Here is a 46,541-nt window from a genome sequence, read left to right as displayed (position 1 = left end):
GGGCAAGGGGAAAGGGGAAAGGGGCAAGGGGAAAGCAGGATTGTAGAAACGCCAGCGGCCGGCATTTCTGCCAGCCGCTGGATGGTTCAGGCTACGAAATGGGGATCTGTCCCCGATTATCAGGTTTAGGGGGTAGTGGTAACAGCAGAACATGCATTCGGGCGAAAAGCCTCGTTGACATCAGTTCGGCATGTCCACCCATCCGCCAGGCGAACAACTTCCACATAGTTCCCAGAAAGCCTCGCACTTGCATCAGCGCCATCAAAAGCAAATCTGATGTAAGCGGGAGTAGCAATATTTCCATCCGTATCTAGGGTTTCTTGCTGAACACTGACAGTACCCATTTGCGGGGCGGCATCTTGAGAGATTCCGATAAAGCCATCATCAGCACTAGCTAAAGACAAATCATGACCTTCTTGAATTGCAAACTCAGCTTCAGTTTGTGCACCTCGAACTGTTGCAAGAGCAGAATTAACTTCTGAACGAGTTACATAGTCCTGATACCTCGGAATCGCGATCGCCGCCAGAATACCGATGATCGCCACCACGATCAGCAGCTCTATCAGGGTAAAACCGCCCTGACCCTGCTTAATCTTCACCATTTCATGTTTTTTCATCGTCTTGCCCCTTTGCTCCTGTCCGTCCGGCCCGTCGGCCCTTCGGGTTGCGATGGGCGTCGCTGCGCCGGTGTCACGGCTATTCTCAACTTCGAGGTGCCAACACTGTCAGCTTGAGCACCTAAGATTACATTAAGTTACGAACCACGCTCTTGCAAGATGCAGGGTAGCCTTTCGGCGCAAATTCTTCATGCCTTGGGTCAACGTTTCGCCGCCGGGCGCAAGCGGCATGGGAGGTGCGGTGTTGAATCTGCATCGTTGGCGGGCACCGCGAGGCTGGGCGCGGAGTGGGGTTGGGGGCTAGCCCGGATGTTGCATCGGGCTGATCAGAAGTGCTCAGGTTTCAGGCCCGGAGAGTGTGATCCCTCTCCGGGCCTGAAATTGGCTACATATTGATCAAATTGCTGAGTTCAGGACGCACTGCCCCCAACCCCCATGTGTTTTCTGTGCCGGGGGCAGCACGCCGCGGCGCTATCCCGGCACCAGCTTGCTGGCCAGCTTCATGAAGAGCTCCTGCTCCGGGTACTGGCTGCTCAACATCAGCCGAATCGTGCGCGTGTTGCGGGTGATGACAGCGCCGATCTTCAGCAGCTTCAGGCGGAGGGTGTTGACCTGGGCCTGGGCGAAGGCGGTGCGCTTGAGGTAGACCCGGCGCAGCCGCTCCAGCAGCAGGTAGGCCAACCCCGAGAGCAGCAGTCGGTACTGGTTGGGCCACCATTCGTGGCAGCTGGTGCGGTCGGAGAACAGGAACTGCTGCTCCTTGATACGGTTCTCCATCTCACCCCGGGCACAGTAGCGGTGGTCATAGAGCCACTCGGCGCTGCAGCCGCGCAGGCTGGTGACCACATAGCGGGTGTTGAAGCCACGCCGGCTGGTCTCGGACTTGACGATCACCCTTCGTCGACGCTCCTTCCAGCTCTTGGCAGCGTACTCGATGAAGCCGAAGACACGTTCCTTCTCCCAGCTCTTCTCGAAGCGGATGGCCGATTCGTAGTCGATGTCCAGAGCCAGCTTGGCCAAGCGCTTGTTGCCGGCGAGGCCGATGATGTAATCGACGCCATGGCGGTCACACCAGTTGAGGATCAGCGGACGGCAGAAGCCGCTGTCGCCGCGGAAGACGATCTTCACCTCAGGCCACGCCTGGCGCAGCCGACGGACCAACAGAGCGAGGATGGCACCGGCGTGGTGAGCGGCATCCAGCGAGGCCGGACGCAGGTAGCTGACCAGCAGCTGGTCGCCACAGAACACGAACAGCGGCAGGAAGATGTAGTGGTTGTAGTAGCCGTTGAAGTGCCGCCCGAGCTGCTGGCCATGCACCCGATCGTCGGTAGCATCGAAGTCGAGGTAGAGCGGCTTCTTGGGTGGCCGCCGGAACGAGCGGATGAACTGCTCGATCATCTCCTCGTGGATGGTGATCGCCCAGTCCCGGTCAGCTTGCTGCTCGAAGCGGCACAAGGTGGACTGACTGGCCAGCACGCCATCGGTATCGACGGCGGTCTGCAGGGCGATGTCGTGACGCAACGCATGGTGGTCATTGAGATCCTCATAGCCCAGTGCCAGGCCGAACACGCGCTGCCGGACCAGGGTTTCGGTGCGGTGCAGGCAGCGCTGAGCGTCGCGCTCGTCGCTGAGTCGGCGAGCGACGGCGCGGATCAGGCCCATCTCGCGATCGAGCTGCCGCAGCAGCAGGATACCGCCGTCAGAAGTGACATCACCGCCATCAAAACGGGCGATGATCTGACGACCTTTGCAGCGCCAACAGCGAGAAGAGCATGCTCGACTCGCTCAAGGGCGTGGACGACGCCATCGGCGAGCTGGGCTACGCCGACGAGGAGGGCAGCGGCGAGGTGGACCCCCACACCGATGCCCAGTCGGCCCGGGAAGACGCGCCGATCATCAAGTTCGTCAACAAGATCCTGCTCGACGCCATCAACCGCGGTGCCTCGGATATCCACTTCGAGCCCTACGAGACCAGCTACCGGGTGCGCTTTCGCATCGACGGCATGCTCCACGACGTGGCCCATCCGCCCTTCGCCATGCGCACCCGCATCGCCGCGCGCCTCAAGGTAATGTCGCGGCTGGATATCTCCGAGCGCCGCCTGCCCCAGGATGGCGCCATCAAGCTGCGGCTCTCCAAGTCGCGCTCCATCGACTTCCGCGTCAACTCGCTGCCCACGGTGTACGGCGAGAAGGTGGTGCTGCGAATACTGGACCCCACATCGGCGCAGATCGGCATTGAGCAGCTCGGCTTCACCCCCGAGCAGAAGGCGATGTATGAGACGGTGCTCGACCAGCCCCAGGGCATGATCCTGGTCACCGGCCCCACCGGCAGTGGCAAGACGGTGACCCTCTACACCGGGATCAATATCCTGAACGAGGTGGAGCGCAACATCTGCACCGCCGAAGACCCGGTGGAGATCAAGGTGCCCGGGGTCAACCAGGTCAACGTGCTGCCCAAGATCGGGCTGGACTTCGCCAGCGCCCTGCGCGCCTTCCTGCGCCAGGACCCGGACGTGGTGATGGTGGGTGAGATCCGCGACCTGGAGACCGCCGAGATCGCCGTAAAGGCTTCCCAAACCGGCCACCTGGTGCTCTCCACGGTGCACACCAACTCGGCGGCGGAAACCCTCACGCGCCTGGCCAACATGGGCCTGGCACCGTTCAATATCGCCAGCTCCGTGAGCCTGATCATCGCCCAGCGCTTGGCACGCCGGCTGTGCAAGCACTGCAAGCAGCCCGCCGACATTCCCCACGAGGTATTGGAGCAACAGGGCTTCACGCCTGAGGAGATCGCCGGCGCCACGATATTCGAGCCGGTGGGCTGCAAGCACTGCACCAAGGGCTTCAAGGGCCGCGTGGGCATCTACGAGGTGGTGCCAATCAGCAACGCCATGAGCCAACTGATCATGCGCAACGGCAACTCCATGGACTTCGACACCCAGGCCCGCGAGGAGGGCCACCCGGACCTGCGCCGTAGCGCCCTGCTCAAGGCGATGCAGGGCGTGACCAGCCTGGCGGAAGTGTTCAGGGTGACGAAGGACTAAGCTGGAGGAGGCAAGGGGCAAGGGGTTTCCTTGACCCCTTGATTCCTTGCTCCTGGATCCTTTCTACTTTCTACTCAGTCACAACCAAATATCAGCGCATGCCGCGGCGTGCGACGCAGGGGAAGGGATCACCTATGGCCACGGCACACAAACTCAGGGCGAACCAGAAGACCAAGCTCTACCGCTGGAACTGGACCGGCAAGGGCCCGGGCGGGCGCAGGGTGGGTGGGGAGATCATCGCCGCCCAGAAGCAGGAGGTCGAGCGGATCCTCGGCGGCCAGAACATCATCGTCAAGAACGTGCGCCGCAAGGGAGGGATCGGCGGCGGCATGGGCAAGATCAAGCCCCGCGACATCATGCTGTTCGCCCGCCAGATGGCCACCATGATCCGCGCCGGCGTGCCCATCCTGCAGGCCTTTCAGGTGGTGGCGGAGAGCATGAAGAAGCCCGCCATGAGCGCCCTGGTGCAGGAACTGATGAACGATGTGGGCGCCGGTGCCAGCTTCTCCGAGGCAATGCAACGCCACCCGCAGCACTTCGACAAGCTGTTCTGCAACCTGGTGGCGGCCGGCGAACAATCCGGCTCGCTGGATCGCATGCTCGAGCGCGTGGCCACCTACAAGGAGAAAGTGGAGTCTCTCAAGTCGCGGGTAAAGAAGGCACTGTGGTACCCCGCCGCGGTCATCGCCGTGGGCATTGGCGTTACCGCCCTGCTGCTGATCAAGGTGGTCCCCCAGTTCGAGAGCCTTTTCCACGGCTTCGGCGCCGAACTGCCAGCCATGACCCGCATGACCATAGCGATGTCGGAGTTCGCCCAGGCCTACTGGTGGTGGTTCATTGTCGGCATCGCGGCCTTCATCTTCTTTATCCGCACCGGGATAAAGCGCTCCGAGAGCTTCGCCTATCGCATGCATGCGTGGTCGCTGAAGATCCCGGTGATCGGCCAGATCCTCGACAAGTCCGCCGTGGCGCGTTACTCACGCACCCTAGCCACCACCTTCGGCGCCGGCGTGCCGCTGGTGGAGGCGCTGGATACCGCCGCCGGCGCCACCGGCAACAAGGTCTACGAGCGGGCCGTGTGGCAGATTCGCGAGGACGTCGCTACCGGCCAGCAGCTCGCCTTCGCCATGCGTATGACCGAGCAGTTCCCTCCCCTCGCGGTGCAGATGGTCGGCATCGGCGAGGAAGCCGGCTCGCTCGACGCCATGCTCAACCGTGTCGCCGACTACTACGAGGAGGAGGTCGACAATATGGTCGACACCCTCACCTCGCTGCTCGAACCCTTTATCATCGTGGTACTCGGCGTGCTCGTCGGCGGCTTGGTCATCTCCATGTACCTGCCGATCTTCGAACTCGGTTCAGTCATCTAACAACGCGGCCACCACCTCGTAGGAGGCCGGCTCCGCCGGGCGAACGGAGGCCGCAGGCCTCCCGGCGGTCGGCGGTGCCACCAAACCTCCTTTTGGGGTCAGACCCCGGCGGAGGGACCACCGCCAGAATCGTGCCCCCTGACAACACCTGACGCCCTGGCCGGGGTCTGACCCCAAAAGAGCGGCAGGCACCACAAATCAGCTCCCCTGAGGCTCTACCTTGCTGGATTTACCCCCCACCCTCCTCTACCCCCTCACGACCTTCATCGGCCTCTGCCTCGGCAGCTTCCTCAATGTGGTGATCGCCCGCCTGCCGGTGATGCTGATGCGCGGCTGGCGAGCCGAAGCACGTGAGGCGCTGGAACTACCGGAAGAGCACAACGAACCATTCAACCTGCTTACCCCGCGCTCCATGTGCCCAGCCTGCGAGGCACCTATCGCCTGGCACGATAATATCCCGGTCATCGGCTGGCTGAAGCGCCACGGACGCTGCGCCAACTGCAACGCCCGCATCAGCCCCCAGTACCCGCTGGTGGAGCTGGCCGGAGGCGCCCTGGCACTCGCCGTGGTGGCACTGTTCGGCGCCACCTGGCAGGGACTGTTCGTGCTCGGGGCCTGCCTTGCGCTGCTCGCCATGGCGGTAGTCGACTTGCGCACCCAACTGCTGCCGGACAGCCTCACCCTGCCGCTGCTGTGGGCCGGCCTGCTCTACCAGTTGCTGTTCCAGCCACTGATGCTCCCAAGTGCGGTGATCGGCGCTATGGCCGGGTATCTGGTGCTGTGGGGCTTCTACTGGGCGTTCAAGCTGATCACCGGCAAGGAGGGCATGGGCTATGGCGACTTCAAACTACTTGCCGCATTGGGCGCCTGGATGGGCTGGCAAACCCTGCCGCTGCTGCTAATTCTCTCCGCCGGCGTCGGTGCGGTGCTGGGCATCCTTATCCAGTTGGCCGTACCCAGGCTACGCGGCGCCCCCATGCCCTTCGGGCCCTACCTAGCCCTGGCGGGCTGGATCACGCTGCTGGCAGGTGAGCCGCTGATGGGCCACTACCTCGCCTTGGTGGGATTCTAGGCATGCTCGGCGGCGAGCCGGCTACCGCCGAGCATACCGCGCCTCCTACTGCCCGTAACCCAGCACCCAGGTGGGTAATGTCAGCGACAGTGCCGGAATGAAGGTGGTCAGCAACACCACCGGCAGGTAGGCCCCCAGCAGCAGTACCAGGGTGGGCCGCAGCATGCGACTCAGGCTGCTGCCCCCAACCAGAGCACCAAAGTAAAGAATCGGCGCCGTAGGCGGGGTGATGAGCCCCATGCCGAGGTTGGTGGCGATGATCGCGGCAAACTGTACTGGGTCGATCTCCAGCGCCTGCACCAGCGGCATCAGCATGGGTGTGGCCAACAGGATACCGCTGACATCCTCCATGAACATGCCGATCAGCAGCAGGAAGAGGTTGAGCAACAGCATCAGCAACAGCGGATTCTCGGTGATGCTCAGAAAGCCCGCCAGTACCATCTGGGGCACATTCTCCATGGTCAGCATTCGCGCCAGCATGGCCGAGAAGAACACCAGCACTAGCAGGGTGCCCGCGGTCTGCCCCGCGCGCCACAGCACGTCATGCAGGTCGGCCAGGCGCAGCTCGCGGTAGTACCAAAGACTGATGGGAATGGCGTAGAGCACAGCGATCGCCGCCGCCTCGGTGGGCGTGGTCACACCACCATAGATGCAGCCGAGGATGATCATGGGCATGGCCAGGCCCAGCGCCGCACGGCGCGTCTGACCGGCGATATCGCGCACGACCACCGGCAGCGGAGCCGGTTCGGGCTTCTCCAGCGGCATGTGGCGAGTTAGCACGCGGTTCCAGAAACAGAACAGCAGCACCAGCAACACCCCAGGCAGCACCGGCGCCAGGAAGGACGCGGTGACCGAAGTGCCCGACACCCAGCCGTAGATGATCATCGAGGCGCTGGGCGGGATCAGCAGCGCCAGCACCGCCGAGGTGGAGACCAGCGCCGTGGCATAGCCGCGGTCGTAGCCGCGCTCCACCATGCGCGGGATCATGATCTTGCCTACCGCGGCTACCGCCGAGGAGGCCATTCCGGAGATGGCGCCGAACACCGCGGTGGTCATGATCACCACCACCCCGAGCCCACCATGCAGACGCCCGAAGACGGCATCGGCCAAGCCCACCAGGCGATTGGCGATGCCGCCCTGCCCCATCAGGTTGCCGGCGATGATGTAGAGCGGCAGAGCCACCAGGATCAGCGACGACATCTGGCCGAAGCCTGCCCCGACCAGGAAGGAGGCGCTGCCGAAGTCGCCGACCAGAAACAGCAGCAGGACCGCCGCCGCGAAACACAGCGGCACCGGCACACCGATCAGCAGCAGTGCCACCAACAGCAAGACATCCAGCACAATGATGACGTTCACGCGACCTCCTTGTCACACACCAGGCGGCGCAGGTTATCCGCGCACTCCACCAGCAGGTAGAAGGTCATCAGGCCAAGCCCGGCGGGAATGCTGGCCTGGATCAGCCACACCGGCACACGCAACTCAGTGCTGCGCATGTTCATCTGCCAAGACCACTCCACCAGGCCGATGGCCCACCAGGTCATCCAGGCGCAGATAATCACCGCCAGCAGCGAGGCGAACCAGTGCACCCAGCGCTTGGGGGTCTCGCCGATGGCCAGCACGTCCACCAACGAGGCAGAGATATGCTCGCGCTGCTCGGCACCCAGGGCAGCCCCCAGGAAGTAGAACCACACGGCGAGGTAGAGAATCACCTCCTCGATGCCGAGGATCGAGGTACGAAACAGGTAGCGGCTGGCGATCTGCACCAGGATGGCCAGCGTCAGCAGGCCCCCGGCCGCGGTCACGATCCCGCGCAGGAGCCGCACCTTGAGACGCCAGATGGCGCGCCAAGGCGAAGACAGGGGTAAGGACATGAGGCGTCTCCCGCAGCTGCATGATACTGGCCACCCTGCACAGGGTGGCCAGCATGACGACGCCTCACTCCGCGGCGACGGCCGCCTCGAGACGCTCCATCACCTCCTCGCCGAGCTCATCGCCGATCTCCGGCCACACCTCCTCGCGTACCACGTCGGCGAACTGCGCCAGTTCCTCATCGGAGAAGGTCACCACCTCGATGCCCGCCTCGCGCATGGCGTCGAGTTGCGCCTGGTCGGCCGCCTGTACCTCGTCGAAACGCTCCAGGGTGATCTCCTGAGCAACCTCACGGACCACCTGCTGGTGTTCCGGCGCCAGGCGGTCCAGCGACTGCTGATTGATGACGATCCAGGCAAGCTCCAGGTGATCGTTGTACTGCACCCAGGTCTCGGTGATATCAGCGAAGTTGGCCATCGCCATCTCCGCGGTGCCGCCAATCTGGCCATCGACCACACCGGTCTGCATAGAGGTGTAGAGCTCCGCCCAGGGCACGGTGGCCACCTCGAAGCCCAGTCGCTCCATCATCGTGCGATGGGTGGTGCCGCCAGGCCAGACGCGAATGCGCAGCCCCTGCTCGGCGTTCGGGTCCTTGGGAGCCGGCACCTCGGCAGCGAAGCCAGCACCGCCCATGCCGGCCGGGTATACCCCCAACAGGGCCATGTTCTGTTCATCGATCATGTCGCCGACGAGCTCGGCAACATAGCCATCGGCGCTGTACGCCTCACGCGCGGCAGCATAGGTAGGTGCCAGGTAGGGAAACCAGGCGATGGCCATCTGCGGGTTGACGTTGGTCGACAGCGGCTGGATGGCCATGTCCACGGCGCCCTGCATCAGCTGGGCATGCACCTCGGTCCAGTCGCCGAGCTGGCTGGCGGGGTAAACATCGATGGTGACCTCGCCCTCGGTGCGCTCGGCGACGCGCTCGGCCATGGCCTCGGCAGCCTGGGTCCCGGACTCGTCCGGCGCGAACAAGGTCGACAGCCGCAGGCTGGTAGCCGCCTGAGCGCTGAGCGAGGCGCCTCCAAGCGCCACGGCCAGGGTGAGCGGCAACCAGCGGGAGGGAGACATTGTCATGATTGTTATCCTCTTTGATGGGTGTCAAGGCCACAAATCCGGCCTTGCCATTAACTTGTAATGCATTAATATGGATTGTCAAGCCACATTGTATGGCCATTGTATGGAAACGAGACCGCCCCATGCCCGACGCGCCGCCCCTGCAACGCCTGCTGGATGACCTTCGCCTGAACCGCGAAGGCGATACCCCCCTCTACGAACAGCTGGCCGAGTACCTGTCCACACGCATCGAGAAGGGCACCCTTCCCGCCGGGACACGCCTGCCGCCGCACCGTGACATCGCCAGCCAGCTGGATATCAACATCACTACCGTGACCCGCGCCATCGCCGAGCTGAAGTCACGCGCCCTGGTGGAGAGCCGGCCCGGCCGCGGCACTCGGGTGGCGGCCATGGAGTCGCCAGGTACCGACTTCCAGACCGCTCCCATCACCAACCAGGACGTGATCGACCTGAGCGTCAACCGTCCTGCGCTGGATCTCTACACCGAGACATTGAGCGCCACCCTGGCGACGCTCGCCGACGATCCACGCTATGCCGACATCAAGGATTACCAGCAGCCGGTGGGACCGGGATGGGCGCGTCATGCTTATGCCACCTGGTGGCAAGCCCAGGGGCTCAGCCTCGACCCCCAGCGGCTGACGCTGGTCGATGGCGCTCAGCATGGACTGTCGATGATCCTGCGCAGCGTGACACAGCCTGGCGAGATCATCCTCGCCGACAGCGTGACCTATCAGGGCATCAACGCCCTGTGCCACACCCTGGGCCGCGAGTTGATAGGCGTGGAGGGAGACGATCAGGGCATCTCACCGGAACACCTCGAAGCCCTCTGCCAGAGCCACGCCCCGCGCATGCTGTTCGTGGTGCCCTGCCTGCACAACCCCACCACCCGCACCCTCTCGCATGCGCGACGCGAGGCGATCGTGGCGATCGCCCGCCACCACGACCTGCTGCTGATCGAGGATGACGTCTATCGTCCACTGCAGCAGAGTGCGCCCCCGCCGCTGCTGGACCTGGCTCCCGAACGCACCTTTCACGTCAGCGGATTCTCCAAGTGCGTGGCCCCGGGGCTGCGCTTCGGGGCGATCGCCTCGCCGCCCGACTATCACCATGACATCGCCGCGGCCATGCGCATCGACTGCTGGAGCGGCTCGCCACTGACCGCGCTGATCGCCACCCGGCTGCTGGAGAGCGGCGACATGACGCGCATCATCCAGGCCCAGCATGCCGAGCTGGTGGCGCGCCATGACATCCTGATCGAACGGCTGGGCCGACAGGTACTGTGGAGCCAGGCCGGTGCCACGCACGCCTGGCTGCTGCTGCCCGAACCGTGGCGCGGCACCGACTTCGTCAAGGCCAGTGCCGAGCAGGGCGTGAGGCTGCTGCCGGCCTCGGCCTTCACCCTGCGCCAGGTGGTGCCGCCGGCAGCGGTGCGTATCAACCTGGCCGCGGCACGCTCGCGGGAGGCCCTCGCCGAGGCGCTGACCCGCCTTGACCTGCTGGCCCGCCGTGGCCATCACTACATGCACGACATGGCCTGACCCCCGTCACGGAGAGACTCATGCGGTCCCACAACAACGACACCACACCGCGCCGCCATATCGTCATCGGCGGCGGCATCGTCGGCCTGGCCACGGCGCTGACACTGCGCCTGGAAGGGCATGAAGTCACTCTTCTGGAGCGTGATACCCCAGGGCATGGCGCCTCGCTGGGTAACGCCGGCACCTTCGCCACCTACGCCATCACGCCGCTTGCTCAGCCCGCCCTGCTGCGCCAGACCCCCCACCTGCTGACCTCCCGAGACTCGCCGTTTCACCTGCGCTGGCGGCACCTGCCACGCCTGCTGCCCTGGCTGCTGCGCTTCGTGGCCGAGGCGCGCCCCGCGCGCGTGCGCCACAACATCGAGCACCTGAACCATCTGATGGCCCGTGCTGATGCCGACTGGCAGCGCCTGCTGGTGGCCGCGGACGCCGAATCGCTGATGACACGGCGCGGCTGCCTGTACACCTATCAGACCCATGCGGCCTGGGAACAGGCCGCGCAAGAGCATGAGATGCTGGGCCAGAACGGTATTGATTACCGGGTGCTGAACGAACATCAAACCGCTGACCTAGAACCGGCCCTGGCCGGCAAGGTGAAGGGCAGCATCTGGTATCCCGAGGCCAGCCATGTGGCGGATCCGCTGATGCTGTGCGAGCGTCTGCGTCGGGCATTCGAAACGCTTGGCGGGACTGTGCATACCTCGTGCGACGTCGAGCAGGTATCAGTGCATGGTGCTGACGTGATGGTTAGCTCCAGCATAGGTCAGACAGTTTGCGACCATGCCGTGATCACCGCCGGCATTGGCACGCGACAATTGGCCAGGAAGCTGGGTGATCAGATGCCACTAGAGGCTGAGAGGGGATACCACCTAGAGTACCCTATGGACACCCCGCTTCTGCAGCGCCCGTGCTGCATCGCCGAACATGGCTTCTATATGACACCCATGGCGGGGCGCCTGCGGGTGGCCGGCACGGTGGAGCTGGGGCGGGCAAGCGACCCCGCGAACCCGGCGCGCTACCGCTACCTAGAACGGGTAATGAGCAAGCTGTTTCCCGAGCTTGGTGCCCCCGCCACCTACTGGATGGGCTGCCGCCCCTCACTTCCGGACACCTTGCCTATCATCGGCGCCTCAAAACGCACCTGCAAGGTTCACTATGGCGTCGGTCACGGTCACCTAGGCCTGACTCTGGCGGCCGCTACAGGAGCCCTGATTCAGGCTGACATCTATAGCAAACCTCCCGAGTGGCTAGCTGCCCTCTCCATCGACCGCTTTCGCTGACGACACTGCGTGCTGAGCCTGGCACCAGGAGTGAAAGGGTTTATGGAGGCATCGAATAAAAATTATGTAAGCGATAGAACAAGAAAGCCGCCGCCTCGATCCCTCGAGACGGCGGCTTCCGATGACTCGACAAGCCTCAATGCCTTGCGGCACTCACCTCCACCACCTGCTGGCCACCCTTCCCACACCCATTGGGCAACAGATCCACCATATTCCCGCTATGCGCGAAGCCGCTCACACCACGCTTCAGGGCCGCACAGGCGCGCACACTGTCCAGCCCTTGCTCGGCCTCGCGCAGCTCCTCAAGCAGCGCCACCAGCTCTCGATGCGGGAGCACCTCCTCATGGGCGCGCAAGATCTTGGGGTGCTGGGTGCCGACCACGCTGTCGCCGATCAGCAGCTCCTCATACAGCTTCTCGCCGGGGCGCAGGCCGCTGAAGACGATCTCGATGTCGCCATCGGGGTTCACCTCGTCTTTAACCTCCAGGCCGGTGAGCTGGATCATGCGCCTAGCCAGGTCGACGATCTTCACCGAGTCCCCCATATCGAGCACGAACACATCGCCGCCCTCGGCCATGGAGCCAGCCTGGATCACCAGCAGTGCCGCCTCGGGAATGGTCATGAAGAAGCGGGTGATCTCTGGATGGGTAACCGTCAGTGGCCCGCCCTGCTCCAGCTGGCGGCGGAACAGCGGCACCACCGAGCCGCTGGAGCCCAACACGTTGCCGAAACGCACCATGCTGAAGATAGTACGGTGGCCATCCTTCAGCGCGTAACGGGTCGCCAGGTCCTGGCATACTAGCTCGGCCATACGCTTGGTAGCGCCCATGACGTTGGTTGGGCGTACCGCCTTGTCGGTGGAGATCAGCACGCAGCGCTCCACGCCAAGACGGGCGGCGCTCTCCGCCACCACACGGGTTCCGTGCACGTTGTTGCGCACGCCCTCCAGTACGTTGTTCTCGACGATCGGCACATGCTTGTAGGCGGCGGCGTGGTAGAGGGTCTGCACGCCGTAGTGGCGGATGGCAGCCTCGACCCGGTTGCGATCACACACGTTGCCGAGCAGCGCGACGAGTGGGAAACTCGCGCCCATCTCGATACGCATGGCCTCGAGCTCCCGCTCGATGGCATAAAGGCCGTACTCGCTGACCTCGAACAGAATCAGCGCGCTAGGCTCGCCGCGCATCGCCTGGCGGCACATCTCGCTGCCGATGGAGCCGCCGGCGCCGGTCACCATCACCACCTTGTCGCGAATACTGGCATCCACCAGCTCGTGCTTGGGCGGCACCGGGTCGCGGCCCAGCAGGTCCTCCAGCTCCACCTCGCGCAGCTGGTCGACGCTGGCCACCCCGGCGACGATCTCCGGCATGGAGGGCACCGTCTGCACCCGCACCGGCAGGTCGGCCAAGCGATCCAGCGCCTGCTTGCGCTGCGCCTTGGTGGCGGTGGGCATGGCCAGCAGCACGCGTTTGATTCCAAGATCCGCCGCCGCCTCTCTGAAGTGGGAAGGGTCGTACACCTTGACGCCCTTGATGGTGCTGTTCCAAAGCGCTGGGTCATCGTCCAGGAAGGCGGCAGTATAGAACTCGCGACCGCTGGCCAGCGCCAGGGTCAACTGCGCCCCTGCCCCGCCGGCGCCGTAGATCGCAACGGCCTCCTTCTCGGTGTAATGCTTGATCAGCCACTGGTAGTAGCTGCGAACCAAGAGCCGCGTGCCGCCCACGTACACCAATGTGACCAGGGCGAAGTTCACCGGCACCGAGCGCGGGAAGCCTTCCCAGCCATAGAAGTACGCCGCCGCCCACATCAGCAGCGCCAGTAGTACCGCCCCCTTGACTACCGCCCACAGTGCCTGGGGCCCCATGAAGCGCACCACGGCGCGGTAGAGCCCCAGCCGCGCGAAGATGAACACCCCCACCGGTGGCACGATCACGAACAGCCACCAGTAGGCCTCCAGGTAGCGCGCCGGCCACCATTCGGCCAGCCGCAGCGCGTAGGCCGACCACAGCGCTAAAGGCAACGCTATGAGATCCGCTGCCACCATGATCAGGCGTTTCTTGCCGCGACTGAGGGTGGCGATGGAGCGGTGCATTCGTCCTGATTGTGTCATCTCAACATCCTGTCGTTGAACTGGAGTGATGATAGCAAACGGCATGCCGCATTACAGCGCGTCCCGCGGGCGATTGACCTATCGATACCGTTGGCCTCTTCTCCTCCCATTTCATGAAAGCAACCCAGAATGAATTCCCTGTCGAGTATGCGCTCGATGGCAGCCACAGGAGCGTCTGAAGTGGCCACCAACATTCGGAGCAGGCGCCAAGGCGATGAACAGACCTACCCGTACAACCTTCGCAAGTTGGGGCAGCCGCTTGTACGCATCAGGCTTCGCACCAATACGAGGTGTAATGATGCACGGCTGTTTGGCTCAATTGACTACGCCACCGGGGCGAACAGCAGCGCCAGGTCCTCCTCGTCGAACAGAGGACCGTCGCTGCCGCGTTCGACGCCGCCTTGAGGATCGAAGCGGCAAGGTCGGCCTTGCGCGCTTGCAAGTCGAGGATACGCTCCTCCACGGTACCGGCACACACCAGCTTGTAGACGAAGACGGGATTCTGTTGGCCCATGCGGTGGGCGCGGCCGGTGGCCTGGGCCTCCACCACGGGGTTCCACCAGGGGTCGTAGTGGATCACGGTGTCCGCGGCGGTGAGGTTGAGGCCGGTGCCGCCCGCCTTGAGGCTGATCAGAAACACCGGGATCTCGCCCTGCTGGAACAGCGCCACCCGCTGGGCGCGGGTCTTGCCCGGGGTATCGCCAGTCAGGTGGTGAAGCAGATGCCATGTTTTTCCAGAGTCTCGCTGATCAACGCCAGCATCTCGGTGAACTGGGAGAAGATCAGGATGCGCCTGCCCTCTTCCACCAGCGGCGGCACCAGCTCGCGCAGCTGGTCGAGCTTGGCCGAGCGTTGGGCCTTGCGGGCACTCTCCAGCTTGACCAGTCGCGGATCGCAGCACACCTGGCGCAGCTTGAGCAGCGCATCGAGCATGACGATGCCGGAGCCCGCCAGGCCACGCTCGGCCACCGCCTGCTGCACCCGCTGGTGCGAGGCCAGGCGCAGGCTCTCGTAGAGCTCGCGCTGGGCACCGCTCAGGGAGACTTCACGGCGGGTCTCGGTCATCTCCGGCAGCTCGGTCAGCACCTGCTGCTTGGTGCGACGAAGCATCAGCGGGGCGATGTGCCGCGAGAGGCACTGGCGAAGCTCGACATCGCTGTCCTTCTCGATCGGGGCACGAAAACGCTGGCCGAACCACTGCTGGCTGCCCAGGGCCCCAGCGTCTCGACCTGATGCTCCAGGATCGTGGGTGCCACTTGTCGCGCCAGGTGACGAGCGATGGTCTGGAGGGACAGCAGCTGGGTTTCCCCCATCCGCGTCAGATATTCGCCGAGGCGGCGTCCCGACGGCACCGTGCCGAGCCCCAACAGCTGCGCCGTGGTGGGGTCCTGGCGCAGCGCATCCAGGTCCGAGAGCGGGCCATTGCCGGAGGCCAGCGACGCGACCAGGCTCCATAGAATCTCGGCGTCACTGGCACCGCGTCGGCGTTGCTTGAGATGGATCCGCTGGGCGACCTGCTCCAGCAGACCGGTTTCCCGAGCCAGTTGGGCGAGGAAGGCCAGCCACCCCTTGGCCGGTAAGCTGAGCGTCGGTGAAGTCGATGTCGACGGAAACGGGTTGAGGCGTTACCTTGGGCATCGGCGCACCTGCTGGGTGAGTGTTGTGAGGATTTGGGCTTTTCACACACATCCCAACAGGCTGCGTCTTTTTCGTTCAAGGCCTCGCTATATGGCACTCACTATCCGGGCATGAAGGACTATGTATCGATGCCACCTCAGCAATAAGCCGCGTGCCCCCCTGCCCGTATGGCGAGGGTTCTCACGGATTATCAAAAAGCGCGTAAACCGCCTTCCTGAGCCGAGACGCGCGAAGGGATGGAATATAAGCGATTGGTAATGATAAGGCAATTTAACTTCGTTTACCCATTTTACCCATCCAGTTTAGTTAAGCACCGTAGGGGTTAGACCGACACTGTCAGTCGAGAACGAATCTTGCCCGCAGGGTATCCAGCAGGTCGTACGTATCGAGGCGTGTCACCTGAAACTGATCACAAATATTGGGCACCTTGACCTTCTTGCTACCCAGCCCGACTCTGGCTTCATTTGTCACCACCTGGTCGCCTATCACCTTGGCCTTTGCCACCAGCCACGGGTCAGCTCCGGCAAGAAAGCTACTGACATGCGGCTCCTGATAGGACGAATGCGTAACAACATGGTCGGCAATGTCAGTGAAGACGGCCTGAGTCACCTCTTCATCCACGGCAAGGAACTGGTGACGACGCAGCTTCACCCACTCACTCAGCTCATCACCACCTGCCGACAGCTCGTCATAGACACTGCGGATGCTGCCAACCTGCCCAACTCCAAACTGCTGATCCAACCAGTCCCAGAACCCCGGCACGATATGCATCCGGTAGTGAAGTGATTTCGCTTGAATATAGGTGTTGGCATCAAGAAGGTAGGTCACAGGCCAAGCTCCTTGCGGGCAAACGTCTTGAGCTTATGTGGTTTCACGCCAATCAGCTGGTAAGCATCTCTCAGCAACAACCGCCCGCTCAACGCCTCACTTGCCACCGCCTGGGCCAGGCGTTTACTCACCCGTCCGGGCACCACACGATCAAAGCTTGCTCCACCGCGTTCTTCCCTATTGCGGTAGGCTTCCAGCCGATTGACCACATATCGCCGGTAGTTGTGCTCAGCAATCAGTTCGAGTTCCTGGGCCCGGCGAGCAATCCCCCACTGGCTCACATGAAAATGCGCGGCCAGCGGCGCCAGGTTGGCTTTCCAATCCTCGACTTCCTGCCACAGCGGCAAGAACTCCTCCTCCGGCACCAGAAATTCCGCCGCAACCGCGTTGCACAACTTCTCGGTGCGCCTGCGGTTGGCAGGATCTCCATCGGAAACCCCGGACTCTCCCAGCCAGATATGAACTAGACATGATGTTTTGACCTGCCCGTCCTCAACGATCGTGGATTATCGTTGGGATGGGTAAACAACCCCTGAGACAGAGCCACATTGAGGAGGGCAGGTCATGACCAAGTTTAACGTTGAACACGCGTCACTTCACATCGCCGGCGCTTCTGTCGTACCGGCGCAGCCGACGGTTCATACCGCCTACGTGGGCTTGGATGTGCACAAGGAGACGATAGCGATCGCCGTTGCTGAACCTGGTCGGCAGGAGCCAGGGTATGAAGGCGAGATTGCCAATACGCCCAAGCGGGTCGAGCGCAAGATTCAACAGCTCAGCGAGCGGTATGGCGGGGGCCTGCTGCAGTTTGTCTATGAGGCGGGCCCTTGCGGGTATGGCCTGTATCGCCAACTGCTGGCCAGCGGCCATGATGTCCAGGTGGTGGCGCCATCGCGGATTCCGAAGGCGCCCGGTGAACAGATCAAGACGGATCGGCGTGATGCGATCAAGCTGGCCCGACTGGCACGCAGTGGCGATCTGACGCCGGTATGGGTTCCGGATACCGAGCAGGAGGCCATGCGCGACCTGACCCGGGCGCGTGATGACATGAAGGCTCAGGAGCCCCCGACGTAGCGTTCTCGGAGGCGTTTTTCGAGCGTCTGATTGCCTTGCGGCTGACGAACTGAGGGGGAGAGTGTCATGAAACGGAATCGTCAGCGCCAGCAGTCCGTCGTGCCTCACCGGCCCGGCCCTTATGATCAGGGAGCCATGACGGCTCCGGTGGAAGGGCTGTCACGAGAGGCGCGGCGGCTGCTCTCGGAGAGCGTCTCGCCCAATACTGTCCGCGGTATGCGATCCGACCTTCGTGTTTACCAGAAGGCCGGCGGTGTACTGCCGGCAACCGAGATCGACATTGCCAACTTTCTCTCGGCACAGAACAAGCTGGGCAAGAAACCGGCGACATTAGAGCGCTATGCCAACTCTCTGCACATGTGGCACCGCTATCACAACGTGCCGTCGCCGGTGAAAACCATGGCAGTACGCAGCGTGATACGCGGCATCAAGAAGTCGCGGGATACTCGCCAAAACTCGGCGCCGACACTGCGGCTCAAGGAATTGCACCAGCTACTGGATGTGATAGATCGACAAAGCTTGTATGGGCTACGAGATAGTGCTTTGTTTTTGCTGAGCTTTTACGGTGCATTTCGACGTAGCGAAGTAGTGGTCATTGCCTGCGAGGATGTGGAATGGCGCCCCGAGGGCATCATCGTCACCCTTCACTACAGCAAAATGAATCGTTCGGGACGCATCGAAACCAAGAGCATCATGCGTGCGCCGCCCGGCACACGCTATTGCCCGGTTACCATACTGGAACGTTGGCTGAGCGCATCAGGGATCGTCAAAGGCGCGATCTTCCGAGCCGTCACCCCGAAGGGACGGCTCGGCGCCGGGCGCATGAGCGCCAACACGCTGGCGGTACGAATGAGGCATGGTCTCAAGGCGGCAGGATTGACTGAGCAGGGGTACTCCCCGCACAGCTTTCGGGCGGGCTTCATCACCGAAGCCCATCTACGGGGCAAGTCTGATGTGCAGATCAAGCGAGTCAGTGGCCACCGGGATCAGCGGACCTTCGAGAAATACATTCGCATTGCGGATGCTTTCGAGAACCACGGCGGTGACTTCTTTGGATTGTGAGCTCGAAAGACGCCAACTACCCCCATCAACGTGTCGCTCCGGCGGCCAGGGCAGCTGTCCCGGCCGCCTTAAAGTGGCAATGCCTGGCCCACCGCGCCATGCATGCTATGCTCACGGCACTCCCGAATCTCTACTGCTCGCTCACAGGAGGATGCCTTGTCCGCCAACGGGAAGAAACGCCTGCCCATCGGGATCCAGACCTTCTCCGAGATCATCGAGGGGGGCTACTACTACGTCGACAAGACCCCGGTGATCGAGCGCCTGGTCCAGCAGAACAAGTACTACTTCCTTTCGCGCCCCCGGCGCTTCGGCAAGAGTCTCCTGCTCGACACCCTGCGCTGCCTGTTCCAGGGGCGCCAGGCACTGTTTGCAGAGCTATATATCCACGACCTCTGGGACTGGCAGCAGGTCTATCCGGTGGTTCGTCTGAGCTTTGGCAGCGGCGTCATGCGCAACCGCGAGGAGCTGGACGCGCGCATTCGCCATCAGCTCCGCAAAAACCGCGAACACCTCGGTCTGCCTACCAGCCCCAAGACAGATATTCCAGGTGAGTTCTCGGACCTGCTGGAGCTCGCTCACCAGGCAACTGGCCAGCCGGTCGTCTTGTTGATCGACGAATACGACAAACCCATTCTCGATAACATCATTGACCCCGAACGAGCCCGCGAGCTGCGTGAGGGACTGAAGAACTTTTACAGCGTAATCAAGGACGCGGACCCGCACCTGCACCTGGTACTGATCACCGGTGTCTCCAAGTTCAGCAAGGTCAGTCTCTTCTCGGGGCTTAACAACCTGCGCGATATCACGCTGCTTCCAGAATACGCGACGATCTGCGGATACACTGATGATGACATCGACAGCGTCTTCGGCCCAGAATTGTCCGGTCTGGACCGCGAGTCCATCCGCACCTGGTATAACGGCTATCGCTGGGGCGGCCCCGATGTCACTTCGGTCTACAATCCCTTCGACGTGTTGCTGTTATTCCAGAACCGTGAGTTTGGGCCTTATTGGTTCGAGAGCGCTACGCCAACATTTCTCGTAGACATCCTCAGGCAGCGCGGGGTCTTTACGCCGCAGCTGGAGCAGTGGGAGACGGAGTACGAACTGCTCAGCCAGTTCGATGTTGATGATATCAGTACCGACGCCCTGCTCTTTCAAACCGGTTATCTCACCATCCGGAATGTCGAGGAGCCTATGCTGGGCTATCGCCAGTATACGCTCGGCTTTCCTAACCGTGAGGTAGAGACCAGCCTGAATCACGCACTATTGCCCGCCCTTGGCGTGGAGGATGGTCCGACTCAGCGCCGTAGCTTGTTCAAGCAACTGCAGCAGAACAACCTGCCAGGCCTGGAAGCCCACCTCAAGGCTCTCTTCGCCAGCCTGCCCCACGACTGGTACCGCAACAACCCGATCGCCAAGTACGAAGGTCACTATGCCAGCGTCTTCTATAGCCACTTTGCTGCCCTGGGGCTCGATATCACCGTGGAAGACGCCAGCCACCACGGCCGAGTGGACATGACAGTCGCCGCCTTCGGCAACCTCTACCTGTTCGAGTTCAAGGTGGTGGAGCAGCTGCCCGAAGGCAAGGCGTTGGATCAGATACATGCCCGCGGCTATGCCGACAAGTACCGCGCGGCCGGAAAGCCGATTCATCTGATCGGTGTGGAGTTCTCCCGGGAGCAGCGTCAGATCGTGGCTTTCGATATCGAGACGGAGAACGCCCCATGACAACGGCGCCCGATCTGCTCGAGAACCACGGAGGCGGGTTTTTCGGTCGGTGAGCCCGACCGGCACTCATCGGCCATCACGACGATACACCGGCGGGCGGGGCACTTCCCTGCTCGCCTTCCAGGCCAGCCCCGTCGCTCACGATGCCCCACATGCTATCCTCAGCCCACGGCCCTGCCCCATGCTGCTCGCTCACAGGAGGATGCCTTGCCCACCACAGGTAAGAAACGCTTGCCCATCGGGATCCAGACCTTCTCCGAGATCATCGAGGGGGGCTACTACTACGTCGACAAGACCCCGGTGATCGAGCGCCTGGTCCAGCAGAACAAGTACTATTTCCTCTCCCGCCCCCGGCATTTCGGCAAGAGCCTGTTGCTCGACACCCTGCACTGCCTGTTCGAAGGTCGCCAGGATCTCTTCGCGGGTCTATATATTCACGACCGCTGGGACTGGGAGCAGACCCACCCGGTGGTTAGGCTGAGCTTCGGCAGTCGCGTCATGCGCAACCGCGAGGAACTGGACGCGCGCATCCGCCATCAGCTGCGCAAGAGCCGTGAGCACCTTGATCTACCTACGACCCCCAAGGCCGACATTCCTGGCGAGTTCTCGGACCTGCTGGAGCTCGCTCACCAGGCAACCGGCCAACCGGTCGTCGTGTTGATCGACGAGTACGACAAACCCATTCTCGATAACATCATTGACCCCGAACGCGCCCGCGAGCTGCGTGAGGGACTGAAGAACCTTTACAGCGTCTTGAAGGACACTGACCCGCACCTGCACCTGGTGCTGATCACCGGGGTCTCCAAGTTCAGCAAGGTCAGCCTCTTCTCGGGACTGAACAATCTCAACGACATCACTCTGGATGCCCCCTTCAGCACGATTTGCGGCTATACCGATGACGACATTGACACAGTCTTTGCGCCCGAACTGCCTGGCCTGGACCGCGACACTATCCGTACCTGGTACAACGGCTACCGCTGGGGCGATGCTGAGGTCGCATCGGTGTACACCCCCTTCGATGTGCTGCTGCTATTCCAGAAGCGTGAGTTCGGTCCTTACTGGTTCGAGAGCGCCACACCAACATTTCTCGTAGACATCCTCAGGCAGCGCGGGGTCTTCACCCCTCAGCTGGACCGACTGCAGGCCAAGGCCCAACTGCTCGGACGCTTCGATGTTGACGATATCACCACCGAAGGGCTGCTGTTCCAGACCGGCCACATCACCATCAAGGACATGCAGGAGCCCATGCTGGGCTACCGACTCTACACCCTGGGGTTCCCCAACCTGGAGGTGGAAAGCAGCCTCAACGATCTGCTGCTTCCCGTGCTCGGGATTGACCATAGTGAGGCCCAGACTCACCAGCTCGGCCTGATGGATGTTTTGCAGCGCCACGATCTGGCGAGCCTCGAGACCCACCTCAAGGCGCTCTTCGCCGGCTTGCCCCACGACTGGTACCGCAACAATCCGATCGCCAAGTACGAAGGCCACTATGCCAGCGTCTTTTACAGCCACTTTGCTGCCCTGGGGCTTGATATCACCGTGGAAGAAGCCAGCCACCACGGCCAAGTGGACATGACGGTGGCGGCTTTCGGACACTTATACCTGTTCGAGTTCAAGGTGGTGGAGCAGCTGCCCGATGGCAAGGCGTTGGATCAGATACATGCCCGCGGCTATGCCGACAAGTACCTTGCCGCCGGAAAGCCGATTCATCTGATCGGTGTGGAGTTCTCCCGGGAGCAGCGTCAGATCGTGGCTTTCGATATCGAGACGCAGAGCGCCCCATGACAACGGCGCCCGATCCGCTCGAGAACCACGGAGGCGACATTTTCGGTCGGTGAGCCCGACCGGCACTCATCGGCCATTACGACGATACACCGGCGGGCAGGGGACCTCCCTGCTCGCCTTCCAGGCCAGCTCCGTCACTCACGATGCCCCACATGCTATCCTCAGCCCACGGCCCTGCCCCATGCTGCTCGCTCACAGGAGGATGCCTTGCCCACCACAGGTAAGAAACGCTTGCCCATCGGGATCCAGACCTTCTCCGAGATCATCGAGGGGGGCTACTACTACGTCGACAAGACCCCGGTGATCGAGCGCCTGGTCCAGCAGAACAAGTACTATTTCCTCTCCCGCCCCCGGCGTTTCGGCAAGAGCCTGTTGCTCGACACCCTGCACTGCCTGTTCGAAGGTCGCCAGGAGCTCTTCGCGGGTCTATATATTCACGACCGCTGGGACTGGGAGCAGACCCACCCGGTGATTCGGCTGAGCTTTGGCGATGGCGTGCTCACCAGCCGCGAGGCTCTGGATCTCCACATCCATGAACTGCTCGACGCCCAGGCTGAGACGCAAGGCGTCTCCCTGCGTAACACCTCCATTGCCGGCCGCTTTCGGGAACTGATCCACCACACCCATCAGCGACACGGCCAACGGGCAGTGGTGCTGATCGACGAGTATGACAAGCCGATCCTCGACAATATCCTGTCGCACGAGCGTGCCCGGGAGCTACGTGAGGGACTGAAGAACCTCTACAGCGTGATCAAGGACGCGGACCCGCACCTGGTGCTGATCACCGGTGTCTCAAAGTTCAGCAAGGTCAGTCTCTTCTCGGGGCTGAACAATCTCAACGACATCACTCTGGATGCCCCCTTCAGCACGATTTGCGGCTATACCGATGACGACATTGACACAGTCTTTGCGCCCGAACTGCCTGGCCTGGACCGCGACACTATCCGTACCTGGTACAACGGCTACCGCTGGGGCGATGCTGAGGTCGCATCGGTGTACACCCCCTTCGATGTGCTGCTGCTATTCCAGAAGCGTGAGTTCGGTCCCTACTGGTTCGAGAGCGCCACACCAACATTTCTCGTAGACATCCTCAGGCAGCGCGGGGTCTTCACCCCTCAGCTGGACCGACTGCAGGCCAAGGCCCAACTGCTCGGACGCTTCGATGTTGACGATATCACCACCGAAGGGCTGCTGTTCCAGACCGGCCACATCACCATCAAGGACATGCAGGAGCCCATGCTGGGCTACCGACTCTACACCCTGGGGTTCCCCAACCTGGAGGTGGAAAGCAGCCTCAACGATCTGCTGCTTCCCGTGCTCGGGATTGATCATAGTGAGGCCCAGACTCACCAGCTCGGCCTGATGGATGTTTTGCAGCGCCACGATCTGGCGAGCCTCGAGACCCACCTCAAGGCGCTCTTCGCCGGCTTGCCCCACGACTGGTACCGCAACAACCCGATCGCCAAGTACGAAGGCCACTATGCCAGCGTCTTCTACAGCCACTTTGCTGCCCTGGGGCTCGATATCACCGTGGAAGACGCCAGCCACCACGGCCGAGTGGACATGACAGTCGCCGCCTTCGGCCACCTCTACCTGTTCGAGTTCAAGGTGGTGGAGCAGCTGCCCGAAGGCAAGGCGTTGGATCAGATACGTGCCCGCGGCTATGCCGACAAGTACCGCGCGGCCGGAAAGCCGATTCACCTGGTCGGGGTGGAGTTCTCCCGGGAGCAGCGACAGATCGTGGCATTCGATATCGAGACGGAGAACGCGCCATCCCAACGGCGCCCGAACCGTTCGAAGTGATATTTGCCCACCGCATTGTCGGTCTGAGCAATCGATGCCCGGCCCCATGACGACGTTTTGCAATACTCTGGTATTCGAACGGTACATTCGTATCGTGGATGCGGTCGAGAACCACGGAGGCGGCTCTTGCGGCCGGTAAGCACCCGATCGGCCATCACGACGGCACATCAGCGGGCGGGGTACCTTCCCTGCTCGCCCTCCAGGCCAGCCCCCATCGCTCACGACGCCCTGCATGCTATCCTCTGCCCACGACCCTGCCCCATGCTGCTCGCTCACAGGAGGATGCCTTGCCCAACACAGGTAAGAAACGCTTGCCCATCGGGATCCAGACCTTCTCCGAGATCATCGAGGGGGGGTACTACTACGTCGACAAGACCCCGGTGATCGAACGCCTGGTCCAGCAGAACAAGTTCTATTTCCTGTCGCGTCCCCGACGCTTCGGCAAGAGCCTGCTGCTCGACACCCTGCGCTGCCTGTTCGAAGGTCGCCAAGAGCTCTTCGCGGGGCTGTATATTCACGATCGCTGGGACTGGCAACAGACCCACCCGGTGATCCGGCTGAGCTTTGGCGATGGTGTGCTCACCAGCCGCGAGACTCTGGATATCCACATCCATGAACTGCTCGACGCCCAGGCTGAGGCGCAAGGCGTCTCCCTGCGTAACACTTCCATTGCCGGCCGCTTTAGGGAGCTGATCCACCACACCCATCAGCGACACGGCCAACGGGCAGTGGTGCTGATCGACGAGTACGACAAGCCGATCCTCGACAATATCCTGTCGCACGAGCGTGCCCATGAGCTACGCGAGGGGCTGAAGAACCTCTACAGCGTAATCAAGGATGCTGACCCGCACCTGCACCTGGTGCTGATCACCGGGGTCTCCAAGTTCAGCAAGGTCAGTCTCTTCTCGGGGCTTAACAACCTGCGCGATATCACGCTGCTGCCGGAATACGCGACGATCTGCGGATACACTGATGATGACATCGACAGCGTCTTCGCCCCAGCATTGTCCGGTCTGGACCGCGAGACCATCCGCACCTGGTATAACGGCTATCGTTGGGGCGGCCCCGACGTCACTTCGGTCTACAACCCCTTCGACGTGTTGCTGTTATTCCAGAACCGTGAGTTTGGACCTTATTGGTTCGAGAGCGCTACGCCAACATTTCTCGTAGACATCCTCAGGCAGCGCGGGGTCTTTACGCCTCAGCTGGAGCAGTGGGAGACGGAGTACGAACTGCTCAGCCAGTTCGATGTTGATGATATCAGTACCGACGCCCTGCTCTTTCAGACCGGATATCTGACCATCCGGAATGTCGAGGAACCTATGCTGGGCTACCGCCAGTATACGCTCGGCTTTCCTAACCGTGAGGTAGAGACCAGCCTGAATCACGCACTATTGCCCGCCCTTGGCGTGGAGGATGGTCCGACTCAGCGCCGTAGCTTGTTCAAGCAACTGCAGCAGAACAACCTGCCAGGCCTGGAAGCCCACCTCAAGGCGCTCTTCGCCAGCCTGCCCCACGACTGGTACCGCAACAACCCGATCGCCAAGTACGAAGGCCACTATGCCAGCGTCTTCTACAGCCACTTTGCCGCCCTGGGGCTCGATATCACCGTGGAAGACGCCAGCCACCACGGCCGAGTGGACATGACAGTCGCCGCCTTCGGCCACCTCTACCTGTTCGAGTTCAAGGTGGTGGAGCAGCTGCCCGAAGGCAAGGCGTTGGATCAGATACATGCCCGCGGCTATGCCGACAAGTACCGCGCGGCCGGAAAGCCGATTCATCTGATCGGAGTGGAATTTTCCCGAGAGCACCGACAGATTGTAGCCTTCGACGTGGAAAGTCTCGGGTGAACAAGGCAACGAGCCGCTGCGCGGCGCCAAGCAAGAGCTGGAGGCCGAGCCTCATCTGGATCTGGCAGTGAACGCGGATCGAGGAACACGGGAGTGGCTCACCGCCAGCAGATTCGAGTAGCGTCTGGCAGCGGTTCAGTTCATCCAAGTTCGAGGTTACGATGACGATAATGATGCCCTCTTCCTGCCTCAGCTCAGTGCCGGCGGAGGTGGATTCTACACCCGACCTGGCCACTCCAGCGGCCAGCACAGGACTGATGGAAAGCCACTACCCCTTAATGTGCCGCGGAGCCGCCGCCGGCGACCTTGCCTCGCTGCTGTATTACGGACGGTTGTTGCTCATGATCAGGGTCTCCTGGTCGAGCTGATTAGAGCTTAGCGCCTGGCCGGAATTCCGTGGGCCACTGCAGTGGCGAGGCCAAGGTATCCGTATTACGGCAGTAGACAAGGGTGAGAATACGGACTGATAACGCCGACTTATCGAGATTTTGGAAGGGTAGATCCAGCTCTTGAAGGGAGGCACAATATCTACGTGCTAGCCCCAACTCCCGTCCCTACCCTGTGCGCGGTTGGGTAATAGCATCACCTCCGGCCAAGAGGTGCTTCCTTGTAAGACCCTGCCCTTCCCCCGGCCCTCTATCCGAGAGCCGGGGGAATCTTGTTATGTGGCTGGTTTATGCTTCAGGTGCGGGCAGCTGAAGGGGCAGTGCTGTGAGCGCTTCCCACGGCATCGGCTTGGCGAAGAGATAGCCTTGCAGCAGGTCGCATTCCCTTTTCACCAGATCCTCTTGCTGCGCACGCTCCTCGATACCCTCTGCTACCACCACCAGGCCCATGTGATGGGCCATGGTGATGATGCCTTGGACAATGGCGGCATTGCTGCGACTGGTGAGGACGTCACGGATGAAGGCACGGTCCAGCTTGATCTTGTGGATCGGCAGGTCACGCAGGTAACTAAGGCTTGAGAAACCGGTGCCGAAGTCGTCGATGGCGACCGTGATGCTCATCCCGCGGAGGGTATCGATCATCTCGATCGCCTGCTCCGCGCCGCCTAGCAGAATGCTCTCAGTCATCTCCAGCTCAAGGAGCTCGGGAGGAATCCCCGTCTCGTCCAGGATGCCCTGCACTTCCTCGAGGAAGCCGTCACGGCGGAACTGCAACGACGAGATATTGACGGCGACCGGGAACACTCGCTCTCCCTTGGCACGCATGCTGGCAAGATGCTGGCAGGCCTGCCGCAGCACCCAGCGGCCGAGGGGAATGATCTGTCCGGTCTGCTCGGCGATCGGGATGAAGACGCCGGGTGACACCATGCCCTGCGTGGGGTGGTGCCAGCGGACGAGAGCCTCGAGACTGCGGATGTGGCCGCTGACAGCATCGACGATGGGTTGGTAGTAAAGCTCGAACTGTTGCTCGCGTAAGGCGGTGTGGAGATCATGGCGCAGCAGCACGTGTTCGCCGGTATCCTGCTTCCCCTCCCCTTGATACCACTGCCAGGTGTTACGCCCCTGGCGTTTCGCCACCTCCACGGCCAGGCCGGCATGCTGCAGTAGCTCGTGGGGGTGCTGGTTCGCTTCATCGCTGCAGGCGATCCCGATGCTGGTACTGATGTGCAGCGCCTGCCCGTCGACCTCGAACGACTGCTCGAAGGCGGCGAGGACGCGTTCGGCCGCGGCGGCCGCCTCGTCACGGTTGGTCAAGTCCGGCATCAGGAAGGCGAACTCGTCACCGGTAAGGCGCGCCAGGGTATCGAAGGGGCCCAGCAGCTGGCGTAGGCGCGTGACGATGGTGGCCAGCAACTGGTTGCCGACTCGGTACCCCAGGCCATCATTGATGGTCTTGAAGCCGTCCAGGTCGAGGTGCATCACCGCCAGGAGGCGCCGATTTTGTTGGCTCCACCGGTAGTCCTGCTCGAGACGGTCATCCAGGGCCGTGCGGTTAGGCAGGCCGGTGAGCAGGTCGTGGGTGGCCTGGTAGGCGATCTTGGCCTCCTGACGGCGCTCTCGGGTGATGTCCTCCTGAATGCCGATAAAGTGGGTGCAGTGGCCTGCCTCGTCGGTGACAGGACTGATCGCCAGGCGGTTCCAGAAGGGAGCTCCATCCTTGCGATAGTTGAGCAGCGTCACCTGGGTCTTGGTTCGCGCGTCCAGCGCCTGTCGTATCGTCGCAACAGCAGCAGGGTCGGTCTGTTTACCTTGAAGAAAGCGGCAGTTGCGGCCGAGCACCTCGTCCAGGTCGTAGCCCGTCAGTCGGCAAAACGCCTCGTTGGCATAGACCAACGGCATGTCGTCCTGGGAGGCATCCGCCATCAGCACCCCATTGGGGCTGGCTTCGATGCCGCGCTGGAGCAGGCGAAGCGTGGACTCCTGGCGTTTGCGTGCGGTGATGTCGCGACAAATGCCATAGACACCGACGACCTCATCCTCGACGGTGACCGGGAAATTGGTGACCTCGACGTGGTAGCTATGGCCGTCGGCATGGATGCCGACAGTTTCGTAATGGCGCGACGCCCCATTCTTGGCGGCATCGAAAGCTGCCTGGGTAAAATCACGATAGTCGGGGTCGATGAGCTCATTGAAGTGGCGGCCCAGCAGCTCCTTTTCCGCGTATCCGGTGATCCTTTCCAGGGCGGCGTTGCCCCGCTGGAAACGGCCTTCCAGGTCGAACTCGTAGACCCCATCAGGATGATTCACGAACAGCGAGCGGTGCCACTCGGCCAGCGTACGATGGTGGCGACTATCGCGGTCCCTGATGACCGCCAGGGCGATCAGGGCTGCGGCTTGGTGCAGACGTCGCCGGCTCATCTCGCTGGGGGCGGTGGGCTCACGGTAGTAGGTGCCGAACGTTCCCAGCAACTCTCCCTGGTTGGTGAGCACGGGGCTCGACCAGCAAGCGTGCAGTCCTTCGGCAAGCGCCACACTGCGAAATGACGCCCAGCGGGGGTCCATCTGGATGTCTACCGTGATGACCTGTCGGCGCCGGTAGGCCGCCTCACCGAACGACGCCATGCCTTCCCCTATGGGGACATCCTGGAGCCGTTCGTAATAGTCACGCGAGAAGCGCTGGCTGGAGGACAAGCTGAGGGTGCAGCGTGCTGGATCGAAGCGCATGAAGGCCACGATGGCACCGGGCAACTGAATACCAATCCAGCGAGCGATAGCGTCCAGGGTTGTCTCGAGGGGGGCCTGTTGGGCGATCAATTCATGAATGTCCTGCTGCGCCTCCAGCAGGATGAGGTCGTCGGTCACGCAATTGCCTCCATGAGTATTCCTCCTTGTTGTTGTGAGAGGGATTATGAATTAGAGGATTCTGAATAATTCATCCAAGGTAGGCAACTGACACTCCCCGCCTGGTCACGCGACAGCGTGATGCTGGAGAGGGCACAGGGCAGGAGGCGGCTCCAGCGGATCGGCAACGTTGCCTGTGTCTTGGCAATAGTGATCTCGCCATCTCGATAGCGAAAGGCCGCGTTGGTATACAGCGACAATGACTCTGGCCGGCGGACGACAACTATTGTGGCCGGTTGCACTAAGCTTGACCGCTTGTCCCGCCCCACCAGGGAGCCTGTCAGACACTGGCGTGCTTGCAGAGTGACCTAGCCTAGCTATCGGAACTCAGCGCCGACATTCTCGCCCATTCCTGGGATGGGTACTCCCTACACCTACTGCTTGCCGCCTCAGGGACACCGGGGCGCTCTCCCCCACCACTCGGCAAACAAGGCTACGCCACCGGAGCGAAGAGAAGCGCCAGGTCCTCCTCGTCGAACAGCGGGCCGTCGCCCTTTTGCTCGGCGCCGCCTTCGAGGATCGATGCGGCGAGGTCGGCCTTGCGCGCCTGTAGGTCGAGGATGCGCTCCTCCACGGTGCCGGCGCACACTAGTTTGTAGACGAACACCGGATTCTGCTGGCCCATGCGGTGGGCGCGGCCAGTGGCCTGGGCCTCAACCGCGGGATTCCACCAGGGGTCGTAGTGGATCACGGTATCCGCGGCGGTAAGGTTGAGGCCCGTGCCGCCGGCCTTGAGGCTGATCAGGAACACCGGGATCTCGCCCTGCTGGAACAACGTCACACGCTGGGTGCGGGTCTTGCCCGGAGTGTCGCCGGTGAGGGTGGTGAAGGGGATACCATCCTTCTCCAGGGCATCACCGATCAACGCCAGCATCTCGGTGAACTGGGAGAAGATCAGGATGCGCCTGCCCTCCTCCACCAGCGGCGGGACCAGCTCACGTAGCTGCTCCAACTTGGCGGAACGCTTCGTCTTGCGCGCGCTCTCCAACTTGACTAACCGCGGGTCGCAGCATACCTGGCGCAGCTTGAGCAACGCATCGAGCATGACGATACCGGAAGCGGCCAGGCCACGCTCGGCCACTGCCTGCTGGACCCGTTGATGCTGGGCCAGACGCAGGCTCTCGTAGAGCTCACGCTGGGCGCCGTTCAGGGTGACTTCACGGCGTGTCTCAGTCATTTCCGGCAGCTCGGTCAGCACCTGCTGCTTGGTCCGGCGCAGCATCAGCGGGGCGATGCGCCGCGAGAGACGCTGACGTAGCTCGACATCGCCCTCCTTCTCGATGGGGGTGCGGAAGCGTTGCCCAAACCACTGCTGACTGCCCAGGGCGCCCGGGGCCACGGCATCGAGCTGGGCCCACAGCTCACCCAGGTGATTCTCCAGTGGCGTGCCGGTCATGGCGACGGCGCGACTGACGTTGAGCTCGCGGACCGCGCGAGCAGTCTGGCTGGCAGCGTTCTTGATCGCCTGGGCTTCGTCGAGCACCAGAAGGCCGAAGTCGTGGTGACGCAGGCGCTCGAGATCACGTATCAGCAGCGCATAGGTCGTGACGGCTAGATCGGCGCCGGGTAGCGTCTCATCGAATTGCCGCTCGCGCTGCGCCTTGCCGCCCTGCAAGGCCACCACCTTGAGCTCGGAAGCAAAACGCTCGGCTTCAGCACACCAGTTGCCGACCAGGCTGGTGGGTGCCACCACCAGGGTTGGGCGGTCCAGCGCGCCGCGGGCACGCTCGTCGAGGACATGCGCCAGCACCTGCACGGTCTTGCCCAGCCCCATGTCGTCGGCCAGGATACCTCCGGTGCCGAGCTCAGACAGGAAGCGCATCCAGGCGATGCCGCGGGCCTGGTAGTCACGCAGCTCACCGGCAAAGCCATGTGGAGCCGGCAGACTGGAGGGCAGCTCGCGCAGGCGGTTCGCCAAGGCGGTAACGTCCTCACGGCCAGCCCAGCGCTCGTGCTCGGCAAGCGGCGCGACTTTCTCAGCGGCGGTCACTGGTAAACGCAGCGCTGCCTCCGGGTCACTTTCGTCGCTGAGCCAATCCAGGATCGGCGCCATCAACGACCGCAGCCGCGAGAGTGGCATTACCAGGCGGCGGTTCTCCGGCAGAGCCAGCGTCCAGCTGGCATCCTCGGCTTCGTCCTCGGCGGGCTCTAGCGGAAAGTCGGGATCCTTGAACAGGCGACGCAGGATCGGCAACAGATTGAGCCGCTCCCCTTCCACCTCGATATCCAGTGCCAGGTCGAACCAGCCGTTACCGGCCGGTTCCAGCTCGCCGTACCAGTCGTCCGGCTCGAGGTAGGTCGGCTCCTCGGGGAAGTCGTCACTGAAGTGAACCAGGCAACCGGCCTCGCGCAGCTTGGCGATCATCTCCCACCACTCGTCAGGCCCGGCCAGGTGGGTCGGCCACTCAGCGGCGCTTCTCGGCGGCGTACCCTCCACGGGCAAAAGCAGTGTCCACTCTGGAAGGTCGAAATGTTCAGGCACGGCCTCAATCTGCCGCAGGCGTTCCAGGGTCACCATACCGGGCGGCAGGGTCCGCACCAGCTCCAGCTCCGCCTTACGGTCGCGCATCACGGTGAGGCGTTGGCCGTCACGGAAGGCCTGGTGGGATTCCCCCTCCTCCGGCGGCACCTCGATGCCGTCGTAGTCAAAACCTATGACGGCGGCCCCCACCTCGACCCACTGAGGCACCATGGCGCCATCACGATAGCCCAGCTGTCCGGTGGCGACTTGCATGGTGGCCTTGAGACGGGGCGTCACACCCTCCAGAGTGCGCTCCTCGACTTCCTGGGGTGCCGGAAGGCGCTCCGCCAGACCAGGCACCTGATGCAGACGCTCGGTGAGCCAGCCGCTCATCTCCGGAGGCAATGGGGGTGCGCGGCGTAGGCGCATCAGCAGGTTTGGATCACCCTCCAAGCGCCCGAAGAGACCAGTTTTCTCGTCGAGATAACAGAGTTCACTGCCGGCACGCACGATCGCGGCTTCATGGGAGATGACATCAGTGGGCTCGGCATCTGCGTAGAGGTGCTGGTTGCCGTCGGCATCAGGCTCCCAGGCCAGGGTCAGCCGACAGGCCTGGCCCGGGTCAAGCATTGTGCCGGTCTGTTTGGGATGGAACAGCAGCGGCGGCGTGTCGCTCTCCAGCAGCGACCACAGTGCCCTTGCCTGGAAGCCGTGGGTGACTGGGCTCCACAACTGCTCATATCCTACGCTGGAGAACTGGCGGCGCTGCTCGCCAAGCATCAACATCTCCAACGTCTCTTTCTGTGCCGATACCAGCCCTTGAGGGGGCCTGGGCGTGAGGCTACCGTCACTTCGCAGCATGATAGGGCGTGGCTTGACCCAGCCGTTGCCACGCGAGCGTTGCTTGGTTGGCCGCACCCAGACCGGTGACACCTGGAGCACAGGGTCACGAGGGTTCGAGTCGATATCCAGGAACAACGCCAGGCGATAGTCGTCTTCCAGCTCCTCGGCGTAGCGCTTGCCACCAAGCGGCGTTTGGAGCTCGGCAAGCCACGACTCCCAGCGCTGCTCGAGTAGCGCCGAGTCATTTCGGGGCGGAATGCCGTCGGCCTCCATGTCGTCGATGAAGCTCTGGATCACCGCCACCGCATGCTTGCACTGACGCCCCACCGGGCAACTGCAGTCGCTGACCACGCCCATAGAGTGATTGTCAGGGTCTACAGCCAGACTCGTGAGATAGCGACTGCGCCCGCTTCCATTCACCATGGCCCGCAAGACCAGCATCTCTCCCTCATGTTCGAGGCGGATTCCCCGGCGCACCCGGTCCTGCCGCGCGTAGCCGCGCCCACGGGTTAGTGAGCGCGCGTCGAAACTACGCTGCCACTGGATATCCTCCAGGGTGTGGTAGAGCGTCGGGGCAGCATCGTCGAGATGAGCTTCAGCCACAGGGACTCCTCAAAGGATGAAAGCGAGGCCAGTATTGGACCGAAACGCCATACTTCCCGCAACCCTGCCCAATCCCCGTTAATTCATGAGGCCAGCCTGAAACGACGGTGGCGGCAGATATTCTTCGGAAATTCAATGCATTAGACCCACAACCTGAACCAAGAGAGCCATCCGCTTTGGGGAAAACCCTATCGTTTTCTGGACACCCTTCGTTGCATGAAACAGAAGGGAGAGCTACCCTGTTACATGAAACGGATGGAGGATTCGCCATGGTAGCAACCGACAACGTGAACAACCGGGTGAAGAGACACCGCGCCGCCTTACGTGCGGCCGGCCTGCGCCCGATCCAGATCTGGGTACCGGATACCCGCCAACCCGGCTTCGCCGAAGAGGCCCGCCGCCAGTGCGCTGCCGTCGCGGCCGCCGACGACAGAGATCAGGATCTGCAGGACTTCATGGATGCCGCCCTCCTGGACCTGGACGACGACGAGTGTGACGCATGAGGCGTGGCGACCTGGTGACCCTTGCCCTGTCGAGTGACGTCGGAAAGCCGCGCCCTGCCCTCGTCATCCAGTCGGATCAGTTTTCCGGAACCGGCAGAGTGACGGTGCTGTTGCTCTCCAGCACCCGGGTCGATGCCCCACTGATCCGCCTCGATGTGGAGCCCACCCCCGAGAATGGCCTGCAGCGACGCTCCCAGATCATGGTGGACAAGCCCATGACGGTGAAGCGAGAGAAGGTGGGGGAGGCCTTCGGCCACCTCGATGACAGCACCATGGTCGCCGTCAATCGAGCGTTGGCCGTCTTCCTGGGCTTCGCGTGAGCGTGGACCACCATCGCTTCCCCATGCCTTCCTGAGACCTACCCAGCGCTCAGCCTCGCCCCCTTGCAGTGTGTGGGGAGGGGAGAAGGCCCGTTTTTTGTGCACGCCTGCGACCTGTTACGCTACCGCCTGCCCCGCTCCTTCCTTTGGTTGAATGGATGAGGTGAGGTGGTAGCCGTAGCCATCACCGCGTTGGATCAGCAAGCAGTGCTTGTGCGAGATGCCTTGCACCGCTCCCTGCTCGGTCTGAATGTTGAAGCTGCCGGTTTTCCGAACAGCGACACGGCCCGTATGGATGCCGGCCTTCTTGCCGGTGGGCACAACGGCTTTCACCATGTCGCCGGTCTGAAAGCCGCGCACCTGCTTCTGTTGTATCAGGTGGCCGCGCGGGAAGCCGTGCTTATCGAGCCGTGTGCGCTGGTAGCTGCCACGCCCGGTCGCCTTGATGACCAGCGTGGGGCGGCTCTCGCCATGCAGCCGGCTGAATGGACCGACGCAGGCGGCGTCGAGGGCATGTGACTTGGGAATGCCGAGGCGCCGGCGGTTGTACTTGGTGCGCCCGCCACTACCTGCTGTCACCGGTAGACCGGTGGCCTTGAGGGCAGCGAACAGCACCAACGGGTCGCGTGGACGGCGCTGGCATCCCACAACGGGCGCTTGAGCTCACGTTGCACGCGCTCCAGTCGAGCACCCGCCGACTGGCTGTTGGCCTTGAGTCGCTTCTTGAGCCCCTTGTCGGTGGTGAAGAAAGCGTCCAGCGTGCCGTTGCCTTTCCCCTGGTTGCAGGCGTGGCAGGCCAGCGTCAGGTTGCTGACGCGGTTCGAGCCGCCGTGAGCGCGAGGCACCACATGCTCGACCTCCAGTGGGGTGTCGGTATCACCACAGTAGGCGCACTCGCGACCCCACTTTTCCAGCAGGTATTCGCACACCTCGTAGCCGAGCAGCGAGCCCTGCTGGTACTCGACACCGGTGATCTCCGGGGTCTCCAGCTTCTGCGTATCGAAGCGCACCAACTCCTGACTGATGGCAGTGACCGGCGCCAGACGAGTCAGCCGGTTCACCCAAGCCGTGACGGTATCGACACGGTGCTGCAGGCTGGGAGCCAGCCAGCCCTTGGGTCGGGTGCGGTTGTTGATGCGTGGCGCCCGGTAGCGCAGGTTCTGGCTACGACGACGGCGACGAAAGGCTCGGCGCTGCGCCAGCACCTTGCGAATCTGAAAGCCACGATGGACAAGATCGAACAGGCACAGCACGTGACGATCCTCAGCATCCTTGCGCACCAGCGCCAGCCCGGTGGTCTTGCTGCCGGGGTCGATGCCGAGTCGCAGCGGCTGGGTGTCGCCACCTGCCCGACCCTTGAGCCGGATCGTGAACGGGTAGCGCTTATGCACCACCGCCCGACCCCGCGCCAGCAGCAGCCGGGCGCGTTTCTCGCTGCACGGCATCAAGGGCCGCTTCTATTTATCCAATACGAAAACCGCGATGCGATTTTCTCCCTATCAATGCCCTTACGGGCCTGGTGTCGCGGGCCTGTCGGCCCGTCTTCCCTCGGGAATGTCGATAACCGGCTCCTGCGTTTCCGCAGCGATCAGAACCTTCGGCGTTTTGCCTTGCGCCCGAGGCGGCGTACCGCAGCATGATCCTGACCGTCCAGAGCCCGCCGCTGGGGAAGCACGGCGGGGTGGGTCTTGGCGACCTGTTACCAACGTAGCGGGTTGGCTACCGCTCTCCCTGTTGACGTCCTCCCCTCCCTCAGCTGCTTAGGCAGCTGCCGCCAACGGCGGAAAGGAAGGGGATTCCTACGGCGCTCAGGCGCGGCATTGAGCCATCCCTGAGGCTTCGGTGGGTTCCTGCTGCTGGCGGCCTTACTGCACCACTCACTTCACAGGCTAGCCGGGCGTGCCCCGCCCTTAATACATTGATGGCGCCGACATGATCGGCATTGGCCTCGAAGCCACATTCGACACAGGCAAACCGAGCCTGGCTGCGCCGATTCTCGGTGGCGACATGACCACACTCGGGACAGGTGCGGCTGGTGTTGTGCGGTGGCACAACGACCAGATGCGCCCCTCGCCAGGCCAGCTTGTAGTCGAGCTGGCGACGGAACTCGTACCACCCCTGATCGAGGATCGAGCGGTTGTGGCCGGATTTCTGCCGGACCTGGCGGCCTGGCTGCTCGACACTCCCTCTGGCCGAGCGCGACATGTTGCCTACCTGCAGGTCTTCCAGCACCACGAGCGCGTGGTTTTGGCTGATCGTGGCGGAAGCCTTGTGCAGGTAGTCGCGCCGGGCATTGGCGATGCGAGCCTGGCGTTTCTGGATGCGGGCCTTGGCCTTCTTCCAGTTGTTGCTGTACTTGACCTTGCGGCTCATGGCTTGCTGCGCCTTGCGCAGCGCCGCCTGGTGCTTTCTGAAACTGTTGAGAGGTGCCAGGTAGCTGCCATCGGAGAGCGTGGCGAACCGCGCCACGCCCAGGTCGATGCCCACGGCACCGCCGGTCGGCGCTGGCACGGCGACCTCGCGCTCGGTCTGGATCGAGACGAACCATCGCCCCGACGACTGGCTGACGGTGACATTCTTCACCACCCCAGTACCTCGCGGCTCTTGCGAAAACGCAGCCAGCCGAGCTTAGGCAGGAAGATGCGACGGTTTCCCTGATCGAGCTTGATCTGTTTCGGATCGGGATAGCGAAAGCTGTCGCGCTGCCCTTTCTTCTTGAAGCGCGGGAAGTCCGCCCGCTTGGCGAAGAAGTTGGCGTAGGCGCGCTCGAGGTCTTTCAGCGACTGCTGGAGCGGATGAATGGGGCCGTCCTTGAGCCACGGTGTCTGGGTGCTATTGCGCCAGCCGGTGAGTGCCTTGCACAAGGCCGCATACCCGAGCTTCTTCTCACCGGCCGCATATCGCTCTTTCTGCAACGCCAGCGCCTTGTTGAACACGAACCGGGCCATGCCAGCGAACTGGCGCATTTTCCGCACCTGCTCCCCGCTGGGCATCAGTTCGTACTTGAAGGCTTGGAGGCGTTGCATAGTGACCCGCAGCTATATTTATATCCAATAGTATAGGGCGTCTGCGGCGCCCGCGCTATCCTTCCTCGGCCTGAAGCGCCGAGGCTTGTCGCGCTTCTTGGTCAACCGGGCTTGCTTTCACAAGCCTCCGGCTTCAGCCGGAGGTAGTTGACCAATACCCTGCTTCTTTCTGATGCCGGAATGCTAAGACATGCACCGCCTCGGCGGTAGGCTCGTAGCGGTACAGCGCCACGTAGCCTGAGTCTCCGAAGGAGATCACCAGCTCGCGAAGCTCGGGCATCTCATCGAGAGGCCGGCCAACGTCGGGGGCTGACTCCAGTAACAGAAAGTGCTGCTCGATGGCTTGCCCAACCCGACGCGCGGCTTCACGGGACTTGGTGGCGAGGAATCGCCGGCATCGCTCCAAGCCTTCGGCGGCGCCTTCGGTAACGATTACTTGTGGCACTCAGGCTTCGCCTTTTCATCTTCGGTGCCCCAGGTGCTCAACCAGGAGCGCACTTCCTGGCCGGTCAGGTGCCGACCGGTTTCCTGATAGGCCTCCCAGGATGCCAAGGCTTCTTGCCTGAAGCTCTCGCGGGCTTCCTCACGCTCGACGTACTGCTGGATGGCTTCGAGCATGATCCAGTGCGACGAGCGCCGACGCTGGCTGGCGAGGTGTTTGACGCGGCCTTTCAGTGCGTCGTCGATCTTGAGTGATGTTGCCATTATCGCTTCCTATCACTAGGTGATACCTAAGGATACCCTAGTCCTGCGGCTGGCGTCCGTCAAACGATCATTAGACGGCCAACCCGGACATTGTCCGAGAACAAGCTTGTTCGATGGGTTGTCGGACAATAAGATAGGCGGACGAGTTAGCGGACAAAAAAGGCAAGCTATGGCACTGATCGGTTATGCGCGGGTCTCGACGGCGGAGCAGGACTCCGCCTTGCAGACCGATGCACTTCACAAGGCAGGGTGCGAGCGAATCTTCGATGACACCGTCTCCGGGGCAAAGGCGGAACGCCCCGGCCTGACGGCCGCCTTGGAGTTCCTGCGCGACGGGGATGTGCTGGTCGTGTGGCGACTGGATCGCCTGGGCCGCTCGCTGCCGCATCTGATCGAAGTGGTCAGCACCCTGGAGGCGCGTGGCGTCGGATTCCGCTCGCTGACCGAAGCCATCGATACCACCACGCCGGGTGGGCGGCTGGTCTTCCACGTGTTCGGCGCCCTGGGGCAGTTCGAGCGAGACCTGATCCGTGATCGCACCAAGGCGGGGCTGGCCGCTGCCGCCGCTCGTGGGCGCAAAGGGGGGCGCAAGCCCGTCGTCACCGACGACAAGCTGAAGCGGGCGAGGGAGCACCTGGCCAATGGGCTGAACGTCCGTGAGGCCGCCGCCCGGATCAAGGTCAGCAAGACAGCCCTCTATGCCGCCTTGAAGGCCAGTCACTCCGAAGCCTCGGAGCGCCGAGCAGCCGACTCCTGACACGCTGTGTGGTGGAGGGTCTCGGGCCTGGGGTGGCAATGAAGCGACACTCGGGGCATCATGTGAGGGTGCTAATGTTCAGCAAGCTTGCCCTTGCGTAGACATTGACACTGCGCCTCCGGCCAGAGGCGCTTCCCTGAACTGAGTATGATCCTGCTTGCCCTTGGTGCTGACTTGTCCCCGGCACCAAGGGCTTTCTTCGTTCCCGCTAGACCTTGATGACCTTCACGTCATAGTCAGCGGGGTTGACGATGTCCTCAAGCTTGCCTATCTGCGCGAAGTCGCCGCTACCCAGCTCGCAGCTGATGTTGGTGTCGGGGAAGCGCAGGTTCTTTATCACCTTCACCTGGATCGGCATGCCCTTGCTGTCGATCTCCATCACCCAGGCGAGAAAGCCCCCGGAAAACTTGGCCAGGCTGCCGATCGGGTAGAGCCCGTAGGCCTGGATATACTCCACTAGCACCGTCTTGTCGTAGGCCGTGGCGGCCTCGTGGATCATGCGGTAGGCGTCCAGCGGGGTACGTGGTGGAATGCCGTTGCGCACGTGCCTCAGCTTGTTGACCGCCTTGATCACCGCTACCAGGCGCACTCGTTCCGACAGTTGGTCACCACGCTTGCCAGCCGGGTAACCGGTGCCGTCCAGGCGTTCATTGGCCTTCTCGATGATCTCGCGGCAGGTGGGGCTGGGCATCCAACCGAGTGCCTCAAGCTTGTGCCGTAGCGCGATGACATGCCCCTTGAGGATGTCCTTCTGCTCCGGGTTCATGTTGACCTTCAAGGATGGCAGCCGTGGGCCCACCAGCAGCGGCTTGCCCAGGGTGTGCAGCAGAGCACCCAGTACGGCTTCTCGTACGTGCGGATCATGGGGGTCACGGGCCAGCAGCATGTCAGCTAGCTGCCCGGCGACCTGTACCGCATGACGCACCCAGTCCGGTTCGTCACGCAGGAAGGCCAGCGCATAGAGAAACGCCTTGCGGTTCTGTTCCACCAGGTAGCGCAGGGTATCGACACAGTCGTAGAAGATCTCCTCGGGGAAGAGGTCACGGGTCTTCATGTACATCAGCCCTACCTGGAGCTGATGTGCCACATCCGTGACGCCACGCTCCATGGGCGACTGGCGGGCGCGCTTCTCACGCTCCTGGGTTTCACGCTGAAGGATCTGCTTCTCCTTGGCGCCGGGGATGAACAGCGGAGCATGGTAGTCCATCTTGTCGTTGGCCCCGGTGCGGTAGGCGGCCTCACGCTCGGACTCGTTCACGTAACGGAACAGGGCCTCGGTCTGGGGCGCGCCCATGTTGATGAATTGAATGCCGACCGCGGCGTAGCCGTGGTTGCCGAAGGGACGGATGTGGCGAACCTTGCCCTCGGCAAAGAAGCTCTCGCCGTTGGGAAACTCGATGGTGATCCCGGGAATCTCCTGGTTCACGCCGATGGCAATGCTTTCCGCCAGGTCGATATCGACCATGCAGCCGCCCACCGAGAGGTTGCGCAGCCGTCCCGGCACGTTGAGCTCGTGCAGATAGACCTCCAGGCTGACCCGGGCCTGCATGCCCAGCACGAAGGGGATACGGATGGCCCCGCGCTGCTCGGCGACGAACACCGATTCCGGCAACTGGCACTCCAGGCGATAGAGCGTGCTGTCGGTCTTGAGTAGCTTGGCGACGACGTTGCTGAGACTGTAGGTCTCACGCTCCATGTCCTGGCTGCCCTTAAGGGCCTCCATGTCGAAGCTGACACCGCCGTCAGTCAGGTAGCGTTCAATGTCCTGGCCGGCATACTCCACTTCCAGGACCAGGCGGCCACTGCTGAGGTCGAGCTCGTGGACCACGGCTTTCAGCGGGTAGGCCATGCTCTTGGCATACAGAGAAATCTCATGGCTGTGTTGGAGCAACGACCGAATCACGGCCGCTGAAGGGTTTGCGTACAGAGCGGGGAGGGCCATGTCGGTTACCTGCGCATGCGATAGTATTTATTGATATATCAACAGCATATATATTTTTCTGGAGAAGTTGACTATATACCTCTTTGTTAGCAGGGCAACAATGCTGTTCGCCTTATCTCAGCATGGTGCCTGAGAGTGAAGCGGAGAATACGGCCTGGGAACACTGGTTTATCGGGCTTCTGGAGGGGTGGAATCAGGTCTCGCGAGGCGGCAACATACTTACGTGCCAACCCCAGCCCCCGTTCCTTCCCTGTGCGCGGTTGGGTAGTAGCATCACCTCCGGTCAAGAGGTGCTTCCCTGTAAGACCCTGCCCTTCCCCCGGCTCTCGAGCTCGAGAGTCGGGGGAAACTCGTTATAGGGGCGGTCTCATCCTTCAGGTGCGGGCAGCTGGTCGGGGAGTGCCGCGAGCGCTTCCCATGGCATCGGCTTAGCGAAGAGGTAGCCTTGCAGCAGGTCGCATTCTCTTTGCACCAGATCCTCTTGCTGCGCGCGCTCCTCGATGCCCTCCGCGACCACCACCAGGCCCATATGATGGGCCATGGTGATGATGCCTTGGACGATGGCCGCATTGCTGCGGCTGGTACGGATGTCCCGGATGAAGGCGCGATCCAGCTTGATCTTGTGGATCGGCAGGTCACGCAGGTAACTGAGGCTGGAGAAGCCGGTGCCGAAGTCGTCGAGAGCGACGGTGATGCTCATCCCGCGAAGGGTGTCGATCATCTCGATGGCCTGCTCGGCGCCGCCTAGCAGGATACTCTCGGTCATCTCCAGCTCGAGGAGCTCGGGCGGCAGCCCCGTCTCGTCCAGGATGGCCTGTACCTCGTCGAGGAAGCCGTCACGCCGAAACTGCAGCGACGAGATATTGACGGCGACCGGGAACACTCGCTCGCCCTTGGCGCGCATGCTGGCGAGATGCTGGCAGGCCTGCTTCAGCACCCAGCGACCCAGGGGGATGATCTGCCCGGTCTGCTCGGCAATCGGGATGAAGACGCCGGGGGGCACCATGCCCTGGGTGGGGTGGTGCCAGCGGATCAGCGCCTCGAGGCTGCAGATGCGTCCCGTAATGGCCTCGACGATGGGCTGGTAGTAGAGCTCGAACTGGTTTTCACGCAGGGCGGCGTGAAGGTCATGACGCAACAGCACATGCTCACCGACGTCCTGCTCTCCCTCTCTCCGATACCACTGCCAGGTATTGCGCCCTTGGCGCTTCGCCGCTTCCAGGGCCAGGTCGGCATGCTGCAGCAGCTCATGCGTCTGTTGGATCGCCTCGTCGCTGCAGGCGACCCCGATGCTGGTACTGACATGCAGTGTACGGCCGTCGATGTCGAAGGCGTCCTCGAAGGCTGTGAGGATGCGCTCGGCGGCGAGCGCGACCTCATCGCGTGAGGCGACGTCGGGCATCAGGAAGGCGAACTCGTCGCCGGTGAGGCGGGCCAGCGTGTCCCGGGGGCCAAGCAGCCGTCGCAGACGCTCGGCAATGGCCGTCAACAAGCGGTTGCCCACCCGATACCCCAGGCCTTCGTTGATGGCCTTGAAGCCATCCAGGTCGAGGTACAGCACCGCCAGCAGGCGCTGGGTCTGTCGGCTCCAGCGGAGGTCTTTCTCTAGACGATCGTCCAGGGCCGTTCGATTGGGCAAGCCGGTGAGCAGGTCATGGGTGGCCTGGTAAGCGATCTGGGCCTCCTGATCGCGCTCCAGGGTGATGTCCTGCTGGGTGCCGATGAAGTGGGTGCAGTGCCCCGCCTCGTCGATGACCGGGCTGATCGACAGGCGGTTCCAGAAGGCGGAGCCGTCCTTGCGGTAATTGAGCAGTGTGACCTGCACCTCGCGACGTTCGCTCAGGGCGCACCGGATGGTGGCGATCGTCGTGGGGTTGGTGTCTGCGCCCTGCAGGAAGCGACAGTTGCGGCCCAGGACCTCTCCGGTGGCATAGCCCGACAGGCGGCAGAAGGCCTCATTGGCATAGACGATAGGCAGGTCGGGCTGGCTGGCATCGGCCATGAGGATGCCGTTAGGGCTGGCCTCGATGCCCCGTTGCAGCAGGCGCAGCTCGGCCTCCTGGTGCTTGCGTTGCGTGATGTCCTGGCAGATGCCATAGACGCCGACGACCTCACCTTCGACGGTCACCGGGAAGTTGGTGACCTCCAGGTGGTAAGCGTGGCCGTCGGCATGCGTACCCATCGTCTCGTAGCGGCGCGAGGCGCCGGCGCGGGCGGCATCGAAGGCGGTCTGGGTCAGGTCGCGATAGCCGGGGTCGATGAAGTCGTTGAAGTGGCGGCCTATCAGGCGTGGCTCGGGGTATCCGGTGATCTGCTCCAGGGCGGCATTTCCGCGCAGGAAGCGGCCCTCGAGGTCGAAGGCGTAGACCCCCGCCGGATGGTTCACGAACAGCGAGCGATGCCACTCGGCCAGCTTTTGGTGACGACGACTGTTACGGTGCTTGATGATCGCCAGGGCGACCAGGCTGGCGGCCTGACGCAGTCGCCGCAGGCTCATCTCACTGGCGGCGGCGGGGTGGCGGTAGTACGTGCCGAAGGTGCCCAGTAGCTCACCCTGGGAGGTGATCACCGGGCTTGACCAGCAGGCGCGCAGACCCTCGGTCAGGGCCGCATTGCGCAGGGGCTCCCACAGCGAGTCCGTGCGGATGTCCTCGCTGATCACCTGATGACGCAGGTAGGCCGCCGCCCCAAAGGACGCCGCCTCGGCCGGGCCGATTCGAACATCCTGAAGCCTTTCGTGGTAGGCCTGGGAGAAGTGGTGACTGGGATACAGGCTGAGGGAGCGTCGCTTTGGATCGAAACGCATGAAGGCCACGATGGCCCCGGGCAACTGGAGGCTGATCCAATGGGCGATCGCCTCCAGCGTGCTCTCCAGGGGCACCTGCTCGGCGATCCGCTCGTGAACCTCCTGCTGCGCTTCCAACAGGACGAGATCGTCGGTCACGGACGTCTCCCCATATGACTTTCCTTTGACATTGTTCGGTGGCAGATGGATTCAGCCGGACACTGAACCAGAGACCATTCTGCTAGGCAAGCAGGCGGCACGTAAGAATTAGAATAAAGACAATGGTTTTTAGGCTGACCAGGCTGTGGATCAAGATGTAAAGAAAACCAAGCTTTTCTTACGCAGAGTCGAGTACGCGCATTTCGACATGCAGCCCCGCTGCCACAACCATGTTCACCAGCGTATCGAGACTAAACAGGTGGATTTTTCCATGCATCAGGTCGGACACCCTGGGTGGTTCTTCGTCACCAGCAGCTGGTCGCCACAGAACACGAACAGCGGCAGGAAGATGTAGTGGTTGTAGTAGCCGTTGAAGTGCCGCCCGAGCTGCTGGCCATGCACCCGATCGTCGGTCGCATCGAAGTCGCGGTAAAGCGGCTTCTTGGGTGGCCGCCGGAACGAGCGGATGAACTGCTCGATCATCTCCTCGTGGATGGTGATCGCCCAGTCCCGGTCGGCTTGCTGCTCGAAGCGGCACAAGGTGGACTGACTGGCCTGCACGCCATCGGTATCGAAAGCGGTCTGCAGGGCAATGTCGTGACGCAGCGCCTTGTGATCATTGAGATCCTCATAGCCCAGCGCCAGGCCGAACACGCGCTGGCGGACCAGGGTTTCGGTGCGATGCAGGCAGCGCTGAGCCGGCGGGCGACAGCACGGGCCAGGCCCATCTCGCGATCGAGCTGCGGCAGCAGCAGGATACCGCCGTCGGAAGTGGCATCACCGCCAACGAAACGGGCGATGACCTGACGGCCTTTGCAGCGTGGAAAGGAAGCGGACGGCTTGGTGCCGTTTGTTATGGCGGCCGAGGCGGTTGGTTGTGGTGTAGGCCCTTGAATCATAACCAATTTTCAGCCGCCTTTTTCATGTCTGATGCATTATCCAGGCTGGTGTGACTCGCATCCAAAACTAGCGGTCCTCACGGGTATGCCACAAACGAAGCAGATAGATGGTGCAATCCGTGATCTCATAGCGCATCTCATAACGGCCGACCAGAATCCGCCGCACGTCACGCGGCTCGAATTCTTCCAGCAGCTCGCCGATACGCGGGTTGGCCAGCAGGGTGGTCGGTGCAGCTGTGAGCTGCTGCACCGTGCGGGCCGCTGCGGGCTGGTTCACTGTTGCCAAGAACTCGTAGAGGCGTGCCAGATCGGATAGGGCCTTGCTCGTCCACTTCAACTCCATCAGCGTGGCACCGGCAGCGGGGTATCGGTGCTCAAACTGTCGGCCCAAGCCTGCACGGCCTGATGGTCGATGACACGACCGACATCCACATCGGTCAGCGCCTCGCGGGTCAGGCGTTCGCGCTCCTCTTCTTGGTCAAGCCAGGCGGCCAGGGCTTGCTTGACGATCCAGTTTTTGGAGCGATCCAGACGGTCGGCAATTTCATCGACTCGCTCGGCCAGCTCTACAGGGACGTGGGCGGTAACGGATCGAGTCTTGGTGGTGGCCATCGTGACATCCTATGCAGCAGAACGATTCAATATTAATCATAGTAAATGATTGTGCATCGTCAAGCTGTGTTGTCAGGTTGAACCATGCCCTAACTGGCTTGACGCCCTCCCCTCCCTCAGCTGCTTGGGAAGCTGCCGCCTACGGTGGAAAGAAAGGGGGGTCCTACAGCGCTCAGGCGCGGCATTGAGCCGCCCGTGAATCCCCCAGCGGTCAACAAAATTGACCCACCCGTGATCATCCCACCCATGCAACACCTCCAACATCGAGATATTGCGACGACCGGTGGAATCCGCCCAGCACTCATTCGTGATTATCGCGTCACGCTGGAGCGGTATGGTTTCCAGGCCTCGATGAGCCGGAAGGGGAACTGTGGGGACAGTGCCGTCATGGAGCGCTTCTTCGGATCCCTGAAAAGCGTGCGGCTGGGTAGCGGTATGCGAGTCGACAGGTAGCACGTGATCGACCCCATCGAGATGGAGCACAACAGCTGCCGACGTTACTCGGCTTTGGGCTACCAACCGCCGAGGGAGATTGATTTGGCAACTACGGCTTGAAAATATGACCGCTCTGTCTTGACTGGAACAGGCCAATGGTAGCTCAGTTTTTATGGCCATTGACAGGCCCCCAGTGTCAGGATCAGTGTCGCACCCTCTGATACCCTGTTCTTATAAACTGATCAGGGGGCGAAAGGAGACTCTCATGCCTCGTTACTCCGAGGAGCGCCGGCAAGCCATGGTCGCCAAGCTGCTGCCTCCCCACAACCTCTCTCCGCAGGTGATCGCGGAGCAGCTTGCCAGCTGAGCCGAAACCAATCACTATTCGGCTCATAATACGAGCTGAATACCGTTGCCATTCGGCTCCTCCGCCTTCTTGGAGGTCTGGCATGACCGATCACGCCTCGACATGGATCTGGCAGCATCCTGACTGGCCGAACTTCACCTGGCACGCGGCCGAGGTTCAGCCGCGGGTCCAGGCGTGCTGGCGGGATCTCGGCATCTTGCTGGGGCGGTCGGGAGCCCTGACATTCGCGGATGATCAGGACGCGGAGGCAAGAGCCGCCCTGGATACGCTATTGCAGAATATCGTCACCTCCTCGGCCATAGAGGGGGAGCGTCTGAATGTGGCGTCAGTTCGCTCCTCCTTGGCCCGGCGCCTTGGAGTAGATGAGGCAGAGGGGACGACGTCACCACGTTCCGAAGGCCTGGCAGAGCTGATGCTGGATGCCACCTTCAGGCCCGACACCCCGCTCGACACCAAGAGGCTGTTTCAGTGGCATCGGTGGTTGTTCCCTGATGCTGACGCTGGCCTGACGACGCTAAGGCCCGGGCAGTGGCGCGGAGTAGAGCCCATGCAGGTGGTCTCGGGCCGCCTCGATCATCCCAAGGTGCATTTCGAGGCGCCGCCGCGTGAGGGGTTAGAACAGGAGGTTGACCAGTTCCTCGCGTGGTTCGAGTCTAGCCGTCATGATCCCGAGCTAGATCCCCTGGTTCGGGCGGGCCTGGCACACTTCTGGTTTTTGACGCTGCATCCGTTTGAAGATGGCAATGGCCGGATTGCCCGGGCCATCGCCGATCGCGCCTTGGCGCAGGCGGATCAGCAGAGTATCCGCCTGTACGCCATGTCGGCGGCCATCCTGGAGCGCCGCGCCGACTACTATCGCCGCCTGGAAGCAAGCCAGCGTGACACTCCAGACCTGACAGCCTGGCTTGCCTGGTTCCTGGAGACTCTGGATGCCACCTTTCTGGATGTCCTGGCGCAGGTCGAGCGTAACCGGTCATTCCAGGACGTGCCGATTTCCGCTTGCCTTACACGTCGCGTAGTGGCTGGATCAGCGCTACCCCGACCTTCCATTGCCGGTTGCCTTCTGACTGCACGAGAACAGTCTTGCGGTTG

At 62.4% G+C, this 46,541-nt stretch carries 34 protein-coding genes and 4 pseudogenes; 15 read left to right on the top strand and 23 right to left on the bottom strand.

Going from position 1 to position 46,541, the window contains the following annotated elements:
- Window positions 1-125 precede the first annotated feature (125 nt).
- Both LWH48_RS18280 and LWH48_RS13235 read right to left on the bottom strand, forming a co-directional pair.
- Complete coding sequence (locus LWH48_RS18280) at window positions 126-617, bottom strand: pilin (protein WP_269816207.1); 492 nt, start codon at window positions 615-617, stop codon at window positions 126-128.
- Window positions 618-1,088: 471 nt separating this feature from the next.
- Window positions 1,089-2,360 (bottom strand): annotated as a pseudogene (locus LWH48_RS13235) (IS1380 family transposase); the annotation flags it as partial.
- Window positions 2,361-2,371: 11 nt separating this feature from the next.
- On the opposite strand from LWH48_RS13235, the pseudogene pilB reads away from it, so the two are divergent.
- From pilB to LWH48_RS13220, 3 genes and pseudogenes are all read left to right on the top strand, one after another.
- A pseudogene (pilB, locus tag LWH48_RS13230) lies at window positions 2,372-3,661 on the top strand (type IV-A pilus assembly ATPase PilB); the annotation flags it as partial.
- 134 nt (window positions 3,662-3,795) lie between these two features.
- A complete protein-coding gene (locus LWH48_RS13225) occupies window positions 3,796-5,031 on the top strand; it encodes a type II secretion system F family protein (protein ID WP_232912940.1) in 1,236 nt (411 codons plus the stop codon).
- Window positions 5,032-5,254: 223 nt separating this feature from the next.
- Complete coding sequence (locus tag LWH48_RS13220) at window positions 5,255-6,103, top strand: prepilin peptidase (protein ID WP_232912943.1); 849 nt, start codon at window positions 5,255-5,257, stop codon at window positions 6,101-6,103.
- 45 nt (window positions 6,104-6,148) lie between these two features.
- Here the strand turns inward: LWH48_RS13220 and LWH48_RS13215 are convergent, their stop codons facing one another.
- The 3 genes from LWH48_RS13215 to dctP form a co-directional block, all read right to left on the bottom strand.
- The gene (locus LWH48_RS13215) at window positions 6,149-7,459 is read right to left on the bottom strand and encodes a TRAP transporter large permease (protein ID WP_232912939.1); all 1,311 of its coding nucleotides are present in this window, start codon (window positions 7,457-7,459) and stop codon (window positions 6,149-6,151) included.
- Window positions 7,456-7,974, bottom strand: coding sequence for a TRAP transporter small permease (locus tag LWH48_RS13210; protein WP_232912938.1), 519 nt, complete (start codon window positions 7,972-7,974; stop codon window positions 7,456-7,458). The genes LWH48_RS13215 and LWH48_RS13210 overlap by 4 nt, the downstream gene beginning before the upstream one ends.
- Before the next feature lie 64 nt (window positions 7,975-8,038).
- On the bottom strand, window positions 8,039-9,049 hold the full coding sequence (dctP, locus tag LWH48_RS13205; protein WP_232912937.1) for a TRAP transporter substrate-binding protein DctP: 1,011 nt from the start codon (window positions 9,047-9,049) through the stop codon (window positions 8,039-8,041).
- 122 nt (window positions 9,050-9,171) lie between these two features.
- Between dctP and LWH48_RS13200 the strand changes: the two genes are divergently transcribed.
- Entirely contained in the window at window positions 9,172-10,587 is a 1,416-nt protein-coding gene (locus LWH48_RS13200; protein WP_232912936.1) for an aminotransferase-like domain-containing protein, read from the top strand.
- A gap of 20 nt (window positions 10,588-10,607) precedes the next feature.
- A complete protein-coding gene (locus tag LWH48_RS13195; protein ID WP_232912935.1) occupies window positions 10,608-11,867 on the top strand; it encodes an NAD(P)/FAD-dependent oxidoreductase in 1,260 nt (419 codons plus the stop codon).
- 136 nt (window positions 11,868-12,003) lie between these two features.
- On the opposite strand, the gene LWH48_RS13190 is transcribed toward LWH48_RS13195, so the two are convergent.
- From LWH48_RS13190 to LWH48_RS13170, 5 genes are all read right to left on the bottom strand, one after another.
- Entirely contained in the window at window positions 12,004-13,977 is a 1,974-nt protein-coding gene (locus LWH48_RS13190) for a polysaccharide biosynthesis protein (protein ID WP_232912934.1), read from the bottom strand.
- A gap of 268 nt (window positions 13,978-14,245) precedes the next feature.
- Window positions 14,246-14,647, bottom strand: coding sequence for a helicase-related protein (locus LWH48_RS13185; RefSeq protein ID WP_232912933.1), 402 nt, complete (start codon window positions 14,645-14,647; stop codon window positions 14,246-14,248).
- A 35-nt stretch (window positions 14,648-14,682) separates the two neighbouring features.
- A complete protein-coding gene (locus LWH48_RS13180) occupies window positions 14,683-15,432 on the bottom strand; it encodes an SNF2-related protein (RefSeq protein ID WP_232912932.1) in 750 nt (249 codons plus the stop codon).
- 519 nt (window positions 15,433-15,951) lie between these two features.
- Window positions 15,952-16,443 (bottom strand): DUF4411 family protein, encoded by a 492-nt coding sequence (locus LWH48_RS13175; RefSeq protein ID WP_232912931.1) that lies wholly within the window; start codon window positions 16,441-16,443, stop codon window positions 15,952-15,954.
- The gene (locus LWH48_RS13170) at window positions 16,440-16,901 is read right to left on the bottom strand and encodes an ImmA/IrrE family metallo-endopeptidase (protein ID WP_332875630.1); all 462 of its coding nucleotides are present in this window, start codon (window positions 16,899-16,901) and stop codon (window positions 16,440-16,442) included. Before LWH48_RS13170 ends, LWH48_RS13175 begins: the two co-directional genes overlap by 4 nt.
- Before the next feature lie 142 nt (window positions 16,902-17,043).
- On the opposite strand from LWH48_RS13170, the pseudogene LWH48_RS13165 reads away from it, so the two are divergent.
- The 6 genes and pseudogenes from LWH48_RS13165 to LWH48_RS13140 form a co-directional block, all read left to right on the top strand.
- Window positions 17,044-17,487, top strand: a pseudogene (locus LWH48_RS13165) (IS110 family transposase); the annotation flags it as partial.
- A 96-nt stretch (window positions 17,488-17,583) separates the two neighbouring features.
- Window positions 17,584-18,579, top strand: a complete 996-nt coding sequence (locus tag LWH48_RS13160) for a site-specific integrase (RefSeq protein ID WP_232912930.1) — start codon at window positions 17,584-17,586, stop codon at window positions 18,577-18,579.
- A gap of 156 nt (window positions 18,580-18,735) precedes the next feature.
- On the top strand, window positions 18,736-20,307 hold the full coding sequence (locus LWH48_RS13155) for an ATP-binding protein (protein ID WP_232912929.1): 1,572 nt from the start codon (window positions 18,736-18,738) through the stop codon (window positions 20,305-20,307).
- A 207-nt stretch (window positions 20,308-20,514) separates the two neighbouring features.
- Complete coding sequence (locus LWH48_RS13150) at window positions 20,515-22,092, top strand: ATP-binding protein (RefSeq protein WP_232912928.1); 1,578 nt, start codon at window positions 20,515-20,517, stop codon at window positions 22,090-22,092.
- Between the two features lie 207 nt (window positions 22,093-22,299).
- Window positions 22,300-23,895: an ATP-binding protein gene (locus LWH48_RS13145; RefSeq protein WP_232912927.1), complete on the top strand. Its 1,596-nt coding sequence runs from the start codon at window positions 22,300-22,302 to the stop codon at window positions 23,893-23,895.
- 287 nt (window positions 23,896-24,182) lie between these two features.
- Window positions 24,183-25,745, top strand: a complete 1,563-nt coding sequence (locus LWH48_RS13140; RefSeq protein WP_232912926.1) for an ATP-binding protein — start codon at window positions 24,183-24,185, stop codon at window positions 25,743-25,745.
- Between the two features lie 674 nt (window positions 25,746-26,419).
- On the opposite strand, the gene LWH48_RS13135 is transcribed toward LWH48_RS13140, so the two are convergent.
- Window positions 26,420-28,993, bottom strand: coding sequence for an EAL domain-containing protein (locus LWH48_RS13135; RefSeq protein ID WP_232912925.1), 2,574 nt, complete (start codon window positions 28,991-28,993; stop codon window positions 26,420-26,422).
- Between the two features lie 472 nt (window positions 28,994-29,465).
- A complete protein-coding gene (locus LWH48_RS18380) occupies window positions 29,466-32,939 on the bottom strand; it encodes a DEAD/DEAH box helicase (protein WP_232912924.1) in 3,474 nt (1,157 codons plus the stop codon).
- A gap of 269 nt (window positions 32,940-33,208) precedes the next feature.
- Here LWH48_RS18380 and LWH48_RS13125 point away from each other — a divergent pair, with 269 nt between their 5' ends.
- Together LWH48_RS13125 and LWH48_RS13120 are read left to right on the top strand one after the other, a co-directional pair.
- On the top strand, window positions 33,209-33,442 hold the full coding sequence (locus LWH48_RS13125; protein WP_232912923.1) for an antitoxin MazE family protein: 234 nt from the start codon (window positions 33,209-33,211) through the stop codon (window positions 33,440-33,442).
- Window positions 33,439-33,762: a type II toxin-antitoxin system PemK/MazF family toxin gene (locus LWH48_RS13120; RefSeq protein WP_232912922.1), complete on the top strand. Its 324-nt coding sequence runs from the start codon at window positions 33,439-33,441 to the stop codon at window positions 33,760-33,762. Before LWH48_RS13125 ends, LWH48_RS13120 begins: the two co-directional genes overlap by 4 nt.
- Before the next feature lie 117 nt (window positions 33,763-33,879).
- On the opposite strand, the gene LWH48_RS13115 is transcribed toward LWH48_RS13120, so the two are convergent.
- From LWH48_RS13115 to LWH48_RS13095, 5 genes and pseudogenes are all read right to left on the bottom strand, one after another.
- Window positions 33,880-34,377, bottom strand: coding sequence for a hypothetical protein (locus LWH48_RS13115; protein ID WP_232912921.1), 498 nt, complete (start codon window positions 34,375-34,377; stop codon window positions 33,880-33,882).
- Window positions 34,338-35,207, bottom strand: a complete 870-nt coding sequence (gene iscB, locus LWH48_RS13110; protein ID WP_232912920.1) for an RNA-guided endonuclease IscB — start codon at window positions 35,205-35,207, stop codon at window positions 34,338-34,340. The genes LWH48_RS13115 and iscB overlap by 40 nt, the downstream gene beginning before the upstream one ends.
- A 307-nt stretch (window positions 35,208-35,514) precedes the next feature.
- A pseudogene (locus tag LWH48_RS13105) lies at window positions 35,515-36,776 on the bottom strand (RNA-guided endonuclease InsQ/TnpB family protein); the annotation flags it as partial.
- A gap of 145 nt (window positions 36,777-36,921) precedes the next feature.
- Entirely contained in the window at window positions 36,922-37,233 is a 312-nt protein-coding gene (locus tag LWH48_RS13100; protein ID WP_232912919.1) for a type II toxin-antitoxin system RelE/ParE family toxin, read from the bottom strand.
- On the bottom strand, window positions 37,221-37,493 hold the full coding sequence (locus LWH48_RS13095) for a CopG family ribbon-helix-helix protein (protein ID WP_232912918.1): 273 nt from the start codon (window positions 37,491-37,493) through the stop codon (window positions 37,221-37,223). The genes LWH48_RS13100 and LWH48_RS13095 overlap by 13 nt, the downstream gene beginning before the upstream one ends.
- Window positions 37,494-37,662: 169 nt before the next feature.
- Between LWH48_RS13095 and LWH48_RS13090 the strand changes: the two genes are divergently transcribed.
- Window positions 37,663-38,250, top strand: coding sequence for a recombinase family protein (locus LWH48_RS13090; RefSeq protein ID WP_232912917.1), 588 nt, complete (start codon window positions 37,663-37,665; stop codon window positions 38,248-38,250).
- A 208-nt stretch (window positions 38,251-38,458) separates the two neighbouring features.
- Here the strand turns inward: LWH48_RS13090 and LWH48_RS13085 are convergent, their stop codons facing one another.
- The 6 genes from LWH48_RS13085 to LWH48_RS13060 form a co-directional block, all read right to left on the bottom strand.
- Complete coding sequence (locus LWH48_RS13085) at window positions 38,459-40,099, bottom strand: PilZ domain-containing protein (RefSeq protein WP_332875629.1); 1,641 nt, start codon at window positions 40,097-40,099, stop codon at window positions 38,459-38,461.
- A gap of 460 nt (window positions 40,100-40,559) precedes the next feature.
- Window positions 40,560-43,136, bottom strand: a complete 2,577-nt coding sequence (locus LWH48_RS13080) for a bifunctional diguanylate cyclase/phosphodiesterase (RefSeq protein ID WP_232912915.1) — start codon at window positions 43,134-43,136, stop codon at window positions 40,560-40,562.
- Window positions 43,137-43,314: 178 nt separating this feature from the next.
- Entirely contained in the window at window positions 43,315-43,413 is a 99-nt protein-coding gene (locus LWH48_RS13075; protein ID WP_232912941.1) for a hypothetical protein, read from the bottom strand.
- Complete coding sequence (locus LWH48_RS13070) at window positions 43,413-43,790, bottom strand: transposase (RefSeq protein ID WP_232912914.1); 378 nt, start codon at window positions 43,788-43,790, stop codon at window positions 43,413-43,415. Before LWH48_RS13070 ends, LWH48_RS13075 begins: the two co-directional genes overlap by 1 nt.
- Window positions 43,791-44,102: 312 nt before the next feature.
- Window positions 44,103-44,378, bottom strand: coding sequence for a type II toxin-antitoxin system RelE/ParE family toxin (locus tag LWH48_RS13065; RefSeq protein ID WP_232912913.1), 276 nt, complete (start codon window positions 44,376-44,378; stop codon window positions 44,103-44,105).
- Window positions 44,378-44,647, bottom strand: a complete 270-nt coding sequence (locus LWH48_RS13060) for a CopG family ribbon-helix-helix protein (RefSeq protein WP_232912912.1) — start codon at window positions 44,645-44,647, stop codon at window positions 44,378-44,380. Before LWH48_RS13060 ends, LWH48_RS13065 begins: the two co-directional genes overlap by 1 nt.
- Window positions 44,648-45,531: 884 nt before the next feature.
- Here LWH48_RS13060 and LWH48_RS13050 point away from each other — a divergent pair.
- Window positions 45,532-46,541 (top strand): Fic family protein (locus LWH48_RS13050; protein WP_232912911.1); only part of this gene is annotated, 1,010 nt, incomplete at its 3' end.

This window comes from Halomonas sp. G15 (assembly GCF_021282295.1).
GTDB classification, from domain to species: domain Bacteria; phylum Pseudomonadota; class Gammaproteobacteria; order Pseudomonadales; family Halomonadaceae; genus Halomonas; species Halomonas alimentaria.
Note: the sequence above shows the minus strand (reverse complement) of the source record. Positions and strands in the feature narration are given on the sequence as shown.

Excerpts from the sequence above, each read along its gene's own strand:
- LWH48_RS13160 (WP_232912930.1), top strand. The coding sequence starts at position 17,584 with ATGAAACGGAATCGTCAGCGCCAGCAGTCCGTCGTGCCTCACCGGCCC.
- iscB (WP_232912920.1), bottom strand. The coding sequence starts at position 35,207 with ATGCCGTGCAGCGAGAAACGCGCCCGGCTGCTGCTGGCGCGGGGTCGG.
- LWH48_RS13095 (WP_232912918.1), bottom strand. The coding sequence starts at position 37,493 with ATGGCAACATCACTCAAGATCGACGACGCACTGAAAGGCCGCGTCAAA.
- LWH48_RS13200 (WP_232912936.1), top strand. The coding sequence starts at position 9,172 with ATGCCCGACGCGCCGCCCCTGCAACGCCTGCTGGATGACCTTCGCCTG.
- LWH48_RS13075 (WP_232912941.1), bottom strand. The coding sequence starts at position 43,413 with ATGCATGGAAAAATCCACCTGTTTAGTCTCGATACGCTGGTGAACATG.
- LWH48_RS18280 (WP_269816207.1), bottom strand. The coding sequence starts at position 617 with ATGAAAAAACATGAAATGGTGAAGATTAAGCAGGGTCAGGGCGGTTTT.
- LWH48_RS13085 (WP_332875629.1), bottom strand. The coding sequence starts at position 40,099 with ATGGCCTACCCGCTGAAAGCCGTGGTCCACGAGCTCGACCTCAGCAGT.
- LWH48_RS13060 (WP_232912912.1), bottom strand. The coding sequence starts at position 44,647 with ATGGCCACCACCAAGACTCGATCCGTTACCGCCCACGTCCCTGTAGAG.
- LWH48_RS13090 (WP_232912917.1), top strand. The coding sequence starts at position 37,663 with ATGGCACTGATCGGTTATGCGCGGGTCTCGACGGCGGAGCAGGACTCC.
- LWH48_RS13195 (WP_232912935.1), top strand. The coding sequence starts at position 10,608 with ATGCGGTCCCACAACAACGACACCACACCGCGCCGCCATATCGTCATC.
- dctP (WP_232912937.1), bottom strand. The coding sequence starts at position 9,049 with ATGACAATGTCTCCCTCCCGCTGGTTGCCGCTCACCCTGGCCGTGGCG.
- LWH48_RS13190 (WP_232912934.1), bottom strand. The coding sequence starts at position 13,977 with ATGACACAATCAGGACGAATGCACCGCTCCATCGCCACCCTCAGTCGC.
- LWH48_RS13210 (WP_232912938.1), bottom strand. The coding sequence starts at position 7,974 with ATGTCCTTACCCCTGTCTTCGCCTTGGCGCGCCATCTGGCGTCTCAAG.
- LWH48_RS13125 (WP_232912923.1), top strand. The coding sequence starts at position 33,209 with ATGGTAGCAACCGACAACGTGAACAACCGGGTGAAGAGACACCGCGCC.
- LWH48_RS13180 (WP_232912932.1), bottom strand. The coding sequence starts at position 15,432 with ATGGAGCCTGGTCGCGTCGCTGGCCTCCGGCAATGGCCCGCTCTCGGA.
- LWH48_RS13065 (WP_232912913.1), bottom strand. The coding sequence starts at position 44,378 with ATGGAGTTGAAGTGGACGAGCAAGGCCCTATCCGATCTGGCACGCCTC.
- LWH48_RS13225 (WP_232912940.1), top strand. The coding sequence starts at position 3,796 with ATGGCCACGGCACACAAACTCAGGGCGAACCAGAAGACCAAGCTCTAC.
- LWH48_RS13120 (WP_232912922.1), top strand. The coding sequence starts at position 33,439 with ATGAGGCGTGGCGACCTGGTGACCCTTGCCCTGTCGAGTGACGTCGGA.